Annotated in this window: 45 protein-coding genes, 1 pseudogene and 1 riboswitch (1 of these 47 running past the window's edge); of the genes and pseudogenes, 23 read left to right on the top strand and 23 right to left on the bottom strand. The window is 73.2% G+C overall.

Annotated features, from left to right (window positions below; translation table 11 throughout):
* The 3 genes in view from ACFW2G_RS13025 to ACFW2G_RS13015 are tightly spaced (at most 15 nt apart) and all read left to right on the top strand, a layout consistent with a single transcriptional unit that may run on beyond the window.
* Positions 1-1,122, top strand: partial view of an SDR family NAD(P)-dependent oxidoreductase gene (locus ACFW2G_RS13025; protein ID WP_384580398.1) — the 3' end only. It extends 5,223 nt beyond the left edge of the window; 1,122 of the gene's 6,345 nt are visible here — the last part of the coding sequence; its start codon lies beyond the left edge, outside the window; it ends in the stop codon at positions 1,120-1,122.
* A 7-nt stretch (positions 1,123-1,129) separates the two neighbouring features.
* Positions 1,130-2,287 (top strand): acyl-CoA dehydrogenase family protein, encoded by a 1,158-nt coding sequence (locus ACFW2G_RS13020; RefSeq protein ID WP_384580395.1) that lies wholly within the window; start codon positions 1,130-1,132, stop codon positions 2,285-2,287.
* A 15-nt stretch (positions 2,288-2,302) separates the two neighbouring features.
* Positions 2,303-3,148: an alpha/beta fold hydrolase gene (locus tag ACFW2G_RS13015; protein WP_384447222.1), complete on the top strand. Its 846-nt coding sequence runs from the start codon at positions 2,303-2,305 to the stop codon at positions 3,146-3,148.
* 18 nt (positions 3,149-3,166) lie between these two features.
* On the opposite strand, the gene ACFW2G_RS13010 is transcribed toward ACFW2G_RS13015, so the two are convergent.
* The 3 genes from ACFW2G_RS13010 to ACFW2G_RS13000 all read right to left on the bottom strand — a co-directional run bounded on the left by ACFW2G_RS13010 (position 3,167) and on the right by ACFW2G_RS13000 (position 6,542).
* Entirely contained in the window at positions 3,167-4,183 is a 1,017-nt protein-coding gene (locus ACFW2G_RS13010; protein WP_037917813.1) for a hypothetical protein, read from the bottom strand.
* Between the two features lie 8 nt (positions 4,184-4,191).
* Entirely contained in the window at positions 4,192-5,556 is a 1,365-nt protein-coding gene (locus ACFW2G_RS13005; protein ID WP_384447220.1) for an MFS transporter, read from the bottom strand.
* Positions 5,557-5,681: 125 nt separating this feature from the next.
* Positions 5,682-6,542, bottom strand: a complete 861-nt coding sequence (locus tag ACFW2G_RS13000) for a glycosyltransferase (protein ID WP_384580393.1) — start codon at positions 6,540-6,542, stop codon at positions 5,682-5,684.
* 371 nt (positions 6,543-6,913) lie between these two features.
* Between ACFW2G_RS13000 and ACFW2G_RS12995 the strand changes: the two genes are divergently transcribed.
* From ACFW2G_RS12995 to ACFW2G_RS12965, 7 genes are all read left to right on the top strand, one after another.
* A complete protein-coding gene (locus ACFW2G_RS12995; protein ID WP_384580391.1) occupies positions 6,914-8,038 on the top strand; it encodes a Gfo/Idh/MocA family protein in 1,125 nt (374 codons plus the stop codon).
* 109 nt (positions 8,039-8,147) lie between these two features.
* Entirely contained in the window at positions 8,148-9,143 is a 996-nt protein-coding gene (locus ACFW2G_RS12990; protein WP_037915567.1) for an NAD-dependent epimerase/dehydratase family protein, read from the top strand.
* Positions 9,140-10,291, top strand: a complete 1,152-nt coding sequence (locus tag ACFW2G_RS12985; protein ID WP_384447214.1) for a DegT/DnrJ/EryC1/StrS family aminotransferase — start codon at positions 9,140-9,142, stop codon at positions 10,289-10,291. Before ACFW2G_RS12990 ends, ACFW2G_RS12985 begins: the two co-directional genes overlap by 4 nt.
* Positions 10,288-11,121 (top strand): NeuD/PglB/VioB family sugar acetyltransferase, encoded by an 834-nt coding sequence (locus ACFW2G_RS12980; protein WP_384580388.1) that lies wholly within the window; start codon positions 10,288-10,290, stop codon positions 11,119-11,121. Before ACFW2G_RS12985 ends, ACFW2G_RS12980 begins: the two co-directional genes overlap by 4 nt.
* The gene (locus tag ACFW2G_RS12975) at positions 11,118-12,233 is read left to right on the top strand and encodes a DegT/DnrJ/EryC1/StrS family aminotransferase (protein WP_384447210.1); all 1,116 of its coding nucleotides are present in this window, start codon (positions 11,118-11,120) and stop codon (positions 12,231-12,233) included. The genes ACFW2G_RS12980 and ACFW2G_RS12975 overlap by 4 nt, the downstream gene beginning before the upstream one ends.
* A 31-nt stretch (positions 12,234-12,264) precedes the next feature.
* Positions 12,265-15,567 (top strand): DUF4082 domain-containing protein, encoded by a 3,303-nt coding sequence (locus tag ACFW2G_RS12970; RefSeq protein WP_384580386.1) that lies wholly within the window; start codon positions 12,265-12,267, stop codon positions 15,565-15,567.
* On the top strand, positions 15,564-16,613 hold the full coding sequence (locus ACFW2G_RS12965) for a glycosyltransferase (RefSeq protein ID WP_384447206.1): 1,050 nt from the start codon (positions 15,564-15,566) through the stop codon (positions 16,611-16,613). Before ACFW2G_RS12970 ends, ACFW2G_RS12965 begins: the two co-directional genes overlap by 4 nt.
* Here ACFW2G_RS12965 and ACFW2G_RS12960 read toward each other — a convergent pair.
* A complete protein-coding gene (locus ACFW2G_RS12960; protein WP_384447204.1) occupies positions 16,532-17,290 on the bottom strand; it encodes a hypothetical protein in 759 nt (252 codons plus the stop codon). The genes ACFW2G_RS12965 and ACFW2G_RS12960 overlap by 82 nt on opposite strands.
* 89 nt (positions 17,291-17,379) lie before the next feature.
* Here ACFW2G_RS12960 and ACFW2G_RS12955 point away from each other — a divergent pair, with 89 nt between their 5' ends.
* The 3 genes from ACFW2G_RS12955 to ACFW2G_RS12945 all read left to right on the top strand — a co-directional run bounded on the left by ACFW2G_RS12955 (position 17,380) and on the right by ACFW2G_RS12945 (position 21,323).
* On the top strand, positions 17,380-19,404 hold the full coding sequence (locus tag ACFW2G_RS12955; protein ID WP_384580384.1) for an O-antigen ligase family protein: 2,025 nt from the start codon (positions 17,380-17,382) through the stop codon (positions 19,402-19,404).
* Entirely contained in the window at positions 19,350-20,315 is a 966-nt protein-coding gene (locus ACFW2G_RS12950; RefSeq protein WP_384447200.1) for a glycosyltransferase, read from the top strand. Before ACFW2G_RS12955 ends, ACFW2G_RS12950 begins: the two co-directional genes overlap by 55 nt.
* A gap of 102 nt (positions 20,316-20,417) precedes the next feature.
* Complete coding sequence (locus tag ACFW2G_RS12945) at positions 20,418-21,323, top strand: RNA polymerase sigma-70 factor (protein ID WP_384447198.1); 906 nt, start codon at positions 20,418-20,420, stop codon at positions 21,321-21,323.
* 447 nt (positions 21,324-21,770) lie between these two features.
* On the opposite strand, the gene ACFW2G_RS12940 is transcribed toward ACFW2G_RS12945, so the two are convergent.
* Entirely contained in the window at positions 21,771-22,811 is a 1,041-nt protein-coding gene (locus tag ACFW2G_RS12940) for an agmatine deiminase family protein (RefSeq protein WP_236647429.1), read from the bottom strand.
* 243 nt (positions 22,812-23,054) lie between these two features.
* On the opposite strand from ACFW2G_RS12940, the gene ACFW2G_RS12935 reads away from it, so the two are divergent.
* Positions 23,055-23,627 carry a TetR/AcrR family transcriptional regulator gene (locus ACFW2G_RS12935; protein WP_037915554.1) on the top strand — a complete coding sequence of 191 codons (573 nt, stop codon included), beginning with the start codon at positions 23,055-23,057 and terminating at the stop codon, positions 23,625-23,627.
* A 339-nt stretch (positions 23,628-23,966) separates the two neighbouring features.
* Here the strand turns inward: ACFW2G_RS12935 and ACFW2G_RS12930 are convergent, their stop codons facing one another.
* Positions 23,967-24,125, bottom strand: coding sequence for a hypothetical protein (locus ACFW2G_RS12930; protein ID WP_384447194.1), 159 nt, complete (start codon positions 24,123-24,125; stop codon positions 23,967-23,969).
* Between the two features lie 423 nt (positions 24,126-24,548).
* On the opposite strand from ACFW2G_RS12930, the gene ACFW2G_RS12925 reads away from it, so the two are divergent.
* Entirely contained in the window at positions 24,549-25,388 is an 840-nt protein-coding gene (locus tag ACFW2G_RS12925; RefSeq protein WP_384447192.1) for a hypothetical protein, read from the top strand.
* Between the two features lie 733 nt (positions 25,389-26,121).
* On the opposite strand, the gene ACFW2G_RS12920 is transcribed toward ACFW2G_RS12925, so the two are convergent.
* Positions 26,122-26,286, bottom strand: a complete 165-nt coding sequence (locus ACFW2G_RS12920; RefSeq protein ID WP_384447190.1) for a hypothetical protein — start codon at positions 26,284-26,286, stop codon at positions 26,122-26,124.
* A gap of 80 nt (positions 26,287-26,366) precedes the next feature.
* On the opposite strand from ACFW2G_RS12920, the gene ACFW2G_RS12915 reads away from it, so the two are divergent.
* Positions 26,367-26,531: a hypothetical protein gene (locus ACFW2G_RS12915; protein WP_384447188.1), complete on the top strand. Its 165-nt coding sequence runs from the start codon at positions 26,367-26,369 to the stop codon at positions 26,529-26,531.
* A 20-nt stretch (positions 26,532-26,551) separates the two neighbouring features.
* A pseudogene (locus ACFW2G_RS12910) lies at positions 26,552-26,765 on the top strand (transposase); the annotation flags it as partial.
* Here ACFW2G_RS12910 and ACFW2G_RS12905 read toward each other — a convergent pair.
* The 9 genes from ACFW2G_RS12905 to ACFW2G_RS12865 form a co-directional block, all read right to left on the bottom strand.
* Complete coding sequence (locus ACFW2G_RS12905; protein WP_037915542.1) at positions 26,725-27,522, bottom strand: glycosyltransferase family 2 protein; 798 nt, start codon at positions 27,520-27,522, stop codon at positions 26,725-26,727. The pseudogene ACFW2G_RS12910 and the gene ACFW2G_RS12905 sit on opposite strands and share 41 nt — an antisense overlap.
* A 32-nt stretch (positions 27,523-27,554) precedes the next feature.
* Entirely contained in the window at positions 27,555-28,637 is a 1,083-nt protein-coding gene (locus ACFW2G_RS12900; RefSeq protein ID WP_384580380.1) for a hypothetical protein, read from the bottom strand.
* Between the two features lie 10 nt (positions 28,638-28,647).
* Positions 28,648-30,096: an oligosaccharide flippase family protein gene (locus ACFW2G_RS12895; protein ID WP_384447183.1), complete on the bottom strand. Its 1,449-nt coding sequence runs from the start codon at positions 30,094-30,096 to the stop codon at positions 28,648-28,650.
* Positions 30,093-30,827, bottom strand: coding sequence for a chain length determinant protein (locus ACFW2G_RS12890; RefSeq protein WP_384447181.1), 735 nt, complete (start codon positions 30,825-30,827; stop codon positions 30,093-30,095). Before ACFW2G_RS12890 ends, ACFW2G_RS12895 begins: the two co-directional genes overlap by 4 nt.
* Positions 30,828-30,847: 20 nt before the next feature.
* Positions 30,848-31,987 carry a non-hydrolyzing UDP-N-acetylglucosamine 2-epimerase gene (wecB, locus tag ACFW2G_RS12885; RefSeq protein ID WP_384580378.1) on the bottom strand — a complete coding sequence of 380 codons (1,140 nt, stop codon included), beginning with the start codon at positions 31,985-31,987 and terminating at the stop codon, positions 30,848-30,850.
* A gap of 4 nt (positions 31,988-31,991) precedes the next feature.
* Complete coding sequence (locus tag ACFW2G_RS12880) at positions 31,992-33,248, bottom strand: nucleotide sugar dehydrogenase (protein WP_037915536.1); 1,257 nt, start codon at positions 33,246-33,248, stop codon at positions 31,992-31,994.
* Positions 33,248-34,018 (bottom strand): WecB/TagA/CpsF family glycosyltransferase, encoded by a 771-nt coding sequence (locus tag ACFW2G_RS12875; protein WP_037915533.1) that lies wholly within the window; start codon positions 34,016-34,018, stop codon positions 33,248-33,250. Before ACFW2G_RS12875 ends, ACFW2G_RS12880 begins: the two co-directional genes overlap by 1 nt.
* Entirely contained in the window at positions 34,015-35,184 is a 1,170-nt protein-coding gene (locus ACFW2G_RS12870) for a hypothetical protein (RefSeq protein WP_384580376.1), read from the bottom strand. The genes ACFW2G_RS12875 and ACFW2G_RS12870 overlap by 4 nt, the downstream gene beginning before the upstream one ends.
* 433 nt (positions 35,185-35,617) lie before the next feature.
* Entirely contained in the window at positions 35,618-36,217 is a 600-nt protein-coding gene (locus tag ACFW2G_RS12865) for an acyltransferase (RefSeq protein ID WP_037915527.1), read from the bottom strand.
* A gap of 558 nt (positions 36,218-36,775) precedes the next feature.
* Here ACFW2G_RS12865 and ACFW2G_RS12860 point away from each other — a divergent pair.
* Positions 36,776-37,684, top strand: a complete 909-nt coding sequence (locus tag ACFW2G_RS12860) for an ion transporter (RefSeq protein ID WP_384447171.1) — start codon at positions 36,776-36,778, stop codon at positions 37,682-37,684.
* A gap of 19 nt (positions 37,685-37,703) precedes the next feature.
* Here ACFW2G_RS12860 and ACFW2G_RS12855 read toward each other — a convergent pair whose 3' ends face one another.
* Genes ACFW2G_RS12855 through ACFW2G_RS12840 form a run of 4 tightly spaced genes read right to left on the bottom strand, consistent with a single transcriptional unit; the run spans position 37,704 to position 45,728 of the window.
* Complete coding sequence (locus ACFW2G_RS12855) at positions 37,704-41,294, bottom strand: SAV_2336 N-terminal domain-related protein (protein WP_384580374.1); 3,591 nt, start codon at positions 41,292-41,294, stop codon at positions 37,704-37,706.
* Positions 41,291-42,361, bottom strand: a complete 1,071-nt coding sequence (locus ACFW2G_RS12850) for an AAA family ATPase (protein ID WP_384447167.1) — start codon at positions 42,359-42,361, stop codon at positions 41,291-41,293. The genes ACFW2G_RS12855 and ACFW2G_RS12850 overlap by 4 nt, the downstream gene beginning before the upstream one ends.
* Positions 42,362-42,408: 47 nt before the next feature.
* A complete protein-coding gene (locus ACFW2G_RS12845) occupies positions 42,409-44,472 on the bottom strand; it encodes a hypothetical protein (RefSeq protein ID WP_384447165.1) in 2,064 nt (687 codons plus the stop codon).
* Complete coding sequence (locus ACFW2G_RS12840; protein WP_384580372.1) at positions 44,469-45,728, bottom strand: hypothetical protein; 1,260 nt, start codon at positions 45,726-45,728, stop codon at positions 44,469-44,471. Before ACFW2G_RS12840 ends, ACFW2G_RS12845 begins: the two co-directional genes overlap by 4 nt.
* A gap of 372 nt (positions 45,729-46,100) precedes the next feature.
* Here ACFW2G_RS12840 and ACFW2G_RS12835 point away from each other — a divergent pair, with 372 nt between their 5' ends.
* From ACFW2G_RS12835 to ACFW2G_RS12820, 4 genes are all read left to right on the top strand, one after another.
* Positions 46,101-47,060, top strand: coding sequence for a trypsin-like serine peptidase (locus ACFW2G_RS12835; protein ID WP_384447161.1), 960 nt, complete (start codon positions 46,101-46,103; stop codon positions 47,058-47,060).
* A gap of 146 nt (positions 47,061-47,206) precedes the next feature.
* Complete coding sequence (cbiE, locus tag ACFW2G_RS12830; RefSeq protein ID WP_384580370.1) at positions 47,207-48,484, top strand: precorrin-6y C5,15-methyltransferase (decarboxylating) subunit CbiE; 1,278 nt, start codon at positions 47,207-47,209, stop codon at positions 48,482-48,484.
* Positions 48,481-49,230 carry a precorrin-4 C(11)-methyltransferase gene (gene cobM, locus ACFW2G_RS12825; protein WP_384447156.1) on the top strand — a complete coding sequence of 250 codons (750 nt, stop codon included), beginning with the start codon at positions 48,481-48,483 and terminating at the stop codon, positions 49,228-49,230. Before cbiE ends, cobM begins: the two co-directional genes overlap by 4 nt.
* Positions 49,220-49,978 (top strand): cobalt-precorrin-6A reductase, encoded by a 759-nt coding sequence (locus tag ACFW2G_RS12820; RefSeq protein WP_384580368.1) that lies wholly within the window; start codon positions 49,220-49,222, stop codon positions 49,976-49,978. The genes cobM and ACFW2G_RS12820 overlap by 11 nt, the downstream gene beginning before the upstream one ends.
* Positions 49,979-50,053: 75 nt before the next feature.
* On the opposite strand, the gene ACFW2G_RS12815 is transcribed toward ACFW2G_RS12820, so the two are convergent.
* The 3 genes from ACFW2G_RS12815 to ACFW2G_RS12805 are packed head-to-tail and all read right to left on the bottom strand — an operon-like array spanning position 50,054 to position 53,485.
* Positions 50,054-51,553, bottom strand: a complete 1,500-nt coding sequence (locus ACFW2G_RS12815; protein ID WP_384580366.1) for a precorrin-2 C(20)-methyltransferase — start codon at positions 51,551-51,553, stop codon at positions 50,054-50,056.
* The gene (locus ACFW2G_RS12810) at positions 51,550-52,197 is read right to left on the bottom strand and encodes a precorrin-8X methylmutase (RefSeq protein WP_037915509.1); all 648 of its coding nucleotides are present in this window, start codon (positions 52,195-52,197) and stop codon (positions 51,550-51,552) included. Before ACFW2G_RS12810 ends, ACFW2G_RS12815 begins: the two co-directional genes overlap by 4 nt.
* A 4-nt stretch (positions 52,198-52,201) precedes the next feature.
* The gene (locus ACFW2G_RS12805; RefSeq protein WP_384580364.1) at positions 52,202-53,485 is read right to left on the bottom strand and encodes a cobalamin biosynthesis protein CobG; all 1,284 of its coding nucleotides are present in this window, start codon (positions 53,483-53,485) and stop codon (positions 52,202-52,204) included.
* 370 nt (positions 53,486-53,855) lie between these two features.
* Positions 53,856-53,935: riboswitch (cobalamin riboswitch) on the top strand.
* A gap of 53 nt (positions 53,936-53,988) precedes the next feature.
* Between ACFW2G_RS12805 and cobN the strand changes: the two genes are divergently transcribed.
* Positions 53,989-57,606: a cobaltochelatase subunit CobN gene (gene cobN / locus ACFW2G_RS12800; RefSeq protein WP_384580362.1), complete on the top strand. Its 3,618-nt coding sequence runs from the start codon at positions 53,989-53,991 to the stop codon at positions 57,604-57,606.
* Positions 57,607-57,671 lie beyond the last annotated feature (65 nt).

Raw genomic sequence — 57,671 nt, 5'->3', positions numbered from 1 at the left:
CACCGGACGGTGGAGGCCGCGGGGCTCCACCTGGACGGTCTGCTGGGACCGACGCCCGCGGAGCCCGAGCGGCCGGAGCCGCGGTCAGCGGTCACCGGGCAGGGCGCGCAGGAGGTCACCCTGGCGGAACCGGAGCGGCACAGCACCGTCCCCGGCTACGTGATCGCCGCCGGCCCGTCGGGGCTCGGCATGCGGCTGCGGGACGTGCCGGTGCGCAAGCCGGCGCCGGACGAGGTGGTCATCGACGTGCGGGCCGTCGGAGTCAACTTCATCGACGTACTGGCGACCACGGGTTTCCACCCGTTCCTGTCGGCTCCCCCGTTCGTGCCCGGACACGAGGTGGCCGGTGTCGTCCACGCGGTGGGTGAGGGTGTGGAGCACGTCCGCCCCGGCGACCCGGTCATCGCGCTGACCCCGCAGGGGGGTTACGCGGCCCGTGTGACGACGGCCGCGTACACGGTGGCCCCGCTGCCCCCAGGGGTCGGCGCCGCCGACGCGGTCGCCGTGCTGATCAGCGGTCTCACCGCCATCGCCTGCCTGGAGCGGGAGGCGCGGGTGCGACCGGGTGATCGGGTGCTCGTCCAGGCCGCAGCCGGTGCGACCGGCACGGCATGCGTGCAGCTGGCGCTGCACCACGGAGCCACGGTGTTCGGCACGGCGAGCACGGAGGCCAAGCTGGACCACCTGCGGGCCCTGGGCGTCCACCACCCGATCAACTATGCGGAGGCCGACTTCGCCGACGCCGTCCGGGAGCTCTCCCCCGAGCAGGGCCTCGACCTGGTCGTCGACTCGCTCTCCGGCGACGCCGTGGGCCGCGGCCTGGAGCTGCTGCGGGCGGGGGGCCGCTTCGTGGAGATCGGGGCGGCGGGTGTGCTCGACCTGGCCGTGGACGGCCGTGACCTGTTCATGAGCAGCCGCTCCTTCTGCACCGTCAACGTCGGCGCGCTGGCGCGCGATCCGTCCCGGCTGCGGCCCCTGATGGACCGCCTCGTCGAGCTGGTCGACACGGCGGTCCTCTGCCCCTCGGTGGGCGGCGTCTTCGCCTTCGAGGACGCCGCGCAGGCGATCGAGGGGCTCCGCAACCGTGCCAACATCGGCAAGTTCGTCATCACCGTTCCTTAGGATGGCCGTGGAAGAATCTCGCAGTCGATCAGAGTGGAAACAGACCTTCCGTACGTTCGCCGACGAGGTGATGGCCCCGCACGTGCGACGGTGCGACGAGGAACGGGAGTTCCCCGCGGCGGTCCACGAACGGGCCGCCGCCGAGGGCATCCTCAACGCCGCCTTTCCGGAGGAGCTGGGCGGCGCCGGGCTCTCGTACACGGAGTTCGGCCACGTCATCGGGGAACTGTCCGCGGTCTGTCCGGGGATGACCTGGACCCTGGTGTTCAACCGCGGCGCGCTGCACCCGGTGGTCGCCGCCGGCACGCCGGAGCAGAAGGAGCTCTTCGTCACCCGGCTCCTGAAGGACAACGGCTACGCGGCGCTCGGGCTCACCGAGCCCGAGAACGGCTCCAACCTGCTGGTGGCCACCACCCGTGCCGTCCGGACGGATTCGGGGTGGCTGCTCAACGGTGGCAAGTGCATGTCCGGCAACGGAACCGTCGCCGACGTGTTCATCGTCCTGGCCAACACGGTGATCGACAACCGCAAACGTGGCCTGTCCTTCTTCGCCGTACCGCGGGACGCTCCCGGCGTGACCGTGGGCGAGGACATCGAGAAGGCCGCGTTCCGCTGCCTGCCCACGCCCTCGGTCACCTTCCGGGACGTGGCGCTGGAGCCGATCAGCCTGATCGGAGGGGCCGGTGACGGGGAGATGCTGCTGAACGAACTCCTCGCGACCATCCGCATCGGCGGCGCCGCCTGCGGAGCCGGCATCGTGGCCGCCATGCTCAAGGACGCGCTCACGTGGGTCGGCGAGCGCCGGGTCTACCCCGACGACCGCATGGACACCCTCAGCCACGTCCAATTGGCGCTGGGACGGCTGTACGTCGAGCTGTGCGCCGCCCGGGGGCTGCTGGACGAGGCGACGGCGCTGGCCGACCGGGGGCTGCCCTTCGGCCGGGAGAGCTCCATGGCGAAGTACTACGCCACCGAGCTCGCCGTGCGCGCCTCGAACGAGATCCTGCAGTTGTACGGATGGCGCGGCATTGCGGCCGACCACGGCGTCGAGAAGCGCTGGCGGGACGCGCGCGCCCTGACCATCTTCGAGGGATCGAGCGAGATCCAGCTGTTGAACGTGTTTCGCGACATGCGGAGGGCGGCCGCCGGCGAGGGGGGTCTGTAGGTGTCGTCCGTCGAAGTGAGCACCGAGACGGTGCGCGCCGAGGACGGCGCCACGTCGGAGGTCAGGCTGCACCGCAGGCCCGGCGATCCGTCCGCGCCGGTCCTGGTGTGCATGCCCGCCATGGGCACCCGGGCCGCCTCGTACGCCCCGCTGGCGGACGCCCTCGCCGAAGCCGGGTTCCAGGTGGCCGTCGGCGAGCTGCGCGGACAAGGAACGAGCTCCGTGCGCGTGGGGCGCGGGGTGCGCTACGGCTATCACGAGATGGTCTCCTACGACTACCCCGCGCTCTTCCGGGCGGTCGAGGCCGCCTTCCCGACGGCACCGCGCCACCTCCTGGGGCACAGCCTCGGCGGGCAGCTCGGCGCCCTCTACCTCAGCCAGGAGCCGCACATGGCCTCGGGCGCCGTCCTGGTGGGAGCCCCCTCCTGCCACTACCGCGGCTGGCCCTTCCCACAGAGCCTGGGGATGCTCGCCGCCTTCCAGGCCGCGGCCGCGTTCTCCGCGCTGTACGGGTATTTCCCGGGCCGCCGCATCGGAGTACTGGGCAACGACTCCGCGCAGGTCCTCAGGGATATGGCGACCCAGGTCAGGACGGGCCGCTACCACGTGCCGTCCAGCGAGGTGGACTTCGAGCCCGCCCTGGCGAAGCTCGAACTGCCGGTTCTGGCGGTCGCGGTCAAGGGCGACGCCATGGCACCGCCCGGCGGCGTGCGCGGGCTCGCCGGCAAGCTCACGAACGCCCGCGTGACGTACTGGGAGCTCGCTCTCGGCGAGGGCGCCCAGGGCCGCCGGCACTACGCGTGGATCCGGGACAGCGCCGCGCTCGTCGAGCGGGTACGGACCTTCGTGGACGGGGTCTGACGCCCCTCCCCGGCCCGGTCAGCCCAGACGGGCCGGGGAGGAGGCCCCGGAGATCAGCGGCCGGGGGCTCCCGGTGCCGTCGGCGGGCACGGTCCACAGGTCCGAACGGTCGGCGGCGCCGTCGGCGGGCAGGGCGTAGGCGAGCGTGCCGTCGTCCAGCCAGGCGGCCTGGTCGTCCACGCTGCGCTTCTCGGCGAGCGGGTGGTCCCGCAGCGTCCGCAGATCCATGACGTGTTCGCGCCACAGCGAAGCGCCGGGCCGGACCCGCTTCTTGTACGCGATACGCGTCTCGTCCGGGGAGAGCGAGGGACATTCGACGTTCTTGGCAAGGGTGGTGACGGACCGACCGGACACCGAACCCTTGACCAGGTAGGTCTCACCGGCCGTGGCGAGCGTGGCATAGAAGGTGTCGTCGTCCGCGGAGAAGGTGACGCCCCAGAAGTTGACGTCCTGGGCGCGGTGCTCCCGCCCGTCCATGGTGATCGCAAACTGCTCCAGGTCGGCGTCGAGCTTCCAGGTGCTGGTGTCCAGGATGGCGGTGCGCGTGGAGAAGAACGCCGCGCCGTAGGACTCTCCGGAGATGAACACGGTCCAGGCGACGAAGCGGCCGCTGGGCGAGACGCGGGCCCGGCTGGGCGTGCCCGCCAGTGGGAAGCTGCGCACCTGGCGCAGCTCGGCGTCGACGATGACGGCCTTGTTGTCCTGGGCGAGGGCACCTGGGCTGGAGCGCAGGCAGACGCCCGTACCCGCAGCCGCATGGAAGCGCTGGCAGGTGAGGTCGGACACCGTGCGGGTGCCTTCGGGCGCATCGGCCGGGACGGAGGCGAGGGCGCCGCGGTGCGGGCCCTGCCCGCTGCCCAGGAAGGCCAGCGCGTCCCGTCCGGCCGTCAGTGACACGGCCCCCGCGGTCGCGGCCGGGCCACCGGCCCGCGGCTGGTCGGCACGGGAGGCGGCGCGCAGCACCAGGGTGGCGCCGACGCCCCCGAGCAGCAGCACCGCCACCGCGAGGACGAGCAGGCGGCGGGAGCGTGTCATCGGCTTCCTCACGGGCGTCGGGCCGGGTTGGGCGGTGTGGGTGCGGGAGGCGTGCCGGGCGCGGCCGGCGACGGCCGCAGCACGCGGCCGGCGACGGCCGCGCAGCACAGCAGGCCGGCCGCGGCGGCCGCGAGCGCCGGACCGGGGCCCCAGAGGGTCCATGCCCCGCCGAAGGCCAGCGAGCAGCCGAAGCGGGCCAGCGCCTGGCCGGTGCCGACCAGGGCCAGGCCGGTGCCGCGCAGCGGCTCGGGGACGGTGGCGGCCACGGCGGCCGGCAGCACCCCGTCGGTGGCGGCGTAGAACAGGCCGTGCAGGGCGAGGACGAGGTAGGGCAGGGCGGGCCAGTCGGGGGCCCACAGCAGCAACCCGTAGGCGGTGAGCAGGAGGGCGTGCCCGGCAAGGAAGACGGTACGGCGTCCGATCCGGTCGGCGAGGGCCCCGGCCGGGACGGCCAGCAGCAGGAACACGGCGGCGGTGCCCAGCGGCAGGAGCGGGAACCACTGGTCGTCGATGCCGGTTCGGCGCTGGAGCAGCAGGTAGACGAAGGCGTCGCTGACGGTGGTGAGGCCGAGCAGGACCGCGCAGAGCGCCAGGGCGCGCAGCCGCGGCAGGCGCAGCAGCGCCACCGCGTCGCGCAGCTTCACGGGCTGCGGGCCGGCGGGCTCGGCGGAGGGTGCCGGCGGGGCGGGTGCGGGGCGCCGGGCGGGCGGGGCCGCCGCCGGCCGGGGCGGGAAGTCGGCCGCGCCGGAGGGGACGAAGAGCACGAGCACCACGACGCCGAGTGCGGCGACGCAGGCGCTGACGCCGAAGACGGCGTCGTAGCCGTCGGCGGCCACGCCGAGGATGAGGAAGGCGGCGAGGGGCCCGAGCAGCGCTCCCGTGGTGTCCATGGCCCGGTGCAAGCCGAAGGCCCGGCCCTGTGACGCGTGCGGTGTGGACAGGGAGATCAATGCGTCGCGCGGGGCGGTGCGCAGGCCCTTGCCGGTGCGCTCCAGCGCCAGGATCACGCTGATCGGGCCGAGGCTGTGGGCGAGCAGCAGCAGGGGCTTGCACAGGGCGGACAGGCCGTAGCCGATGCCGGCGACCAGCTTGTGGTTGCGGACCCGGTCGGCGAGGTGCCCGCCGGTGAGCTGCACCAGGGCGCTGACGCCGTTGTAGACGCCGTCGAGGGCGCCGAACCCGAGCGGGCTGAGGCCGAGCCCCGCGATCAGGTACAGCGGCAGGACGGCGGTGACCATCTCGGAGGAGACGTCGGTGATCAGGCTGACCGTGCCCAGTGCGAGGACGGTTGGGGCGACCGCCCGCGCCCTGCCGGTTCCCCGGCCCGGTGCGGTCTTCGCGCCCGCGGGTGCGGAGCGGTCCGCGAGGTACATGCTCTGGTGCTCCCCCGTACAGACGGTCTGACGTCATTCGAACGTGCGAGTCGAACCCGAACCCTAGTCCTTGTACGGGCCAACTGTGCTGCGTACGGCGCGATTCGGCCGTACGTGCCACCGCGTCACCCGCGGCTGCTCTCGTCCCGCAGCCACGTGGAGAAGTCCTGGTCGCGGATGGCCCGGCGGGATCCCCGGCGGGCCGCGAGCGCAGCCGCCGCGAAGACCACGACCGCGGGCAGGAGTTCCGGATCGGCGCGCAGCAGGGACCGAAGGTCGGACGTCGCGGTGCGCGCCGAAGGACCGGACCCCGCCGCGGCGTCCCGCCCGGCCTGGAACCGCTCGAACTCGGCGGAGGAGGTCGCCGCACGCACCTTGCGCCGGATCAGGTCCGACCAGGTGCGCGGCGGCCGCACGACGACCCTGGCGCTCTCGACCACGCGCCGCTCCCCGGGCCCGAAGGCGAGGGACGCGGCCAGGTCGTCGGCCATCAGCGGGGGCAGCGCCGCGATCCGCCGGTACCCCTCCTCGGTGACGGCGATGACACCTCGGCCGAAGAGGCCCTCGCGGACCGCCGGCAGCCGCTGCCACACCCGGTAGTAGGCCCGGACCGGCCAGGCGCAGCCGGTCAGCGGGATGTCCCGGCCCGGGGCGGCGGCGAGCAGGCCGGGGGCGGCGGCGAGGGCGTCCGTCAGCGCCCTTACGTCGGCGGCGCCGACCACGACGTCGGCGTCCACGTACAGCCGCGGAAAGCCCCGCGCGTGCTCGTCGCCGACCCGAAGTGCCGTGTGTTTGGAAGGGGTCGGGATCTCCACGACGCGTACCCGGTCGCCGCGCGCGCCCGCCACCCGGGCGGTGTCGTCGGTACAGCCGTTGCACACCACGACGATGTCGGGCCCGGACGACGGGGAGTCGGCCAGGAGCGCGTCGAGGAGTCGGCCGATGACCCGGCCTTCGTTGTGGGCCGGTATCACGATGCTGGTCACCCGGGCAGTATGCACGGTCGAACACCAGCTCCCGGCGATTCCGCCAACTCTGCCCGGGGGTACGCCCGGTGGACTAGATTGAGTGGCGCCGAGCGGATTCGGCGCGCTTCGGCGCGGCCGGCAACGATCCGGCCCGGCACGGGTGGTACGGGTTCGATCGCGTGTGGGGAACAGGCGGTCGGGCCGGGGGGCGGCATACGCGATTCGCGCAGAACATCGGTTGTGGGGGGCCATCACCGTTGAGCAGGTCACGCAGGGGACGCTCAGGCATCCGGCGTGCCCTCGGCAACGGCGTTCCCCCCTCCACCGCACGCGTCCCGGCCACGGGTAGTCGACACGCCGGTCGGCGTGCGCGGAAGGAAGGGAACGCTGTGAAGGACACCTCGAAGGACGGCGCGCAGAGCGCCGAACGGACCGCTGGGCAGAGCGCGGGCATCCCCGGCCGGGGGTCCGCGGCCCCGTTAGGCGTCGCGGTGGTCGGTGCGGGCTACTGGGGCCCCAATCTCGTCCGCAATTTCCAGTCCAGCCCGCAGTTCCGGCTGCGCTGGCTCTGCGACCTGGACATCGACCGTGCCCGGCAGGCACTCGGCCGCTACTCCACGGTGCAGCCGACCGCGGACTACGCCGCGGTCCTCGCCGATCCCTCCGTCCAAGCGGTCGCCGTGGCCACGCCGGCCGGGACGCACCTGGACGTCGCGCTGGCCGCGCTGCGGGCCGGGAAGCACGTCCTGGTGGAGAAGCCGCTCGCCGCCACGTACGAGGACGGAATGCGGCTGGTGGCGGAGGCCGAGAAGCGCGGCCTCACCCTGATGTGCGACCACACCTACTGCTACACGCCGGCAGTGCGCCGGATCCGGGAGATGGTCCGCTCCGGTGAACTCGGCGAGATCCACTTCGTCGACTCGGTGCGGATCAACCTCGGGCTCGTCCAGAAGGACATCGACGTCCTGTGGGACCTCGCTCCCCACGACCTGTCGGTCCTCGACTTCATCCTCCCCGACCACGTGCAGCCGGTGGCCGTCGCCACGACCGGCGCCGACCCGATCGGGGCCGGCCAGTCCTGCGTGGCCTACCTGACCCTCCAGCTGAGCACCGGCGCCATCGCGCACGTGCACGTCAACTGGCTCTCCCCGACGAAGGTGCGCACCACCATGGTCGGCGGCTCCAAGCGCACCCTGGTCTGGGACGACCTCAACCCCACGCAGCGCGTCGCGGTGTTCGACCGAGGCGTGGAACTGAGCACCCCGCAGGAGATCGGCGCCGACGAACGCCGCGACATGCTCGTCTCCTACCGGTCCGGCGACATGGTGGCGCCCGCGATCGGCGAGAAGGAGGCGCTGCGCAACATGGTCGAGGAGTTCGCCGACGCCATCAGGACGGGACGGCCGCCGCTGACCGACGGCCGGGCGGGCCTGAAGGTGCTGGACATCCTCGAAGCGGCTTCTCGGAGCCTGGAGTTCCGGGGCGCGGTCGTCGGACTGCGCACCGGGCGCTGACCGCTCCCGGTCGGACGCCGGCCCGAGGCCGGCCCGACCCCGGTCCCCATCGGGACCCTTCGCATGGCGTGACACGCAGGACCACGACCGATCCAGTGGGAGCAGGGCGTTGAGCAGCAGCGTACGAGGCAAGAAGATTCTGGTCACCGGCGGAGCGGGCACCATCGGCTCGCACGTGGTGGACCAGCTGGTGGACAACGGGGCACGCGAAATCGTGGTGCTCGACAACTTCGTGCGGGGGCGGACCGCCAACCTGGCGCGCGCCCTGCCGAGCGGCGTGGTGGAGGTCGTCGAGGGCGATATCCGCGACGTGGCGGCGGTGCGCAAGGTGACGGAGGGCGCCGACCTGGTCTTCCACCTGGCGGCCATCCGGATCACGCAGTGCGCGGAGGAACCACGGCTGGCGAACGAGGTGATGGTGGACGGCACGTTCAACGTGCTGGAGGCGGCGGCCGCCGCCGGGGTGGGGAAGGTGATCGCCTCGTCGTCGGCCTCGGTCTACGGCCTGGCCGAACAGTTCCCGACGACCGAGCGCCACCATCCGTACAACAACGACACCTTCTACGGTGCGGCGAAGGCCTTCAACGAGGGGATGCTGCGCAGCTTCCACTCGATGTACGGGCTGGACTACGTCGCACTGCGCTACTTCAACGTGTACGGCCCACGGATGGACATCCACGGGCTGTACACCGAGGTGCTCATCCGCTGGATGGAGCGCATCGCCTCGGGCGAACCGCCGCTGATCCTCGGCGACGGCCTGCAGACCATGGACTTCGTCGACGTGCGCGACATCGCGCGCGCGAACCTGCTGGCTGCCGAATCGGACCTGACCGACGAGGTGTTCAACGTCGCGAGCGGGACCGAGACGAGCCTGCTGGAGCTGGCGAACGGCCTGCTGGAGGCGATGGGCGCGGACGGCCTGGTGCCCGAGCACGGCCCGGCCCGTGCCGTGAACGGCGTGACCCGCCGCCTCGCGGACACCGCGCAGGCCCGCGAGCGCCTCGGCTTCACGGCCGCGATCGACCTGCGCACCGGCCTGCGGGACCTGGTGGACTGGTGGCGGGCGGAGCGCGCCGCCGACACGGCGGCGGAGGCGGGTCGATGAACGCCCCGGACCCGACCGCCCGGATCCCCGTGATGGTGCCCTGGCTGGGCGAGGAGGAGGCGAAGGCCGCCGCCGACGCGGTGCTCTCGGGCTGGGTCGCCCAGGGGCCCCGGGTCGCCGAGTTCGAACGGGCCTTCGCGGAACGGGTGGGCGCCGAACACGGCATCGCCGTCAGCTCGTGCACCACCGCCCTGCACCTGGCCCTCGTCGCCCTGGACCTGGGGCCGGACGACGAGGTGATCGTCCCCTCCCTGTCCTTCATCGCCACCGCCAACGCCGTGCGCTACACCGGTGCGCGCCCGGTGTTCGCCGACGTCGAGGAGGCCACCGGCAACCTGACCCCGGCCACCGTGGACGCGGTCCGCACCCCCCGCACGAGAGCGGTCCTCGCCGTCCACCAGGGCGGGGTGCCCGCCGACGTGCACGCCCTGCGGGCGGCGTGTGCCGCCTGGGACATCGCCCTCGTGGAGGACGCGGCCTGCGGCATCGGCGCGACGGTCGGCGGGAAGTCCGTGGGCCACGGGGCGCTGCTCGCCGCCTGGTCCTTCCACCCCCGCAAGGTGATCACCACCGGCGAGGGCGGCATGGTGACCACGGACGACGCGCGGTGGGCGGAGCGGCTGCGCCGTCTGCGCGAGCACGGCATGAACGTGTCCGCCGCGCAGCGGCACGCGAGCAGCAAGCCGATCGTCGAGAGCTACCTGGAGGTCGGCTACAACTACCGGATGACCGACATCCAGGCCGCGGTCGGCCTGGTGCAGCTCGGCAGGCTGGACGAGATCGTGGCCCGGCGGCGCCGGCTCGCCGCCCGGTACGCGGAGCTGCTGCGCGAGGTCCCGGGCCTGCGCCCGGTCCGCGACCCCGCACACGGGCAGGGCAACTTCCAGTCCTACTGGGTGCTGCTGGCCGAGGACTTCCCCGTCGGGCGGGACACCCTGCTCGCGGTGCTCTCCGAGGCCGGGATCTCGGCCCGGCGCGGGATCATGGCCTCGCACCTGGAGCCCGCGTACGAGGGCCACGACGCGGCCCCGCTGCCGGTGACCGAGCGGATCAGCCGCGACTCCCTGATCCTCCCGCTGTTCCACACCATGACCGAAGCCCAGCAGGACCGGGTGGTGGCGGTGCTGCGGGAGCAGGCAGGCGGATGAGCGCTGCGGTGACCGAGGACCTGCTGGTCGTCGGCGCGGGCGGGTTCGCGCGGGAGACCGCGCAGGCTGTACGGGACGTGGCCGCGGCCGACGCGGCGAGCGGGCGTGCGCCCCGGTGGCGGCTGGCCGGGCACCTCGACGACGATCCGGCCCTGCACGGCCGGGAGGTCGACGGGGTGCCGGTGCCGGGCGGCTGCGAGCTGGTCCACGCGCTGCCGGCCGCCCGGGTCGTGGTCTGCGTGGGCAGCCCCCGGGACTACGCGGTACGGGCCCGCCTGGTGCGGCGGCTGGGCCTGCCCGGGGAGCGGTACGCGACGGTGGTACACCCCACTGCGGCGGTTTCGGGCTCCTCGTCCGTGGGGCCGGGCTCGGTGCTGCTCGCGCACAGCGTGCTGACGGCCGGTGTCCGGGTCGGTTCGCACGTGGCGGTGATGCCTCAGGTGGTACTCACCCACGAGGACGAGGTCGGGGACTTCGCCACCCTCGCCTCGGGCGTCCGCCTGGGCGGCGGGGTGCGGGTGGGACGCGGGGCGTACGTGGGGGCGGGGGCTCTGGTCCGGGAGTACGCGGCGATCGGTGCCTGGTCGCTGACCGGCATGGGCAGCACCGTCCTCGCGGACGTCCCGGCCGGGGAGGTGTGGGCCGGCAGCCCGGCCCGCCTCCTGCGGCCGGCGGGGGCCACCGCCCTCGCCGAACTGGCCCGCGAGGCGGGCGAACCGGGCGGGGCCGGGTGCGGACCCGACGGGGACGCGCCGGCGCACGGCACGGAAGACGGCACCGGCCCGAACGGCCGGCGGCCGGAGACACGGATGGAGAGTCCAGTCGTATGAACCAGATACCGCTCGTGGACCTGAAGGCGGCGCACGCCGAGGTCGCCGAGGAGTTACAGGCCGGATTCGACCGTGTGCTGGCCGGCACGGCCTTCATCGGCGGCGCCGAGGTCCAGGCCTTCGAGCGCGAGTACGCCGCTTTCGCCGACGTCCGGCACTGCGTAGGAGTCGCCAACGGCACCGACGCCCTCGAACTGGCCTTGCGGGCGAGCGGGGTCGGCGTCGGCGACGAGGTGGTGCTGCCCGCCAACACCTTCATCGCCACCGCGGGCGCCGTCGCCCGGATCGGTGCCCGGCCGGTGCTGGTCGACTGCCTGCCCGACACCCTCCTGATGGATCCGCAGGCCGCACTGGACGCGGTCGGCAAGGCCACCCGCGCGGTGGTGCCCGTCCACCTCTACGGGCAGTGCGCGGCCGCCGCGGAGCTGGCGGACCGGCTTCCGGACCACGTGAAGGTGGTCGAGGACGCGGCGCAGAGCCAGGGCGCCACCCGTGGCGGCCGCTCCCCCGGCAGCGGGACGATCGCCGCCACCAGCTTCTATCCGGGCAAGAACCTGGGCGCCTACGGGGACGCCGGCGCGGTGGTGACCGACGACCAGGAGCGCGCCGACCTGGTACGCGCCCTCGCCAACCACGGCGGCGTGGCCAAGTACCGCCACGACGTGCCGGGATTCAACAGCCGGCTCGACGGCCTACAGGCCGTGGTCCTGCGGGCGAAGCTGGCCCGCCTGGCGGAGGGGAACGCGGCCCGCCGGGCCGCCGCCGCCCGCTACGACGAGCTGCTCGGCGATCTGGCCGCCGCGGGCCGCGTGACCCTGCCGGTCACGGCGGAGGACAACGTCCACGTCTGGCACCTGTACGTCGTTCGGATCTCCGGAGCGGACCGCGACGCCGTCGTCGGCAAGCTGAACGCGGAGGGGATCGGAGCGGGCGTGCACTACCCGGCCCCGGTCCACCTCACTCCGGCCTTCGGCCACCTCGGTCACGGTCGCGGGGACTTCCCGCACGCGGAGCAGGCAGCGGACGGCATGCTCTCCCTCCCCCTCTTCCCGCAGATCACCGCCGCCCAGCAGCAGCGGGTCGTGGAAGCGTTCTTCGACGCCCTGCGCTGATGCGCGTCGGCGTGACAACAATGAGGTCCACATGAACAGACGGACAAAGCTGCTCCGTTACGGTCTCTTCACCTCGGTGGCGGCCCTGATGGCCACGGTCCTCCCCCCGGCCGCGGTGGCCGGGGCGGCCGATCCCTGCGGTCCCGCCACGAACGCGATCGTCTGCGAGAACTCCAAACCGGGCACCCCGAAGGAGGAGTGGTTCGCGCCGAGCGCGTACGGCGACATCAAGGGCTTCCCCACCCGGGAGAGCGTCCAGCCCGGCGACACCGTGCAATTCAAGGTCCAGTCTCCGACGCCGTACAAGGTGTCCATCTACCGCCTCGGCCACTACGGGGGCAACGGGGCCCGGCTGATGTCCACGGCCGCCCAGGCCGCCCAGACGTACCCGGCGAACTTCGCGCCGGGCGGGAACCCGGCCGCCTGCACCACCAAGGCATCCACCGGGCTGGTCGACTGCGGCAACTGGCCCACCACGGCGACGTGGAGCGTGCCGGCCGACGCCGTCTCCGGCCTCTACATCGCCAACTTCGACCAGGCGGACGGCAACGGCGTGATGCCGTACCCGTTCGTGGTCCGCAAGGACTCCAGCCACTCCGACATCGTCGTGCAGACCAGCGACCAGACCTGGCAGGCGTACAACAACTACGGCGGCCAGGACCTCTACGACGGCGGCGGTCCCGCGCCCGACGGGCGTGCCTACGAGGTCAGCTACAACCGGCCGATGGACATCGGCGGGGACAACGGGATCTACGGCTCCGAGTTCCAGATGATCGCCTGGCTGGAGCGCAACGGCTACGACGTGAGCTACATGTCCGGGATCGACACGTCGGTCCGCGGCGCGGCCCTGCTGGCGAACCACAAGGTGTTCATGTCCTCCGGCCACGACGAGTACTGGACCCAGGAGCAGTTCACCAACGTCCTGAACGCGCGCCGCGCCGGGCAGCACCAGACGTACTTCAGCGGCAACGAGATCTTCTGGAAGACCCGGCTCGCCCCGAGCATCGACGGGACGAACACCGCCGACCGGACGCTGGTCTCGTACAAGGAGACCAAGCTGTCCTTCCCCCAGCCCAACGGCGTCCCCGACCCGAGCGGGATCTGGACGGGCACCTTCATGGACCCGGCCAGTGCCACCGGCGGGCGCCCCTTCCAGCCGCAGAACCAGCTGACCGGCTCGATGTTCAGCGTCAACGGCTACCGCAGCGACGCGATCACCGTGCCCGGAACCTTCGCCAAGCAGCGGCTGTGGCGCAACACCTCCGTGGCGAACCTCACCCCCTCGCAGACCGCCGTGTTCCCGCAGGGGACGCTCGGCTACGAGTGGGACAGTGACGTGGAGAACGCCAGTCGGCCCGCCGGGCAGATCCAGATGTCGTCCACGACGGTCGACATCGAGGACGGCAAGCTCCTGAAGGACTACGGCAACACCTACGGCAACGGCACCGCGACCCACAGCCTGGTGGCCTTCCGCGACCAGACCTCGCACGCGCTGGTATTCGGCGCGGGCACCGTGCAGTGGTCCTGGGGCCTGACCGACACGCCCACCTCCAACCCCGACGACACCGTGGTCACCGCCGACAAGCGGATGCAGCAGGCCACCGTGAACGTCTTCGCCGACATGGGTGTGCAGCCCAAGTCCCTGCAGAGCGACCTGATCGCCTCGACCACGTCCACGGACACCGTGGGCCCCGGCATCACCGTGACCAGCCCGGCGGCGAACGCCACCGTCCCGGCCCTGCGGCCGGTGACCGTCACCGGTACGGCGACGGACACCGGCGGCGGCGTGGTGGCCCGGGTCGAGGTCTCCACCGACGGCGGAACCACCTGGAAGGCGACCACGGGCCTGGGAACCTGGAGCTACACGTGGACCCCGACCACCCCGGGCCCCGTGCAGATCCAGGTGCGTGCGGTCGACGACAGCGTCAACATCGGCGCGACCACCACGGTCCCGCTGACGGTCGGCCCCCAGCAGTGCCCGTGCACCGTGTGGCCCGCCGCGGCCGTGCCCGGCACCGTCAACGCCGGTGACGGCAGCGCCGTCGAGCTCGGCGTGAAGATCCGCTCCTCGGAGGCCGGTTCCATCACCGGCGTCCGGTTCTACAAGTCCCCGGCCAACACCGGGACGCACACCGGCAGCCTGTGGAGCAGCACCGGCCAGCGCCTTGCGACCGGCACCTTCACCAACGAGACCGCGTCCGGCTGGCAGCAGCTGAACTTCTCCAGCCCGGTGCCGATCAAGCCCAACACCACCTACATCGCTTCCTACTTCGCGCCGAACGGCGGCTACTCCTTCGACAACACCTTCGCCGACGGCGACGCGGGCCTGGCCCCGCTCACGGCGCTGCGGAGCGGGACCGACGGCGGCAACGGCGTCTACCGCTACAGCGGCACCGGCGGCTTCCCGAACAAGGCCGCGTCCGGCAGCAACTACTGGGTGGACGCGGTCCTGGACACCTCGGCCGCCAGCACGACCCCGCCCACCGTCACCGGGACCTCGCCGCAATCCGCCGCGACGGGCACCCAGATCACGGCGACGATGACGGCCACCTTCAGCACGGCCGTCGACGCGGATGAGCTCACCTTCACCGTGAAGGACTCGGGCGGCGCCACCGTCCCGGGCACCAAGGCCCTCGGAGCGTCGAACAGCGCGACCTTCACCCCGTCCACCGAGCTCGCGCTGAACACCACGTACACGGCGTCGGTCCAGGCGACCGACCTGTGGGGCAACGCCATGACCGCGCCCGTCACGTGGAACTTCACGACCAGCGCGAGCCCGCCGGCGGTGAACTGCCCGTGCACCCTGTGGAGCGGCAGCGCGACGCCGAGCACCGCCAACGTGGGCGACGACGCCAACTCGGTGGAGCTCGGAACCCGCTTCCAGTCGGCGGTGAACGGCTACATCACCGGTGTCACCTTCTACAAGGGCCCCGGTAACACCGGCACCCACACCGGCAGCCTGTGGTCCGCCTCCGGCACGCTGCTGGCCACCGGCACCTTCGGCAGCGAGACCCTGACCGGCTGGCAGGAGCTGCAGTTCGCAACACCCGTACCGATCACGGCGGGCACCACGTACGTGGCCTCCTACCACGCACCGAACGGCAACTACTCCGTGGACGGGGGCTACTTCACCGCCGCCCACCGCTCCTACCCCCTGGTGGCCCCGGCGGACGCGCCCGGCAGCGGCAACGGGCTCTACAAGTACGGCTCCGCCACGGCGTTCCCGTCGAACACCTTCGGATCCGTGAACTACTGGGTGGGTCCCGTCTTCACCACGACCCTGCCGAACTCGGCCCAGTCCGCGGACGGTTCCACGGAGGTGTCCGGCCAGTGAGCACGGTCAGCGTGGTGATCCCCTGCTACAAGTACGGCCACTTCCTGGCCGACTGCGTCAAGAGCGCCCTCGACGAGCAAGAGGGCGTGGACGTCCGGGTACTGATCATCGACGACGCCTCGCCCGACGACTCCGCGGACGTGGCACGCGCGCTGGCGGCGGCCGACCCCCGGATCGAGGTCCGGGTCCACGAGCGCAACCAGGGGCACATCGCCACCTACAACGAAGGTCTGTTGGAGTGGGCCGACGGGGACTACGTCGCCCTGCTCTCGGCGGACGACCGGCTGGTCCCGGGCGCCCTGGTGCGCGCGGCGGCCCTGCTCGACGCGCACCCGGAAGCGGGATTCGCCTACGGCAGGCCGCTGCGCTTCCGGCACGGCGGTCCCCTGCCGGCGGCCCGTACCCGCTCCACGGGGTCGGTGGTCTATCCGGGCCACTGGTGGCTGGACCGGCGGTTCCGGGAGGGCACCGGCTGCATCACCTCGCCCGAGGTGGTCGTCCGTACCAGCCTCCAGCGCAAGGTCGGCGGCTACGATCCGCAGCTGCCTCACGCCGGTGACATCGAGATGTGGATGCGGCTCGCGGCCCACGCCGACGTGGGCTACGTCCGCGGCGCCGACCAGGCCTTCTACCGCGTCCACGGCAACAACATGTCCACGACGGACTTCGGCGGGCAGCTCGACGACCTCCGCCAGCGCCTCGTCGCCTTCGACTCGGTGCTGGCCAAGTGCGGGGATCTGCTTCCGGAGCCGGACCGGCTGGCACGTGCGGCGCGCACCCGGCTCGCCCGGTACGCGCTGCGGCGCGCCTACCGGGCGTACGACCGGGGGCGCACCTCGGTGGTTCCGGTCGAGGAGCTGGTGGGGTTCGCGGCCGAGTGCCTGCCCGACGGCTACACGGCGCTGGCCGAGTACCGGGCGCTGCAACGGCGCCGGCGGATCGGCCCGCGCGCGATGCCCTACCTTCAGCCGCTGGTGCTGTCGGCGGTCGCCGACCGGGGGCGCGAGTGGCTGTGGTGGCGTTCCTGGAAGCGCCGAGGGATCTGATGGCCCGTCTCCACCGGTTCCACCGGCGGGACCTGTGGACCGGCGTCGGCGCTCTCGCGCCGGCGCCGGTTCCGGCGTGTCAGGAGCCGGTCGGTCCACAGGGTGGCGGCCGCACCGCAGACCGTCGCCAGCAGGGCCACTCCGGCCAGGGACCGTACCCGGTCACCGTTCCGTGCGGCCGCGTGCGGCGGCACCAGGAGGTCCACGCTCATCCGTGCGGCGTCCGGGATGCCCTGCTGCGTCTGGAGCTCGGTCAGGTGCCGGGTGTAGATCTCGATGATCTTCCGTACGGACGCGTCGGCCACGTCCGGGTCGGGATGCTCCACCTGGATCTGGAGCGAGGGGATCAGATGGCGCGGGGTGACACTGGTGCCGCTGTTGCGCGGTGTCATCTGGTAGGCGCCGGCGACCCCCGCCGCCTTGAGCTCGGCCGCTCCCTCGGCCGATTCCAGCTGCTGGACGACGCCGTACGAGACGGCGGCGAGCGGTGGCTGGAGGTTCGCGAGCTGGTTCGGCTGTCTGCTGGTGACCGGCGGTTTGAGCACCACGATCGCGGAGCTGAGGTGCACCGGTCCGGGCCTCAGCACCGCCACCCCTCCGGTGGCCGCCAGCAGCACCGCCACGACCAGGACGTACCAGCGCCGACGCAGCGCACGGACCAACTCACCAGGCGACACGGGGATCCTTTCCACCCTTTCCTTCATGTCCGATCTTTGCAGGACCCGGGTAGGTACGCCATCAATTCCGTTACCCGGCAGGGGTGTTCGTGAGCATTCGGGAAATGGGCGCGGTGCTGCGCCGGCGCTGGTACGTGATCGTGCCGGCGATGCTGCTCAGCCTGCTGGCGGCGCTGCACTTGTACCGGTCGGTGCCCGTGGCGTACCAGTCGCAGAGTTCGGTGGCGCTGCTGGACTCCTCTGCCGCCGCCAAGCTGCCGCCCGCCTTCGGCAACCCGATCTCCAACGCGGGCGGTGCCCTGGTGGTGACCGCGGACGTGCTGATCAGGGCGATGTCGGGAGCCGACGCCGCCCGTGAGCTGCACAGCCTCGGCGTGACCGATCCCTATACCGTCGGGTTCGCCGCGAACACCTCGGGTCCGCTGTTGACGATGACGGTCACGGGGACCGACCGGGAGAAGGTGCTCAAGGAGACGAACATCCTGACCGGCTTCGCCGGGGAGCAGCTCAACGCACTCCAGGCCGCGGCCAAGGTACAGCCCGCGTACATGGTGCAGACGGCGCCGGTGGTGCTGCCGCAGACGCCGGTGCCCCAGCTCAAGAGCCGTTACCAGCAGGTGCTCGGGGTCCTCATCCTCGGCGTCAGCGTCGGGTTCACCCTCTCCTTCGTGGCGGACGCGCTGTCGGCGGCCCGGCGGCGCCGGCGCGACAGCTCGGCCGAGGGCTCGGCGGGGCCGGCCCGGGCCGGCCGGCGCAGGTCCCGGGGCCGCCATGTGGACGCCACCGCCCTGCTCACCGGCTACCTGGCGCTGGCGTTCTTCATCCCGTCCAACCTGACGCTGCCGGGTCTGGGCGGGGTGGGGACCCCGGCCAATGTGTTCGCCCTACTGGCCCTGTTCTGGTATCTGGCGACCTGGCTCGCCGGCCGGATCCGTCCCGCGCCCGGGACCCGACTGCCCCGGGTGGCGATGTGGCTGCTGGCCGTCTCGGTCCTGGCCTCCTACATCGCGAACGCGGGCCGCGGCAGCGTGCGCAAGGAGTTGCTCGGTGCCGACCGCGGCCTGATCGCGCTGCTGGTGTGGGTGTCGCTGGTGGTGCTGGTCACCGCCGGGATCCAGGACCGTGCCCGCCTGGACGTGCTGCTGCGCCGGGCCGTGGTGATGGGGACGATCGTGGCGGCCATCGGCTTCTACGACTTCTTCACCGCGACCAACATCGCCGACAGCATCAGCATCCCGGGGCTGTCGTCCAGCGTCCCCCAGATCACGACCCTGGACCGCGGGGCGTTCACCCGGCCCCGGTCCACCACGGCGCAGCCGCTGGAGTTCGGCGGGATGCTGGCGCTGCTGCTGCCCTTCGCCGTCCAGCAGGCCTTCGATCCGGTACGGCGCCATCTGAAGGCCTGGCGCCGCTGGGGTCCGGTGGCACTGATGGGCGGGGCGCTGCCGCTGACGGTGTCGCGCACCTCGATCATCGGGGCGCTGATCGTGATCCTGGTGATGGTGCCGCGCTGGAAGCCGCAACGGCGGTGGACCGCGATCGGGGTGCTGGTGGGTGCGGTGGCCTGCTTCAAGGTGATCATCCCCGGGCTGATCGGCACCATCACGGGGCTGTTCGCGTCCTTCCTGTCGAACTCCGACAGCAGTACCCAGGCCCGTACGGTCAAGTACAGCGCGATCGTGCCCTACCTGGACGAACGGCCGCTGTTCGGGCGCGGCATGGGCACCTTCATTCCCGAGCTCTACTTCTTCACCGACAACCAGTACATGCTGACCCTCGCCGAGACGGGGTTCCTGGGGCTGATCGCGCTCCTGTTCCTCTTCCTCGCCGGTATCCACCAGGGCGGCGCGATCCGCCGGCTGGCCGTCGGCGAGTCCGACCGGGAACTGGGGCAGGCGTTCTTCGCCTCCGCCCTGGTCGCCCTGGTCGTCAGCGCCACCTTCGACGCCCTCAGCTTCCCGATGTTCGCCGGGATGTTCTTCCTGACGATCGCCGCCGGAGGCAGTTACCTCGGCTTCATCCGGCGCGCGGCGCCGAAGCCCCGATTCGTGGAGTACCCATGTCTTCCCGCCGATCAACAGCTCCCCACTCCCCCGCCGGCACCGGCCCGGTAGCGGTCCTCGTCGTCACCTGGAACAGCGCGGAGGTCCTGCCGGATTTCCTCGCCTCGCTGCCGGAGGGCATGGCCGGGCTCGACTGGCGCCTGGTCGTCGCCGACAACGACTCCGCCGACGACACGGTGGAGGTCGTCCGCTCCCTGGCCCCGGACGCGACGGTCGTCCAGACCGGCCGCAACGCCGGGTACGCAGCCGGGGTGAACGCCGCGCTGGCGGCGGCCGCCGCCTGGGAGGGCGGCTTCCGGGCCGCCCTGGTGTGCAATCCGGACATCCGGATGCGGCGGGGCTGCGCCGGGGTGCTCGTGGACGCGCTGGGCAGGGCGGAGCCCGGCGGCGGCCGGGTCGGGATCAGCGTCCCGCTGCTGTACGAGGAGGACGGCCGCACGCTGCTGCACTCGCTGCGCCGCGAGTCCAGCGTGACCCGCGCGCTGGGCGAGGCGGTGATCGGCAACCGCCGGGCGGGGCGCTTCCCGCACTGGAGCGAGCTGGTCACCGACCCGGCGGCGTACGAACGGGAGACGGTGGCGGACTGGGCGACGGGGGCGCTGATGGCACTGTCCGGGGAGTGCCTGGCCGCGTGCGGGCCGTGGGACGAGTCCTTCTTCCTGTACTCGGAGGAGACCGAATACTGCCTGCGGGCCAGGGACCTCGGCTTCGTGACCCGGCTGGAGCCCTCGGCCTCGGCCACCCACCTCGGCGGGGATTCCCAGGTGTCGCCCCGGCTGTGGACGCTGCTGACGGTCAACCGGGTCCGCCTCTACCGCCGGCGTCACGGCCTCGCGGCCACCACCGCCTTCCGGGCGGCCGTGCTGCTGCGGGAGTCCTCCCGGGCGGCCCTGGGCCGCCCCGCGAGCCTGGCGGCGGCCCGGGCCCTGGCCGGTCGGTCGGCGCCGCACGGCGCCCCGTAGGCCGCGGGAGCCCCGCGGGAGCCGGCCGGGCCGGCGCGTGTTGTCACAGGGACGGGCCGGCCGGTGTCCTGTGAGCGTACCCCTGGAACCGGAGGAGACATCATGAGCGAGGACGGCGCCGGCGCGGCGACCGAGACCTTCGTCGCGCACCGCAACCTGCTGTTCACCGTGGCCTACGAGATGCTCGGATCGGCGGCCGATGCGGAGGACGTCCTGCAGGAGACCTGGCTGCGCTGGGTCGAGGTCGACCTGGAGCAGGTGCGCGACCGGCGCGCCTACCTGGTCCGGATCACGACCCGGCAGGCGCTGAACCGGCTGCGGGCGATGAGCCGGCGCAAGGAGGCCTACGTCGGTTCCTGGCTGCCCGAACCGCTGCTCACGGCGCCGGACGTGGCCGAGGACGCGATGCTCGCGGAGAGCGTGTCGACGGCATTGATGCTCGTCCTGGAGACGCTGTCGCCCACCGAGCGCGCCGTTTTCGTCCTGCGGGAGGTCTTCGACGTCGGCTACGAGGAGATCGCGGCCGCGGTCGGCAAGAGCGCGGCGGCGACACGCCAGATCGCCCACCGCGCCCGCCGGCACGTCGACGCGCGGCGCCCGCGGCAGGCGGTCTCGGCCGCCCAGACGCGGGCGGCGCTGGAGTCCTTCCGGGAGGCGCTGGAGTCCGGTGACCCGCAGGACCTCCTCGCCGTGCTCGCTCCCGATGTCGTCCTGGTGGCCGACGGCGGCGGCATCAAGCAGGCGGCGCTGCGGCCGATCACCGGTGCCGCGAAGGTGGCCCGCTTCGTGGCGGGCGGTATCGGCAAGAACGACCGGCGCAACCTCGCGATGTCCCTGACGCCGACCGTGGTCAACGGCAGCCCGGCCCTGGCCGTCCATCTGGGCGGGGAGTTCGACGGGGTCATGACGTTCCGGATCGAGGACTCCCGCATCGCGGGCCTCTACTACGTCCGCAACCCGGAGAAGCTGGCCCGCCTCGCCTCGGAGATCCCGCTGGCCCTGCGGTGAGCTCTGCCGGACGGGCCGCAGAGGCAGGTTCGTGAGGACGCTGGGACCCCGGCGCCCCCCAGATCGAAGAAGTCCGGACTCGACTGCGGGAGGCAGAGACCCACCTCGAACACCTCGCGATCACCCGGAAGGCCATCACCGCTCTCGCCGACCGGCTCTTGGCCGCTCCGCCGCAGCTGCCCGAGCACCCGGACCATCCCTGCATCCTCGCCGTCCTCAACGAGGCCGCTGCCCCCACTGGGCCCTCTGGGCCCTCGACGTCTGCGAAGCCCTCGACTGCGAACTACCGCCGAAGAACATCGAGGGCACCCGCGCCACGCTGAAGCGCTTGCTCAAGCTCGATTGCCTCGCCGAAGCCGGCACCGGCAGCTTCGCCAGGAGGCAGGAGCCGACCAAGCACCGCGGTCCGCGGCCTTGCCTGAACCCCGCCGGGAATCGCACAACACTTCACGAACTGCTGGTCTCTGCGGCCTTGGGCTGCTGTTGGGTAGCGCAGTGGATGCCACCGCCGCCTTCGGCGACGGTGTGGATCTCCAGCTGAACGACCTCGCGATCGGGGTAGAGGTCGCCGATGACGGCGGCGGCCTGCTGGTCGGCCTTGCGGTCGCCGAAGCGGGGGATGAGGACGGCGTCGTTGGCGATGTAGTAGTTGGCGTAGGAGCCGAGGAAATCCTCCCCGCGGCGGCCGAGCCGGGTGGGGTCGGGTTCGGGGAGGTCGATGATCTCGAACCTTCTTCCATGGGCGTCGGTCGCGCCCTCCAGGACGCCGCGTGCCTGATCGTGGGCGCGGGTCCACACGTCGGGGCCGTCGCCGGCCCAGGCGCGGCTGAGCAGGACGACACCGTTCTCTGCGAAGCGGGCCAGCGAGTCGACGTGGTAGTCGGTGATGTCCTGGCCCTTGACGCCGTTGAACCAGATCACCTTGTCGGCGCCGACCAGGTTCTTGAGGGAGTTCTCGATCTCGTCGCGGCTCAGGTCCGGGTTGCGGTTGGGGTTGACCAGGGAGCTCTCGGTGACCAGGAGGGTGCCGCGGCCGTCCACTTCCAGTGAGCCGCCCTCTCCCACCAGCGGCGCGTCGACGCGGGGGACGCCTGCGTACTCCAGGACGGCGCGGGCGACCTTCGCGTCGTGCTCGTGTTCCTGCTTGCCGCCCCAGCCGTTGAAGTGCAGGTCGATGCCCTGAAGGCCATTCGGGCCCTGGACGAAGGTCGGGCCGCTGTCGCGCATCCACAGGTCGTCGGTGGGTACCGCGATCACCTCGACCCCCGAGCCGCAGGCTCGACGGGCGGCCTTGACTTCCTCCGGGGCAGCCAGCATGACGACAGGCTCGAACTCGGCCAGCGCCCGGGCAATACCCGCGATGTCGCGCTGGACGTCGTCGGCCATGTCCTCCCAGACCGAGTCCAGCGGCGGCCAGGACATAAACGTGCGGACATGCTCACGGCTCTCCGCCGGCATGAACAGCTCGGCCTGGTTCCGAATGGGCACCGCGCTCTCCTGTACCCCGGCCGACGGCCGGCCCGACTTCTTCTCCTGGTTCTGGGCACAGGCTGTCAACCCCGCGGCGGCCAGCGCAGCAGCCACACCGTCCCTCAGCACGGTTCGGCGGTTCGGTCTCCTCATGACACGGCTCCCATCCCGGACGGAAGAATTCCTGACTGAAATTTCAGTCAATGCGAGACGGTAGCATTGCCTGTGTCGCCGCCTGGAACCTTCCTAGGGAGCCGAACCGTGTCCGCCCGCCGCACCGCCATCCTGGAAGCCGCCGCCCGCGTCATCGCGCAGCGCGGCATCAGGGGCCTGCGAGTCGAAGAGCTGGCCGAGGAGGCCGGCGTGTCGACCTCGCTGATCTACTACCACTTCCGCGACCGGGCCGGTCTCCTCGCCCGCACACTCGACTTCATCAACACCCGAGCCGAGCACTACACCCAGCCCACCAGCGACCCCGACACCGACCCTCGCGGCCACCTGGAAGAGATGCTGCTCCTCGAACTCCAGGACACCCCCGCCGTCGTCGAGAACAGCACCGCCTGGGGCGAACTTCGCTCCACCGCCGTCTTCCAGCCTGAACTGCGCGACCAGCTCCGCACCACCACCGACAGCTGGAACGACTACACCAGCGACCTGATCCACCGCGCCCAGCAGACCGGCCGCGCCACCCCCGACATCTCACCGGACGACGCCGCCCACCGGCTCACCGCCCTCGTCGAAGGACTCAGCAAACGCTGGCTCAGCGGCACCCTCACCCTCGAACGCTCCCGGCAGCTCCTGCGCGGCGCCATCATCGCGGAACTCGGCCCCTGACCCGACCAACACGGCCTCGCCCTCATCCGAAACAGGGCATCAACCTGCCTGCCGTACCGGGACACCTGGCCGCCACGGGGCGACCGCCCCGGCCCCGGTGTTCACCGGGGCGCCTTCGGACATTGCAGTTCCCTCCTCGTCTGGCACGCTGCCGCCCTTCCCCGTGTGACCGGCTCTCCCGGCCCCGGAGTACTACGGCGGCTCCGTCCCGTCCACGCCCCTCGGTGGGCAACGCGCCTATCCCGATTCGGGCCGTCGGCGGCGGCACGGAACGGGAGCGGTCATAGACGGTTCCCACGTTCACCGCTGATCGACGGCATCCGTCGCAGCCACGTGGGATCAGGGGGCCAGCAGGAGGTGTAGCAGGCCGACGACACCGATGCCGACGACGACCGCGGTGCCGATGTCAGGACGCTGGTAGGCGAGGACACCGGCAATCGTGCCCACGACGAGGAGCAGGATCGCCCGCACGCTGAATTGATCGTTCTGACCGTTCACTGGAGCCTTCTCCGTTCAGGATCCGCTGAAAAGCGCCTCACCGCCGGCGTCGATCGCACGCGCGGGGCCACTCGGGCATTCCGGCGACGGGCCGGGCCGACACCCCTATCGGCAGTGAATGCCGTGCACGGGCGCTGTTCCAGTGGACGCACATCGAGCGGAATTTCTGAAGCTGCAACGGGAGATGCAACCCTGGATGCTCACCATCGAGTGGAGGACGGGGAGCGGGTCATGGACGGAAGTGTGGATCTGGGGCCCTTCGACCCGCTGCACTGGCATTTGGGCGGGTCGGTCGCGCGGCGAGCCCCAGCCGGGGCGGGTACCCCGCGCCCGCGACGGGAAGTGACCCCCCAGGATGTCGAGTTCGTCCGATGGTTGCGAGGTTGCCTGGTCCGCGGGCGGTGGACTTCGCTCGGCGCCGCGGTGGCCATGGTGAAACGGGAGCGGGGCCTCCCCTGGGAGGACTGGGAGGAAGGGGAATCACAGCTCGGGGTCGCGGAGACCACGCTCTCCCGCTGGCTCAAGAGCGAGACGGTTCCTTCCCGCACCAAACTGCGCGAGCTCATCCGCTGTCTCGACCTGTGCATCCACGAGCGGAACGCGACCGACAGGGCGAGGGAGATCGCCCCGATCTCTGTAGAGGAATCGGAGGAGGGGATGCGGTTGCGCGGGGCCGCGGAGGCGGCCCGTGACCAGGCCCCGGCCCAGCGCGCCTACGCCCAGGCGCAACAGGCACTCGACGAGGCCGGGGAGCAGTGCCGGCTCCTGCTGGTCCACCTCGAAAATCTGCTGGGGCGACGCGACGAGAACCGGCGCGCCACCGCGGCGACCCTCATGGAGCTCACGTCCCAGGCGGGGGAACTCGCCCTCGCGCTGGGCGAGGAGGTGATCAGGGCCAACGATCGAGTGCTGCGGGCGAAGCAGAACGCGGATCGGATCGCGAGGGCAGCGATGCGACGGGAGGAGGAACTGAACGCGCGCATTGAGGAAGTCGAGAAGGTGCTCGAGAACTGGCAGGACCGTTACGACCGGGCGCATGCCGCGCGCGAGACGGCTCGCGAGGACGCCTTGAGCGAACGCCTGGAGATGGAGGATGCCCTCGATCGGGCCCGGGACTTGCTGGCAGGGTCCCAGGACTCCGAGGACCGTGCACTGCGACGCGCCGAGGAGCAGGAGAAGCTGAGGGGGTGGGCCGAGCGGGATCGCGCTGAAACCGCCGCGCGGGCACAGCTGCAGTACGACCTGGATCCTCGGTGGCATTGAGTCGGCACCGTGACTCCTCGGGCGGCCTGCACGCGGTCAGCGAAGCGTCGCTCCAGGTGGGGCTACGATCCCTATGTGCGACCGCGGGATCGGTGTGCGGTGCCCAGGCGGCGGGGCTGCCGCCACGCCACTCGATCAGCGGACCGTCATCGTCCCAGGTGACGTCGTCGGGGTCCAGTCCGGCCCGCCGCAAAAATTCGAGGAGATCACCCGGGCCGTGGGCGCGGCCGAGTATCTGGCCGTCGCACCGCACTCGGCGCCCGCCCTCGGCGTCGGGCGGGTAGACGACCACGCGTCGACCCATCCCCCACCCTGCGCGCCTGGTCATTCCAGCACTCCGGGTCACCGGGAAACGGACATAGATCACGAACCACCCTCTCAGAAGTCGTAGCCTACGGGCGCAGGCATCGACCCGTGCGGGGCGCACGGCCGAGATCCGTCCAGATCGTCAGCCAGGTCGGCCGCCTGCTCGTGCTGGGAACCGCCACCATGCTCGACCCGGCCAACGGGCCCCGAACAGCATCACTGCACCCACACATCAGGGCCACACCCCGCACCAGCCGGCAGGTATGGCGTCCGGTACGGGCCCGACCCCGGCGGTCTCACCTTCGACACGGCCTGGCGCTCCGCCGGTGTGCGGCCCCGCCCCGAGCGAAGCACTCTGCCGTCAGGCAGGTCATCGTGCCGGCGTCAGCGGGGCCGTGCACGCCGACTGCCCCCGCTGACGCCGGGCCTACGCCTCGCAGCTGTACTTCTCGGCGAGTTGGGTGACGGCCTCCCGCACCATGGCCGCGTTGTTGCGGGTCTCGGGGGCGTCCGGGTCGACGAGGTCCTTCTCCTCCTCTTCCCCTCCTCGGTCGGCCCTTGAGTCAGACGTGGCCGGTGGGAGCTTTGGCACCGGGCACCCGGGGCACGGTCGTTCGGGGCCGGGGCTGGGACGGCCCTTGGCAGGTCGAGTTTCCCGGAACGATCGATGTGATGGGTGTCCCCGTGCCCAACGGACATGCCCAGGCGCTCAGTGGCGAGCTTCTGTACTGGGTCACCTGTGACGCGCCGCAGTACGACAGTGACGGGGACGGTCCCTATCGCAAGGCCCAGGTCTGGGGCCGGTACCTGCGGACGGAGCCCCAGCCCACGGTGTAGGGATGCGACACGTCATGTTGCCGCGCTCGAACCGTCCCCATGCGGTGGAGCGCTGGACCTGGCTCCTGGTCGTCGCCCACACCCGGCTCCGCCCCACCCGACCCCTCTCCGCCGACCTCCGCCGACCCCCGCCGCGCCTGGCAGAAGCCGGCCAAGCCCGAACGGCTCATCCCGGCCCGTGTCCACCGCGGGTTCAGGAACAGCCGTCCCACGCGGTGTAGAAGCTGCCGGGGTTGACCAGGTAGCGGACGGTGGGGCGGGGCAGGTGGCGCACCTCGTGGCGGCGGGCGTAGCGGCGGATGAGCTCCCAGTCCTCGCGGGGCAGCACCTCGGGGGTGCGGCGCAGCCGGCTGAAGTGCAGCGCTCGGCTGCGCCGGGCCACGAAGGCGTTGGTGTCCAGGAAGGCCTCGCGAGCGGCGCGCCGGCGGTCGAAGGGCACCGACAGGACGTCGCGCTCGGTGCCGTCGGGCAGCACCCTGCGCAGTGCGGTGTAGACGGCGTCCGGCCCGCCGGGGGCGTCCAGTGCTGCCAGGGCCTGCTCCAGGTGGTCGGGCTCCCACAGGTTGTCGTCGTCGAGGAAGGCCACGTACCGGGAGCGGGTGAGCCGGATGCCGACGTTGCGCACGACTCCGGCGGTCGCCGTGTTCCGGGCCAGGGAGACCGCGAACAGGCGTGGGTCCACCGGCAGTTCGGGAAGCCCCGCTCCGTCGTCGACGACGATGACCACCTGGTCGGTGACGGTCTGCGCGAGGGCCGAGCGGACCGCCGCGCGCAGTGCGTCGGGGCGGCGGTGGGTGGCGATCACGGTGGCGACCCGGGCGGCCGGGGGCCGTCCCAGAAGGGCGGCGAGGCGGGTGGTCTCGGCGTCCTCGAAGCGGCGCAGCCGTGCGGCGGAGGGCAGCAGCAGGACCTTGTTGCGGGCCTCGAAGAGCACCAGCCAGCCGAAGGCCCGCTTGAGCAGTTCCCAGGGGGCCCGGGCGATACGGCGCATGTCGCACTCTCCGTCGTGACGTGGTGTGGGGGTCAGGAGGCGGGTTCCACCGGGCGGCCGTCGGACATGCGGTTGTCCTTCCACACGTTCCCGGCGCCGCCGGCGTTCCAGGCGGTGACCGGGCCGTAGGCGCCACTGGACGGGTGGTACTGGGTGGAGAAGACGTTGCCGGTGACCCGGATGCCGGTGGCGCCCGGGCCGCCGCCGTAGAGCGCGTACGCGCCGCCGGCCAGCCAGTTGTCCTCGACGACGACGGAGGAAACGGTCCCGGTGTCGGCGAAGAGGCCGATGGCGGCGGTGGCGCCCTTGTCCACGGGGGTGGAGTTGAGCAGGGTGTTGTGGCGGACGGTCAGCCGGCCCTTGTTGCCGCCGCCACTGATGACGGCGTCGATGTGCTGCCATTCACCGCCCTGGTTGCGGAAGGCGACGAGGTCGTGCACGTAGTTGTCGTGCAGGTTGCCCTGGCCCATGGACAGGGCGTTTCCGAAGACCGAGATGTCGCACCAGCCGACCTCGACGGAGCTGCCACCCATGTTGGAGACGGCGTAGTTGACCCCTCCGTTGTCGGGGCCCTTGCCCGGTACGGCGGTGATGGTGGTGTGCAGGACCTTCAGGCCGCTGTAGCCGGGACGGAGGTTGACCCCCCACCAGTTCGTAGAGGTGATCTTGCTGTCGATGATCGTGACGTCGTTGGCGTAGATGTCGAGGGAGCCGCGGATGTCCCAGCCCTTGATGACCGTGCCGTCCTTCTTGACCGACATGTTGCCGGTGTCGTGCCGCTCCAGTGCGATGCGCGGGCCGGTGCTGTCCGCGTCGGGGTATCCGCAGGCCCCGGGTGAGGTGCAGGCGGAGGCGGAGGCGGAGGGCGACGGTTCGCCGGTGCCCGGCGGGGCCGACAGGGAGGGCGTGGCCGAGGTTCCGGGTGTGGCCGACGGGCCGGGTGTGGCGGTGGGTGCGGGCGCCGCCGTCCCGGGGAGGGCCGCCGACGGCGTCGCGGAGGGCCCGGCCTTCGGATCGCTCACCCCGGTGCGGTCGGCGTCGTAGAGGGTGAGGGCGACGGCCAGCACCACACCGGCGAGCAGCCACGCCGCCAGGCGCCTTCGGTTCCGTGACATCACCGGCAGCCTATCCTCGGAGCGTCGTGCGGGCGGGTAGGAGGCACACGGCGTACGCCAGGGTGCCGGCGGCCGCGGTTGCCAGGAGCGCGGGCACGGAGTCGCCGAGGTACCGCTCCAGCACGAGGAGTGCCGCGGCCATCACGACGGCGCCGAGCAGCGGCCAGGCACAGGCCCGGGCGACCGCGCCCAGGCGGATGCCGCCGCGGTGCAGGGCGAGGAGGAAGACCGGGACCACGACGGCGCCCGCGACCACGACGTGGGCCTGGGACACTCCGACGATGCCGCCGCCGCGGGCGCCGATCACGAGCGCCGGGAGGAGGAGGACGAGCCACAGGCCCTGGACCCCGATGAGGGAGCGGCGCCGGCCGATGGCCACCAGGCAGTCGTAGGCCAGTTCGCAGCCGATGCGGACCAGGCCGAGGGCCATCAGCCAGGGCAGGGCGCCGGCCGCGGGCAGCCAGCGTTCGCCGTAGACGAGTTCGATGACAGGGGCGGCGAGGGCGGCCAGCAGGACGCAGAGCGGGACGGTGGCCGCCGTCACCACGCCGAGGGCGCGGGCGAATCCGGACGCCAGGGCCTGCGGTGAGTCGGCCAGCCGGGAGAAGCCCGCGAAGGAGACCCGGCGGGCGGCCTCGGAGATGATGCGCACGGGCCAGCCGGAGATGTTGAAGGCCAGCACGTAGAAACCGAGGGCGAGGGGGTCCAGGGTGGAGCCCACGACCATGGTGTCCACGTTGACCACGCCGAGGGCGAGCATGCTGGCCCCGGCGAGAGGAAGCCCGAACCTCAGCAGGGCGCGGGCCTGTTCACGGTCCCAGCCGAACCTCAGGGTGCCGGGCGCGGCGAGGCAGCAGCCGATCAGGGCGGCCACGTTGCCGACGACCGATCCCCAGGCGAAGCTCATCGCGCCCCAGCCCTGGACGGCCAGGAGCAGGGTCACCGCGGTGCTCAGGACGAAGTTGAGCGCGTCGACGGCCATCCGCCGGCCCTGGGCGAACTCCCGGGTGAGGAAGCCGGCCGGCACCTGGGCGAGTCCGTCGAGGACCACGCACAGACACATGACCCGCAGGACGCCGCTGGCCTCGGGCGAGCCGAGGACGTCGGCGACGGCCGGGGCGGTCGCGAAGAGCACGGCGTACAGCAGGCAGCTGGAGGCCGCGCTCAGGGTGACGACGGTGGGGGCGAAGCGCCGCGGATCGCCTTCCCAGCGGATGACGGCGAGGGAGACACCGAGCTCGTTCGCGGAGAGCAGGACGAGCAGGACCGTCTGGGCGATGCCGTAGACGCCCCAGGCCTCGGGCCCGAGGAAGTAGCGGGCGAGGATGACGCCGGTCGCGAAGTTGCCGAGGCGCATCACGACCGTGTTGATCAGGCTCCACTTGGCCGCGGAGCCGACCTTGCGCCCCAGGGAGGGCGCCTCGGGGTCGTTCTGCGTGCTCGCTGCGGTGTCGGTCACGCCGGTCCCGCCCCGCCCGGGCCGACCGTGCGCAGGGCCATCGTCTCGTCGGTCGCGGCGGGCGCCGCACCGACGGGTACGGGTGCCGCCGCGTCGGGAGTCCCGGGAGCCGCCGAACGGTTCTTCCCGTGCGGAGTACGCCTGCGGGCCTCCACGAAGAAGACGGCCACCAGGCTCAGGACGAAGCCCAGCGCGGCCACCATCACGATGTACTGGAGACGGGTCTTGGTCTGTGCCTCGGGCTTCTGCGGGGGCACGATCGTCGCCATCCGGATCATGGCCTCGGGGGCCACGGACTGCTGGGTCTGGAACTCCTTGAGCCGCTTGTCGGCGTAGCCGGCGAGGAGCTCGTCGGACGTGCGGACGGCCGCCGGGTCGGTACCGGTGACGGTCAGCCACATGAAGGGGCCCTGGGCGTTGTCGGCGATCTTCACCTCGTGCTTGCCGGTGACGCCGAGGGCCTTGAGGTCGGCCTTGGCCCCGTCCGAGTTGAGGTTGCGGGCGAGGCCGTCGGCCATGCCGGTCAGGGAGGCCTGCGTGCTGAGGAAGGGGTTTCCGTCGAAGGCCTCGGTGGCCTTCGACGAGTTGAGCAGTGTGACGGTGCTCTGCGACTGGTACTCCACCGGGATCAGCAGGTGCACGGCGGTGGTGAGTGCAGCCGTCAGCAGCAGTCCGGGCAGCAGCACGTACCAGCGCCTGCGCATGACCCGCCCTATCTCGGCGAGATCCATGGTCTTCCCCCTTGTTGCGGTTACTTCGGTTGCTGCGGTCCGTGCCCGCCGGGAGGCACGAGGTCGGTGGGTCTGGGCCGGGTGCGGGCGGTTCCGCCGTCGAGGAGGACGGCGGCGATGCGCTCGCTGGCGCGGCCGTCCCACAGGTCGGGGCAGCGCGGCGCGGGCGGCTCGTCGAGCACCTTGTCGACGGTGGCGACGATCCGGTCCGGATCCGTGCCGGCGAGGACGTTGGTGCCCTCTTCCACGGTGATGGGTCGCTCGGTGTTGTCCCGCAGGGTCACACAGGGCACGCCCAGCGCGGTGGTCTCCTCCTGGACGCCGCCGGAGTCGGTCAGGACCAGGCGGGCGGAGTCCTGCAGGGCGATGAAGTCGAGGTACCCGGCGGCCGGGACGGTCCGGATGCCGTCGGGGACGCCCACGTCGGCCAGCCGCTGCGCGGCCCGCGGGTGCACGGGCAGCAGCAGCGGGCAGCGGCCGGCGATCTCGCCGAGCGCCTTGAGCAGGCCGCGCAGCGCGCCGGGGTCGTCCACGTTGGCGGGCCGGTGCAGGGTGACCAGGCCGTAGCCGCCGCGGGTGAGCCCGTAGCGGTCGAGGACATCGGACCGCCTGGCCCGCTCCAGGTTGGCGAGGAGGGTGTCGATCATGACGTTGCCGACGACGTGGATCTGGTCCTCGCGGTAGCCCTCCGCGCGCAGGTTCGCGGCGGCGTCGGGCGAGGGCGCCAGCAGGTGGTCGCTGACCCGGTCGGTGGCGACCCGGTTGATCTCCTCGGGCATGCTCCAGTCGCGGCTGCGCAGGCCGGCTTCCACGTGGGCCAGCAGGGGGCCGGCCTTCGCGGTCACCAGGGCGCAGGCGAGAGTGGAGTTGATGTCCCCGACGACCACCACCGCGTCCGGGGCCAGCTCGTCGAGCAGTGGTTCGAAGGCGGCCATCACCCGCCCGGTCTGCTGGGCGTGGGTGCCCGATCCCGTGCCCAGGTACCGGTCGGGCGCCCGGATGCCGAGGTCGCGGAAGAACACGTCGTTCATGGACTCGTCGTAGTGCTGTCCGGTGTGGACGAGGACCACCTCGGCGCCGCGGCGCTCCAGTGCGTCCATCACCGGTTTGATCTTCATGTAGTTGGGGCGCGCCCCGGCGACGCAGACGATCCTGGTCATGGGTTCAGAGCACCTCCACCTTCGGGCCGGTCATGCGGTTGCGGGTGTCGAGCACGAAGGAGGCGTGCTCGGCGATCATCTGGTAGTCGAAGGAGTCGTGGTCGGTGAGCAGGACGACGACGTCGGCGGCGGCCAGCTCCTTGCGGGTCGCCTCGACCCGGGCGAGGCGGGCGTCGACCTTCACGCCCTCCACCACGTGCGGGTCGACCGCGCGGACCTTGGCCCCCATGTCGAGGAGCAGCTGGGCGATGCGTACGGCGGGCGACTCGCGCGCGTCACCGGTGTTCTTCTTGTACGCGAGCCCGAGCAGCAGGATCCGGGAGCCGTTGACGGAGCGGCGTTTGGCGTTGAGGGCGTCCATGACGCGACGCGTGACGTATTCGGGCATGTGGTTGTTGATGTCGTTGGCGAGTTCGACGAAGCGGAAGTTCTGGCCGAGCTCCCGCTGGACGCGCCAGTTCAGGTACGAGGGGTCGATGGGCAGGCAGTGCCCGCCGACGCCCGGGCCCGGGGTGAACTTCATGAAGCCGAAGGGCTTGCTGGAGGCGGCCTCGATGGACTGCCAGACGTCGATGTCGAGGTGGCGGGCGAACATGGCGATCTCGTTGACGAGGGCGATGTTCACGTGCCGGAAGGTGTTCTCCAGCAGTTTGGCCAGCTCGGCCTCCTTGGGGGAGCGCACGGGGACGGTGGTGTCGACGAGCTGCCCGTAGAAGGCCTCGACGGCCTTCAGGGAGGCGGCGTCGACACCGGAGACGACCTTGGGCGTCTGCTGGAAGCCCCAGACGGTGTTGCCCGGGTCGATGCGCTCGGGGCTGTATCCCAGATGGAAGTCGGCGCCGGCGGTGAGCCCGGATCCGTCCTCCAGGATCGGGGCGAACAGTTCCTCGGTGGTGCCCGGGTAGGTGGTGGACTCCAGGATCACCGTCGCTCCCGGGCGCAGGAACCGGGCCAGGGTGTGGGCCGACTCCTCGATGTAGCGCAGGTCGGGCGCCCCGTCCTGTAAGGGGGTGGGGACGGTGACGACGGCGACGTCGAAACCGCCGCAGTCCCGGGCGAGTTCGCTCGGACGGTAGGTGCCGCGCTCCAGGGCGCGGGCGAGGCGTTCGCTGGAGACGTCCTCCACGTACGACTCTCCGGTGGCGAGGCTCTTGACCCGCCGTTCGTCCACGTCGTACCCGACCACCTGGTGGCCGACCTCGGCGGCCCGGATGGCCAGCGGGAGGCCGACGTATCCCTGTCCCACGACGACGACGCGCATCAGCAGTGACTCCTGTTCGCGGAACCGGCAGACGGAGTGCGGCTGATGAGCTCGCGGACCGTCATGGCGAGGAAGGCGGCATTGGTGGTGAGGTAGCGCTTGCCGAGGCGGCGCGGTTCCTGGAGGGTCCGGTAGAACCATTCGAGGCCCATCCGCTGCCAGACGAGGGGGGCCCGCTTGGTGATGCCGGCGAGGATGTCGAAGGACCCCCCGACACCGTGTACGACGTGAGCGCCGGTGCGCTTGCCGTAGCCGGCGGTGAAGATCTCCTTCTTGGGCGAGGTCATGCCGAGGAACAGCAGGCGCGCGCCGCTGTCGCAGACGGCGTCGGCGATCCCCTCCTGCTCCGAGTCGCCGAAGTAGCCGTTGCGGCTGCCCGCCACCCGCAGCCGCGGGAAGCGTTCGGAGATCTGCCCGAGCATCATCTCCAGCACCTCCTGCTGGGCACCGAGCAGGTAGACGGGGATGTCCGCCACCTCAGCCGCGGCGAGCAGGCGCATGAACAGGTCGATTCCGGCGACCCGTTCGGGCAGGCGGACGCCCAGGACGCGGCCGGCCCAGACCACGGCCTGGCCGTCGGCGAGGACGAGGTCGCAGCCGGCGACGGCCTCGGCGAGGGCCGGGTCGCGCCGCATGTTGACGAGCTTGGCGGCGTTGACCATGCCGATCTCGATCTGCTCGCCGCGCCGTACGGCGTCGAGGCAGCGCTGGACCGTCTCGTCCATGGTCAGGGGGTCGAGTGCGACCCCGAAGAGGGTGTGACGGCTCATCTCTGCTGCCCCCCGAGCCACGCGAACAGGAGCCAGCCGAACTCGTACGGGCGACACTCCCGGTCCACCGCACGAGGGCGGAAGAGCACGTCCAGGGGCGCGAGCCGGGCGTGCGGGACGACCCGGGTGGTGAGTCCGCGAGCGGCCCGGACGGCCTTCTTCGGGTCGCCGCGGTAGACCTTGCGCCAGGTGACGCCGAGGTCCTCGCGGATCATCGGCTCGCGTGGGGTGCCGGTGCGCCCGGCGAGTTCGGGCACCTCCGTCATCCAGCGCAGTCCGCGGCGGATCGCCGCGCCGAAGTCGGTGCCGCCGGCCTCCGCGAGGTCGAACAGCGCGGTCGGGGCCATCGCGTGCTGGTGCACGCTGTAGACGGGGTAGCCCTCGATCACTCCGCCTTCACGGGCGTCGTAGTGCCACCACCACTGTCCGCCGTCGCCCTGCAGGGCCACGATGCGGGCGGCGCAGGCGTCGGCGGCCGCGAGGGCTTCCGGGTCGTCGCCGCTCGCGTGCAGCCGGGCCAGCGCCTGCAGCGGATAGGTCTGGTCGGCGAAGCAGGCCACGTGCGAGCGGTAGCCGGGCACCAGGCCCGGGCCGGTCGCGTGCGGGAACAGCGGGCCGCCCCCGATCCTGGCGGCCAGCAGGCGGTCACGGGCGGCTGCGAGGTGGTCTTCCACGTCCACCGCGGCGCGCGCGGCCGCGAGGGCCGAGAGCACCCAGGCCGCCTCGACCGTGTACTGCGCCCGCCCGGGCGGATCCAGGGCGGCGACGCGGTCGAGTGCGTCGGAGAGTTTCGGATGTCCGGTCTCGGCGGCGGCCCAGGCGATGAGCGCCGCGTCCCCGAGGTTGACCACCCCGGGCAGCCGTTCCACGAGCAGTGCCGTGAACTCCTCGGTAGAGCGTCCGCCGAACAGCGCGCGCTGGCGGTCCTCGGGCAGGAACCGCGCGCCCAGCGCGGTGATGGCCGCGTAGCGGGTGCTGGTCCCCCGCAGTTCCAGCCGGCGGGTGCCCTCGGGGGAGACCGCTCCGGCCCTGGTGAAGACGAAGGTCTCGGCCTCCGGCAGGTACATGGCGGGCAGGCCTGCCTCGGCCAGCCCCAGCAGCCGCTGCGCCAGCCCGTGCAGCTGCGGGTCCGCCGCCTCCAGTGCTCCTAATCGTGTGACGGTCATCGGGTCCCCACCCCGACTCCCCGGGTGCCGCTCGCACCCCGCATGTCCGAGCTCTTCGGCTCCAACACTGCTACCCCCTCTGATCGCTCCTCGGACGGACCTGGCGGTCGTCCTTCCGCGGAGGGGGACTGCGCGTGACGGCACCCGTGCCCGTGGCGCCCGGCGCCCGGGGCACGAGCCGCTCCGGAGGCTGCCGTCTGGATCCCCCCAGCGATGCCCCGGACCCGGGCACGCGCGCACGGCAGTGTCGGCGGACGCGGTGGATCCGCGCTCCGCCGGGCCGCTGCCCGCGATGCCCTCGTCGTACACAACCCCCCACCGAGCAAGGCCTGTTGCCAGCCCGGATCCCGTGTGCAGGAACACGCTATGCCCACGGATGTTCATTGATTGTGGTTTTGAGGAAATGCTTGTGGCCTAAATTGCCGACATTCCGTCAGCTTTGTTCGAAGAGCAGGCCGTTCTTCTCCTCGTACAGCGCCCCGGTGCGCGGACACTCCCACGCGCCCGGCTCACCCCCGCGCTCCACCAGCCGGACCCCCGCCCGGCCCACCCAGCCGATCCGGCGGGCCGGCACCCCGGCCACGAGCGCGAAGTCCGGTACGTCCCTGGAGACCACCGCGCCGGCCGCGACGAGGGCCCAGCGCCCCACGCGCACCCCGGCCACGCACACCGAACGGGCGCCCAGCGAAGCGCCCTCGGCGACGACGACCCCGGCGGCCTCCCAGTCCCCGTCGCGCTTGAGACGGCCGTCGGGGTCCACGGCACGCGGGTAGAAGTCGTTGGTCAGGACGGCGGCCGGGCCGATGAACACCCCGTCGCCGAGTTCCGCCGGCTCGTAGACCAGCGCGTAGTTCTGGAGTTTGACGTGGTCGCCGATCCGGACGCCCGGCCCGACGTACGCGCCGCGCCCCACGATGCACCCGCGCCCGAGCCGGGCCTCCTCGCGTATCTGCGCCAGATCCCAGATCGTGGTCCCCTCGCCGAGCTCGGCGCTCTCGTCGACCTGCGAGGTGGGTTGAATGCGGACACTCACGGCACGGTCCCCTAACGGTTCGCGAGGCGTACGGAGGCGCACAGACGTGCGCACGCACAGGAGTCCGGACGTTCAGACGTTCCGGTGCTCAGACGTACGGAAGTACGCGCCGAGCATATGTGCCCGCGGGCCGCTCCACCCGTGGAACCGCCGACTGTTCATCCAACGCACCGGGGACCGGTCACAGGAGGCGTTCGGGCGGCGGGGCGACAGCGACCCCGCGCGTGTGCGGTCGCCCGTCGGCGGAGAGGAGCTCCACATCGCGCACGGGATCGGCCGTGACGTGGCCGAGACCGCGGCGGCCATCTGGCCGCGGGGGTGGGCGTGCAGGCCCGCCAGGACCCAGCCGGTGTGCTCGGCCGGGACGAACAGGCACAGGCACCCGGCGCACGCGGCGTCCAGCGGGGCGCAGTCGCTGGGCACTCGGGATCGTGCCGGGCCCGGGTCCGGGCCGGCGCCCGGGCCTGCGGACGCGGGTGAAACCCGAGCGGCTGTGGGGCGTTAGGGAATGGGGCCGCCCTTCGGCCCCGACGCACGCGCAGAAGCACGAGGAGCACGATGACACACCCCAGGCCGGCCGGACGCCGCCGGATGAAACTGGCAGCCCGGTGCCGGGTGGCCACTGAGGCCTCCGCCTTCGGGATGGTCGTCTTCTGCGTGATCCTGCTCAACGCCGCGCTGATGGGCGTCGAGACGTACAGCGGTCTGGCCGCGGAGTACCAGGGCGTGCTGCGGATCGCCGAGCGGTGCTGCCTGGCCCTGTTCACGCTGGAGATGCTGCTGCGCGTCGCCGCCTTCGCGGACCGGCCGAGCGCGTTCTTGCGCGACCCGTGGAACGTCTTCGACCTCGCGGTGGTCGCCTCCGCCTTCGTCCCGTTCGTCCGCGAGAACACCACCCTGCTGCGGCTGCTGCGGCTGGCCCGGGTACTGCGCACGGCCCGTTTCCTGCCGCACCTGCGCATCCTGCTGATCGCGGTCGGCCGCAGCCTGCCCGGCACCGCCAGCTTCCTGTTCGTCGGCGGACTGGTCCTGTACGTGTACGCCATGGTCGGCTGGGTCTGCTTCGCCGAGTCCGACCCCGGACACTACGGCTCCGTGGGCCGCGCGATGCTCACGCTGTTCCTGCTGACCACCCTCGACGGCCTGACGGACGCCGTCCGCGCGGGACTGGAGATCTCCCGCCTGAGCATCGTCTACTACGCCTCCTACGCGCTGCTCGCCTCCTTCGTCCTGGTCAACGTCCTGATCGGGGTGGTCCTCAACTCCCTCGACGAGGCACGTGAGATCGAGGACGCCGCCGGCCGCGAACGCCGGCAGCCGGACCCGCAGCCGAGCGCCGGAACCGCCCCGGACGTCCGGGACCGCATCGCGGCGGCGCGCCGCGCCCTGGACGAGATCGAGGCGGGCCTCCCCGCCCGGGACGGGCTTCCCCCACGCGTCCTGGAGACCTCCCGCAGCGGCTCCTGACCGGTCGGACGCCGCCCGTTCACTGTTCCCCGCCGCCGAGCAGGTGGATGTCCCAGGTGTCGTCCGGACGCCGGCGGACCGCCCAGCGGCCTGGCCGGTCCTCGAAGGCGGACCCGGGCGGCTCCCGGAGGCTCAGCTGTTCCAGCCTGACCCTGCCCCGGAAGGTGGCTCCGCCGAAGTCCACCGCTCCTCGGAACACCGCACCAGTGGACACCAGTCCCAGTTCCCAGGTCGTGGAGGCGAAGGAGACCGGTCCGGTGAAGGAGGCCCCGCTCAGCCCGGTCAGGCCGCAGAACACCGCGCGCGAGAAGTCCGCGGCCGCGACCGCCCGCAGCCCGTTCAGGTCCGCCGAGGCCTCCAGCACCGCACGGGCGAAGGACACCTCGTCCAGGAAGACGCTGTCCGAGAATCCCGCCAGTCCGCGGAACTGCGCGCGGCGGAAGTCGGCTCCCGCCCGGAACCGGCTGCGGTCGAAGTCGCCGACGCCCAGGAACACGGCGCGGTCGAAGGAGGCCCGTCCGGCGAAGGTGGAGTTCCCGAGCCTGGCCCGCCCGGCGAAAACGGCCCGGGTGAAGGACGCGCGGGCCAGGAACTCGATGCCGCCCTCGTTCCAGTCGTCCACGAAGGTGGCGCGGTCGAAGGCCGCCCCGCCCAGCGTGACGGGCTGTGAGCGGGACTCCCGCAAGACGTTCAGGAGCCGCTGGAGCAGCCCTCCCTCGAAGGTGGTTCCCCGGAAGTCCACCGCGGCCCCGGGCCCGAGGGTCTCCAGGTACGCGTGCTCCTCGTCGGGATCGAGATGGGCGAGGCACACGTCGTGGCCGGGCAGCCGGATTCCCGTGCACGGGGCGCGGAGATCCTCCGCCCCACGGCGACCGCACACCGGCCACGCGACGCCGGCGTCCTGTGACCCGTCGGCCTCGGTCAGGGCCGCGCCGAGTGCCTGGGGGTCGGTGCACAACCAGCCGTCCCCCGTGCCGCCGAGCGGCACGAGGGCACGCGTCGCCGTGGGGCCGACCTCCTCGCCGAGCGCCTCGTACAGGGGGTGGGACAGGGCGACGTTCAGGGACCAGGGAAACCGCCGGCGCCGCTCCGTCATCCCGGGATGCCGGACGATCCGGACGGCCTCGGACGCGGGCGGCCCGGTGGGGTCGCCGCCCAGCGGGACGGTCGCGGCAGGCCCCACGGCCACGGCCACGTCGAGCGGGAGGGGACCGCTACCCAGACCTGCGAACCGGGCCGTCTCGTCGTGGAGTTCGGTCAGCAGTCGGCCGGCCTTGCCGAGGGCTCCCGGCCCCGCCAGCAGCAGGACCACGGGTGCACCGGGCTCACCGCCGGTCGGCCGCTCGGTGATGCCCGCGTCCGCGACGCACCGCGTCAGCAGTTCCACCGTCTCCGCGTGGAGCGAGCTGCCGGCCCGATGCACACCATCGCCGGCGGGCCGCACGGCCAGGCACACGGAGGCGATCGCCACCGGACGTACCGGCCCGTGCTCCGCCATCACGGCACGGAAGCCGGGCTGTTCCAGGAGGGCGCGGCCCGACAGGAACACCATGCGGTCGGGCCAGACGCCGTGGACGACGCCGATCAGCGCGCCGTCGCGAGAGACCGGGCCGCCGCGGTAGTGGGTCCAGGCCTCCGGTTCCCCGGACAGCCGGACCAGCTCCCCGTTGCGGGCGCCCTCGTACGGAACCACCTCCCCCGTCAGGGCGACGGGCTCCCCCTGGTCGGTACGGCCGTCGACCCGCACCCGCGCGACCTGGTCGTCCGCGGTCAGCCAGGGCAGGGGCAGCGCGCAGACCGTCGGGTCCGCGAGGTCCTCGTCGGCCAGCAGCAGAAACACCCTGGGCAGCGCGTCGTCCCACCACAGCGGTCGGCACGGGACCTCGCGACCGCCGGCCCGGACCCAGGCGACGGTGCTCCGGGCCGGCGGGGCGTCCCCGACCGTGAGGACCAGCCGCGCCGTGAGCAGGACGCCGACCTCCTGCGGCTCCGGCACCGGCTCGTGGCGGATCCGTACGACCCGGGCCGCCAGACCGGGTTCTCCCGGCGGCCGGGTGGCGAACGCCAGGGTGGCGTCGGCCACCCGGCGGCGGCCCTCGCGGCCGTCGGCGACACGGGTCGCGGAGAAGTCCGGCCCGGTGCCGCGGCTGCGGGTCATGTACTCCCACACACGGCGGCGGACCAGTTCCCGTACGGCGGCCACGTCCCCGCGCAGCTGCGAGCCGAGCAGCACCTCGCGGACACCGGGCAGGAACTCGAACTCCACCTCCTCGGCGTCCCGTTCGTGGTCCCAGGGGGCGAACAGTCCGCCGAGGGCGACCTCGGCGAGGTGGCCGTGCTCGGAGCCTCCCAGCAGGGAGCGCCGAACCAGGTTCATGACCGGCAGGGTCAGCGGTACGGCGGCCAGGTGCGCGGCCAGCTGCTGAGCGGTCGGGGAGGCACTTGCGCGGAAGCGTTCCACCACGTCCAAGGGGTTGTGGGGAGCGGCCGCGGTGCTTTCGCCCACGCGCGGCGCTCCCGGCCCGCGCTCCGGATCCGCGTCCAGCCGCAGACAGCCCAGGCGTCGCCAGCGGCCGTCTCCGGCGACCACCCGCACCAGCCGGGCCAGACCGCCCGGGGCGACGCCGACCACGGGGACGATGTCGGGCGCGCGGCCGCGCACGGTCCGCGATCGCCGGGCGGTCGCCACCCGTTGCCAGGAGCGGGTGGCCGCCGCGGGCCGGTCAGCCCGGACGGCGAAGGGGACCGGCCGGACGGCGCCACGCGTCCAGAGCCGTTCGGGCAGCACGTTCAGCACGGCCACCGCGTTGTGCGTGCACCAGTGCCGGAGCACGCCCTGCACGGAGGCCTCGCGCCAGCCGCCCGCCACGGTGTCGGAGAGGACCAGGATCAGCCTGCGGCCTGCGGGGTCGGCCAGCTCCAGCGGGTTGCGGGGCGCGTCGGACCGGCCGCGGGTGAGCATCACGGGGGCGCCGGAGCCGGTGCCCGTCAGCCGCCAGACCCGTACGTCGCGGAAGACGCCGCTGCGGGTCAGTACGCGGCGCAGTTCGTCCACGAGGTCCGCCCACAGCAGCATCGAATGGTGCGTGTCGACCACGAGCGCCAGGTCCAGCCAGCGGCTCTCGGCCGGGCGCAGGACGGGGGTCGGCACCATCCGCTCGATGCTGCGCTCCACGGTGAGCTGCTCGTCGAGCTCTTCACCCGGACCTCCGATGGAGCGCCGGCCGACGGGCCGCAGGGCGCGCATCAGGGCGAGCGGGTCGTCGAGGGAGGCGGCGCGGGGCAGTCGTACGGGTGAGCCCCGGCGGCCGGCGCCGTCGTCGCCGGGTTTCCCGGCCGGGTCGGCGACGGATGCAGGGAAGAGCCTGACGGCCGGGTGGCCGTCGGCCGGGCCGCCGGCAGGCGTCGCGGCCTCGGGTGCCGTGGTGTCAGCGGCCGGCGGCCGCTCGTCCGCGGCGTCGCCGAGCGGCAGCGCGGGCGGGCGGGACCAGGCGGGGTCCACCCGGGCGGCCAACCACAGGATGTCGGCGATCTCCTCGGTGCCGATGTCGGGGCGCGGGCCCGCGTCCTCGGCACCGTCGGCGAGGGCGGCGAGCAGCTCCCCGATCACGCCGTGGGCCCGGTCAGGTGCTGCATGACAGTCTTGAGGAAGCGGTCGCGGTCGCCGGGCGCGGACCAGGCTCCGGCGAGGCGCAGCTGGATGGCGTTGAGGAGCTGGTCGGTGGCGAGGTCCCCGTCCCCGGACCGGTCGATGAAGTCCCGGACGAGTTCCCGGTACTCCCCGCCGGCCTCGACGTCGATGCCGAGGCGGCGGCGCACGATGAGGGCGAGCTTCTCCTCGCCGGGGGGCTCCAGGTGCAGGCGGACGCAGCGGCGCAGGAAGGCGGGCGGGAAGTCGCGTTCGCCGTTGCTGGTGAGGATGACGATGGGGAAGTAGCGGCACTGCACGCGGCCTTGCGGGATGCGTACGGCGGCGTCGGGGTCGTCGTCGGTACCGATGGCGACGGCGGGGTCCTCCTGGGCGAGGCGGGCCAGTTCGGGGATGACGAAGCCGCCGTCCTCGAAGACGGTCAGGAGGTCGCCGGGGAGGTCGATGTCGCTCTTGTCGATCTCGTCGACGAGCAGGACGCGGGGCCGGTCCTGCGGCAGCAGGGCGGTGCCGAGCGGCCCGAGCCGCAGGTAGCGGGAGATCGAGGGTGCGTGGGCGGGCTCGGGTCCGGCTTCGGGCGTGGGGGCGCCGCCGGGCGGACCGGCCGGCCTGCGCAGTTGCTCCAGCCCGGCCTCCTGGAGGCGGCCGATGGCGTCGTACAGGTACAGCCCGTCGCGGAGCACGGTCCGGCTGGTGATCGGCCAGTGCAGTACGGGACCCAGGGCGAGGTCCGAAGCGATGCTGTAGGCGAGGGTGGACTTCCCGACACCCGGCTTCCCGGTGATCAGCAGCGGCCTGCGCAGGTGCAGGGCGGTGTTGACGACGTCCTTCTCCTGCTCGTCGGGGACGTAGCCCTCGCCGCGGCTGCGGGTGCGCTCCCAGGCCGGGCCCTCGCACCCGGGCGGCGCGTACCCGGGGTCGGGGGTTCCGGTGAAGTGCCGCCAGGGCGGCGGGGGCCCGGCTTCCAGGCGGGCGCGGCGGTCCGCGCCCTCACCGGTCCCGTGGTACAGCCACCAGTCCTTCACCACTGCCTCTGCCTCCGTCGTCGTGTCGCCGTCTGTCGGTGGGGTCGGGGTCAGGCCAGGGACCGGAAGCCCGGTATGTCGTCGGGATCGTCCCACAGGAGCACCAACTGGTCTGCTCCTGAGTCGCGTTGGGCGGCGCTTCGGTCACTCGCGGCGGCGCCGGCGGCCGCCCGGCGCACTTCGCGCACCCGCGCGGGCAGGGACAGCACGTCCAGTGCGCCGGGATCCGGCCGTCCGTCGGGCCCGTGCGGCGCGAGCAGGTCGAGGAGCGGGGGCGCCGGCGCGCCGCCGCCGCGGCGCCACACCGCGACCGGCACGCCGCCTTCGAGTACGGCTTCGAGCAGGCCCGCGTGCGGGGCGGCGACGGTGTGCGCGAGGACGCACGCGGGCGCCGGCCGGTCGGCCAACTCCATCCCCAGCACGTCCGTGACGTCGGTCTCCTTCACCACCCGTACGGCCTCGGGGTGCCGGCCGCCCCGGGTGCACAGCCAGCGCCAGCTGGCGTGCCATTCGGCGCGGGTGTCCACGCGTTCTTGGGGGCAGCGCACCACGACCTGGTGGAGCAGGCCGAGGGCCCGGGGCCGCCCGGCCGGGCCGCGGGGCACCGGCCACTGGTCGAAGTCGGCGTCGAGGAGTTCGTACGGCACGTGGAACTCGATGCGGTCGACGCCGCCCCGGGTCCGCGGCCCGGCCTCGCCGCCCTCGGGCGGCGAGGCGCCGACGAGAGCGAGCCGCCGCAGCAGTTCCCCCCGTACGGCGTCCAGGCGCACGGGCTCGCCCCCCGACTCCCAGATCTGCTCGGTGCGTTCGCCGCTCAGCCAGATCCGGGCCCGGAGGCCGGGCCCGCCGTCCGGCGGCGGCTCCAGCCCGACGTGCACCACGGTCGTACGCGCCGGGGGCGGCGGCGGGGGCAGCACCGGCAGGACGAGCCGTTCGCGGGTGGCGTCCACCCAGCCTTTCAGCCGGCCCGCCCAGGCCGCGTCGCCGGCCGTCCCGGCCCGGTCGGCGAGGAAGCGCACGAAGGGTACGGCCAGCGGCATCCCGCCGTGCCCGCCCTGGCGTTCGTCCAGGTCCTGGACCACCTCCAGCAGGGCGTCGCCGGGCAGGCCCCCGCCGACGGGGGTGGTGCAGCCGGCCGCTCTGAAGGCCCATGCGTAGGCCTCGTAGGCGCAGCGCGGCAGTTCGCGGCCTTCGAAGACCTCGGCGAGCCCGTCCCAGGCCTGCTGGTCGAGCCGGGCCGCCCGGGGCGGCGCGGGGGCGGTCAGGCCGTCGTCGAGGAAGGAGCAGGCGTCCCAGTCGCGGTCCACGAGGAACTGCGGGAGTTGCCAGCCCTCGCCGCGTTCGCGCAGTTCCTGGAAGGTGCGGTGGATGCTGCGGGCGGCGACCGGAAGCCCGCTGACGCTCTCCCGCAGGGAGCGTGCGCCGAGTTCGGAGAGGAGAGCCTCGGTGAAGCGGCCGGCGCCGCGCTCGGCGTCGTTCTGCGCGGCCTCGCCCTCGCGGGAGGCGTAGAGCCGGAACTGGCGGCGTCCGGGCACCGCGCTGCCGCCGCCGTAGTCGGTGCTGCCGAAGTTCCACCGGGCGTCGCGGGGCGCGTCCACCCGGCAGGAGTCGACGAGCGCGGCCTGGAGCGGGAAGCTGCGGTGCTTGACCAGGTCGGTGCGCCACCAGCGCAGTGCCGAGTCGAGGTTGAGGTGCCGGATCTGGCTGGGGCGAGCGTCCGCGCAGGGCAGCATCAGCTCCTGGCGCGGCCCGAGGTAACCGTGTCCGGCCCAGAAGATCCACAGCAGGTCGCCGTCGCACTGCGGGAGTTCGTCGAGCAGCGCCGCCTTGACGTTCTCCTCGGTCGCGGGCCGGTACGCGGTCCGCAGGGCGTCCATGGCCGGGGAGTCCGGCCAGTGGAGGGCGTCGGGTTCGTCGAGCGGGGACAGCAGCAGCCTGAGGTTGCCGGGCGGCACCTGGGCGGGGCCGGTCAGCCACTGGGCGAAGCGCAGGGCGTCGCGGGCCGGGCCGCGCAGGTTCCAGCGGTGGCTGATGTCGTAGCGCTCGACACCGGCGACGAGCGCGAAGGTGCGCTGCGGGCCGAGGGCCGGGGGCAGGAAGTCGGAGGGGATCACCCGATCTCCGCTTCGGCCACCGCCTGTTCGATCCGGCCGTAGAGGGCGTCCTGTTTCCAGTAGGCGCTGTGGCAGGCGGGGAAGGGCTGGCGGCTGCCGATCTCGTGGTCGGTGATGCGCGGGTCGCCGGGGAAGACGGGGGCGGCCAGGTAGGACAGCACGTCCTGGCGGTCGTAGACGTTGAGCCAGCGCGGGAAGCCGTGGGGAAGTTTCGCGCCCGGTTCGAGCGCGGTCAGGGCGCCGAGCTCGTAGAGGAAGGGGGCCTGGGAGCCGACGGTGACGAGGAGCGCCGCGCCGGGGACGGCCTCGCCGCGGGCGGCGGCGAGGGCGAGGAGGTCCACGAGGGCGATCCCGCCGAGGCTGTGACCGATGAGCACGGTCGGTCCGGGGGCGGCGGCGATCCGGGTGTGCAGGTACTGCCTCAACTCGTGGCCGCGGGCCTGGTAGCGCAGGATGTCGCCGAGCGCGGGGGTTGCCGCGGCGGTGAGGGAGCCGCGCCGGGCGTTGAGCAGGGGCTGGGTGGTGACCCGCAGGGCGAGCCGGCCGAGGAAGGCGGCCGCGCGGGCGCCGGGCACCCGGGCGTCGCCACCGAGGCGGGTGGTGAGCAGTTCGACGAGGCGGTCGCGTTCGGCGCCGGTGCAGTCGGCCTCGGCTCCGGCGTCGGCGAGCGCCCCGGCTGCGACGGCCCTGGAGAGGGCGGTCGCCAGCTCCCGCGCCTGCGGTTCGCCGGTGGCGCGTTCCGCGGCGCGGGCCGCCTCCGCGGAGCGGACGACGGCGTCGAGGGCGGTGGGGAAGTCCGCCGCGAGTGCGGTGCCGTGCAGGAGCGCGCCGAGCTCGTCCCCGGGGTGCGGGGGCGCGGGCGGTAGGCCGGACAGCTGCGCGAGTACCCGGATCCCGGCGGGCTGGACGCCGGGCATGGCGAAGGGGTCTCCGTCGGCGACGTCGTCCTCGCCCCCGGGTCCGGAGGGCCAGCCGGCCTCGGCGAGGACCCGGAGTTCGCACAGCGGGTCGGCGAGCAGCAAGGCCCATTCGGCCGTCTCGGCGTCGGTGGGGTCGGGTGAGGCTCCCGTCGCGGACTTCGATCCGGGCACGGAGCGGCCGCCGGCGCCGAGGGTCGCGCCGAAGCGGTCGCCCCAGTAGCAGGAGTCGACGGCGGCGCCGGGGAATCTGGCCGTCAGCCGCTCGCGGACCAGGGCGAAGAGCCGGTCATGCCGGTCGCGCCGTACGCCCGTGCCGTGGACAAAGAGAAAACGCATCGCCGCCCAGCCCCCTCGTGCCGTCGCCCCTCCGCCCCGGCACGATAGCGCCGGGCGCTCGGCGGGGGGCGGGAAACGGCGGGTCCGGCGCCACCCGAACCGAACGAAGTCGAACGCACATGCGGTGACGCGGCGTCGTGACGCGACGCGGGCCCGGGTCGTCCCCACGGCCGGGCGGCGGAGCGGGCGGGCGGGGACGGGAGCGGGTGGTAGGGGGTGAGAGCTGTGGTGCGGATCCCGGACCGCCCACGCATGGCATGTGCACGACGGTAGGATCGGCTGTGAGAACGGACACGTACCGACCTCGGAACCCGGACCGCGCTCCCCCCATCGAACCGAGAGTCGGACGCGTTCGGGAGCGGGAGGGGCCACATGTCCAGCAGGGTCGAGGGGCGGCAGCCGGGGCGGGCCGCGGCGCGGAGCGGCGTGGCCGTCGGCCTCGTGTGCACCCTGGTCCTCGTGGGGGCCGGGTACGTCGCCTGGGAGCTGCGCGGCATCGCCGCCCACCGCGCCGACGGCGACCCGGCGCGGGGCGTCTACCAGCAGGACCCCGAGAAGGCCGACCGGACGGCTTCGGCCGTACTCGACGGGATCGCCCGTGAACCGACCGAACCGCCCGCGGACGGCGGGGCGTTCGCCGCGGCGGACGCGGTGGACTGGCGCTCCGGCGGCTGGGAGCCCTCCGATCCGTTGGAGGCCCGGCCCGCCCCGGCCGAACCGGCGGTCGGCGCCCTCTTCTCCCCCGGCAACGACGGCGACCCCGACCACCACTGCTCCGGCGTCGTGGTCCACTCGCCGCTCGGAGACCTCGTCGCCACGGCCGCCCACTGCGTGTACGGCGGCGGCTTCCGCACCAACCTCGCCTTCGCCCCCGGCTACCGGGACGGGATCGCACCGTACGGCGTGTGGGTGCCCACCCGCATCGACGTGGACCCGCGCTGGACGGCGGACGAGGACCCCGACGTCGACATCGCGTTCCTCCGGCTGCGCCGGCCCGGACACCCCGGCCAGCGGCTGGAGGACGTCACCGGCGCCACGACGATCGCCTTCGGAACCGAACTGCCCGCGCCCGCACGGCTCGTCGGCTACCCGAACGTCTCCGAGCAGCCCCTGGACTGCCGGACCACCGCCCGCCCGGCGGGCCCGACGCAGGTACGGCTGGACTGTGCGGACGTGCCCAACGGGACCAGCGGCGGTCCGGTGCTGACCGATGGGCACACCCTCGTCGGGGTGATCGGCGGCCTCGACGGCGGCGGCGACGACGAGACCTCCTACAGCATCCGCTTCGGCGACCGCGTACGCGCCCTCCACGAACGCGCCACCCGGCCCTGACCCGCTCCTTCCCGAAGGGACCGCGGCAAGCCCCGCCGGCGAACGCCGGCGGGGCACCTGCCGGGGCGGGCGCGAGTGGCGCAGCCGCAGGCCAGTAGGCTGCGGGTCCGCCCTCCTGCCCCTTCCCGCCCCCGAGGTACAGCGCCGTGAGCACCGCACCGCCCCCCATACCCGTGACGGTCGTCGGCCTCGGCGCCGACGGGTGGGCCGGGCTGACCGCCGCCGCGCGGTCGTCGCTGGCCCGCGCCGAGGTACTGATCGGCGGGCCGCGCCAGCTGGACCTGCTGCCCGCCGCCGAGTGCGCCGGGCAGCGGGTGGCGTGGCCGAGCCCGCTCCGGCCGGCCGTACCGCTGCTCATGGCCGAGCACGCCGGGCGCCGGATCGCGGTGCTGGCCAGCGGCGATCCCATGTTCTACGGAATCGGCCGCGCCCTCTCCGAGGAGCTCGGCCCGGACCGCCTGCTGGTCCACCCGCACCCCTCGTCCGTCTCCTACGCCTGCGCCCGCCTGGGATGGCCGCTGGAGGACACCGAGGTCGTCACCGTGGTGGGCCGTCCGGTGGACCGGCTCGCGGCCGCGCTGTACGACGGCCGCCGGGTGCTCGTGCTCAGCGCCGGTGCCGCGTCCCCGGGCGAGATCGCCGCCCTGCTGCGCGGGCGGGGCTTCGGCCCGAGCCGGATGCGCGTCCTGGAACAACTCGGCTCGGAACGCGAGCACGTGTACGGGGGCACCGCCGAGGGCTGGGACCACGCGCCGGGCGACCCGCTGAACGTGGTCGCCGTCGAATGCCTCCGCGATCCGGCCCACGGCGGGCCGCGCCTCGGCTCCACCCCCGGCCTGCCCGACACCGCGTACGAGCACGACGGACAGCTCACCAAGCGCCACGTGCGCGCCGCCACCCTGTGCGCGCTCGCCCCGACCCCCGGCGAACTGCTGTGGGACATCGGCGGCGGCTCCGGCTCCATCGGCATCGAGTGGATGCGCACACACCCGTCGTGCCGTGCGGTGGCGGTGGAGCGCGTCCCGGAGCGGGCCGCGCGGATCACCCGCAACGCGGCGGCGCTCGGCGTCCCCGGCCTGCGCGTGGTCGTCGGCGCCGCTCCCGAGGCGCTGACCGGGCTGCCGGCCCCCGACGCGGTGTTCATCGGCGGCGGGCTGACCGCGCCGGGCCTGCTCGACGCGGTGTGGGCCGCGCTGGCTCCCGGCGGCCGGCTGGTGGTGAACACGGTCACCCTGGAGTCCGAGGCGGTCCTCGCCGAGCGCTACCGGCGCCACGGGGGCGACCTGGTGAAACTGGCCGTCGCGCACGCCGTGCCGGTGGGCGCTTTCACGGGCTGGCGGCAGGCGATGGCGGTCACCCAGTGGTCGGTGACCAAGCCGGCGACGGCAACCCAGACGGTAACGAAGGAGAAGGATCAGACATGACCGTGTACTTCATCGGTGCGGGCCCCGGCGCCGCCGACCTGATCACGGTGCGCGGTGCCCGGACCCTCGCCGCCGCCCCGGTCTGCCTGTACGCGGGCAGCCTCGTGCCGCGCGAGCTGCTCGCCGAGTGCCCGGCGGACGCCCGCCTCGTCGACACCTCGCAGCTGAACCTGGACGAGATCATCGCCGAGTGCGTACGGGCCCACGGGGCGGGCCAGGACGTGGCGCGGCTGCACTCCGGCGACCCGTCCATCTTCAGCGCGGTCGCCGAGCAGATGCGCCGGCTGGACGCGGCCGGCATCCCCTACGAGGTCGTCCCGGGCGTGCCGGCCTTCGCTGCCGCGGCCGCCGCCCTCAAGCGGGAGCTGACGGTGCCCACCGTCGGGCAGACCGTGATCCTCACCCGGATCGCCCAGCAGGCGACCCCCATGCCGCCCGGCGAGGACCTGGCCACCCTGGGCCGCAGCAGGGCGCTGCTCGTGCTGCATCTGGCCACCCGCTACGTGGACCGGGTCGTCGACGAGTTGCTGCCGCACTACGGGGCGGAGTGCCCGGTCGCGGTGGTGGCGATGGCGAGCCGCCCCGACGAGCTGGTCCTGCGCGGCACCCTGGCCGACATCGCGGGTCAGGTGAAGGAGGCGGGTCTGGTCCGCACCGCCGTCATCGTGGTGGGCCGTACGCTCGGCGCGGAGCAGTTCCGCGACAGCCACCTGTACTCCCCCGAGCGCGACCGGCATGTCTGCTGACACCGCCCCGGCGCACGTCCTGATCCTGGGCGGCACCACGGAGGCCCGCCACCTCGCGGAGGCGCTGGCGCGGGAGCCCTCCTACCGGGTGACGACCTCGCTGGCCGGGCGGGTCGCCTCGCCGGTGCTCCCGCCGGGCGGGACCCGGATCGGCGGCTTCGGCGGGCCCGGAGGTCTGGCGGCCTGGATCGGCGCGCACGGGGTCACCCATCTGGTCGACGCCACCCATCCCTTCGCGGAGCGCATGAGCTTCAACGCGGCCGCGGCGGCAGCCCTCTCGGGCGTCCCGCTGCTCGCGCTGCGCCGCCCCGGCTGGCAGCCCGGCCCCGGCGACACGTGGACGTTCGCCGACTCCCTGGCCGAAGCCGCCGGCCTACTGCCGGGCCTGGGCGGCCGGGTGTTCCTGACCACCGGCCGGATGGGCCTGCACACCTTCGCGGGCCTCGGCGGCCTGTGGTTCCTGGTGCGTTCGGTGGACCCACCGGCCGGGCCGGTCCCGCCGCGCCTGGAATGCCTGCTGGCGCGTGGCCCGTTCACGCTGGACGACGAGCGGGAACTGCTGGCCCGGCACCGCATCGACGTCCTGGTGACGAAGGACAGCGGCGGCTCGGCCACCGCGCCGAAGCTGACGGCCGCCCGCGAGGCGGGCATTCCGGTCCTCGTCGTCCGCCGTCCGCCGGTCCCCGACGGCGTCGCGGAGGCGGACTCCGCCGCCGCGGCCCTCGGCTGGCTACGGCGGCGGGCGTGAGGACGGCGGGCCCGGGGTGCGGCAGGCACCCCGGGCCGGCGACGGCCGGGCTGGCACGTCACGGGTAGCGGCGCGTCACGGGTAACGGCGCGGCGTCCACGTAATCCGCGACCCGTCGGGCCGCTCGGTGATCTGCGTCTGCGAGGAGCCGATCAGCAGGATCGTGCGCATGTCGACCTCGGACGGCTCCAGTTCGGCGAGCGTGACGACCCGCACCGACTGCTCGGGGCCGCCCACGTCACGGGCCACGACCACCGGGGTCAACGGCGAACGCAGTTCCAGCAGCAGCTCGCGGGCCTGGGCCACCTGCCAGGTCCGGCTCCGCGAGCCGGGGTTGTAGAGGGCGAGGACCAGGTCGGCCGCGGCGGCGGCGCGCAGCCGCTCCGCGATGACCTCCCACGGCTTGAGCCGGTCCGACAGCGAAATCGTCGCGTAGTCGTGGCCGAGCGGGGCGCCGGCCGCGGCAGCCGCCGCGTTGGCCGCGGTCACGCCCGGCAGGACCCGTACGGGCACGTCCTTGTACGCGGGCTGCCCGGCGACCTCCAGGACCGCCGTGGCCATGGCGAAGACGCCCGGATCACCGCCGGAGACCACGGCCACCCGCCTGCCGCGCCGGGCGAGGTCGAGGGCGAACTCGGCCCGCTCCGACTCCACCTTGTTGTCCGAGCCGTGCCGTGCCTGACCCGGCTTGACGGGCACCCGGTCCAGGTACGTGGTGTACCCGACCAGTACCTCGGCGTCCGCGAGGGCCCGCCGGGTCTGCGGGGTCAGCCACAGCGGGCCGGCCGGGCCGGTGCCGACGACGACGACCTCGCCGGGGCCGGACGGCACGCTGCCGGGGTTGCCGATGCGGCTGGGCACCACGGCGACGGCGAAGTACGGCACGCTGTCGGGGTCGGTGTCGGCGAGGACGCCGGTGCGCTCACCCTCCATCGTGGCGCGTTCGACGTAGCGGGCCTCGGCGAGCCGGCCGCTGGCCTCCATCGCGCCGCGTACGGCGGGGAAGGTCCGGCCGAGCTTCATCACGACTGCCGAGTCGGTGGCGGCGAGGCGGGCGGTCAGCTCCTCCTCCGGCAGCGTGCCGGGGAGGATGGTCAGGACCTCCTCACCCTCCACGAGCGGGGTGCCGAGCCGGGCGGCGGCGGCGCTGACGGAGGTGACACCGGGGACGACCTCGGTGGCGTACCGGTCGGCGAGCCGCTTGTGCATGTGCATGTACGAGCTGTAGAAGAGCGGGTCGCCCTCCGCGAGCACGGCCACGGTACGGCCGGCGTCCAGGTGAGCGGCCAGCCGGGCGGCGGCGGCCTCGTAGAACTCCTCCATCGCGCCCTGGTAGCCGCCGGGGTGGTCGGTGGTCTCGGTGGTGACCGGATAAACCAGCGGCTCCTCGATGTGGTTCTCGCGCAGGTGCTTGGCGGCGATCGCGCGTGCGATGGACCGGCCGTGGCGGGCGCTGTGGTAGGCGACGACGTCCGCCTCCCCGATCACCTCGACGGCCCGCAGGGTCATCAGGTTCGGGTCGCCGGGGCCGAGCCCGACCCCGTAGAGGCGGCCCGTCGGCTGTGCGTCGCTCATTCGGCCACGCTCGCGATGGCGTTGAGGGCGGCCGCGGCGATGGCGCTGCCGCCGCGGCGACCGCGCACGACGAGGTGGTCGAGACCGGCCGGGTGCGCGGCGAGGGCGTCCTTGGACTCGGCGGCGCCGATGAAGCCGACGGGCACCCCGATGACGGCGGCCGGGCGCGGGGCGCCCTCCTCGATCATCTCCAGCAGCCGGAACAGCGCGGTCGGCGCGTTCCCCACGGCGACCACGGAACCCTCCAACAGGCCGCGGTCGCGCCACACTTCGAGGGCGGCGGCGCTACGCGTGGTGCCCATCCTCGCGGCGAGCTCCGGGACCGCCGGGTCGGAGAGGGTGCAGATGACGTCGTTGTCGGCGGGCAGCCGCTTGCGGGTGACGCCACTGGCGACCATCTGGACGTCGCACAGGATCGGCGCACCCGCCTCCAGCGCGGCGCGGGCGCGCAGCACCACCTCGGGGGTGTACCCCAGGTCCTGCGGGAGGTCGGTCATCCCGCAGGCGTGAATCATGCGCACCGCGACCTGGGCGACCGAGGCGGGCAGCCCGGAGAGATCCGCCTCGGCGCGGATCGTGGCAAAGGACTGGCGGTAGATCGCGGCGCCGTCCTTCTCGTACTCAAACACGGTGTACTCGCTCATTTCTTCACTGCGTCTTCGGACTCTGGGGTGATGAGGTGGTCTCGCGTGCGGCCATCAGGGCGACCGCCAGGTCCGGCCGGTGCGGCAGGGTGCGCCCGTCCACGGAGAGCCGGTACCCGTCGGAGGTGGCGAGCGCGTCCACCCACTGCGTTCCGCGCGGGTGGCCGCACCGGCGTTCGCAGCCGGACCAGTGCACGGGCAGCGGCCCCCGCGCCCGCTCCACGAGGGCGTGCGCGTCGGCGCGTACGTCCGCGCGGGCCTTGGCGCAACCGGGGCGTCCGGTACAGGCGGTGACGGACTGCCAGGGACTTCCCGCGGACACGACCAGGCCGGCTTCTTCCAGCAGTGCGGGGCCGTCGACCGGGCCGCGAAGGGGGGCGCCCGGGAGCACGACGGTGCGCCAGGGGGTGACCCGCAGCCCGTCGCCGTGGCCGGCGACCTCGGCCAGGACCCGCCACTGGCCGGTGCTCATCCGGCCCAGCGGGGGCAGGACGCACAGGTCGCCGCGCGGGCCGGGCCCCCGGCCCCACGGCCGGGGCGGGGCGGCGAACGGCCAGTCCACCTCGGGGACGCGGGCCGCGTCGATGCCCGCGGCAGCCAGCCGGGCCGTGAACTCCCCTTCGTCCAGGGCGTGTCCGGCGGGCAGTTCGGCCACGCGCCAGGCCCGGGTGCCGGCCGCGTCCACGGCGTCGAGGAAGTACTCGGCGGCGAGCAGCGCGGCGCGCGGCGCGTCCTGCTCGGCGACGGACACGGCTCCGGCCGCTGCTCCGAGGCGTACCAGCGCCCGGTCGCCGGGCCGCCCGAGCACGGTGACGTCGGGGTCGAGAGCGGCCACGTCCCCGCGCCCGTCGTCGAGGGCGAACAGGAACCGGCCGGACAGCGCGGTCACCCGGGTGTTCGCGCACAGCAGCCGGTCCAGCTCGCGCACCCGGGGCAGTACGTCCTGCGAAGTCGGGGTGGCCACGATGTTGCGCACCCGTTCGTGGCCGGGTGCGGGCAGCAGCCCCGCGCCGTCCAGCAGCCGGGCGAGTCCGGCGCCGCAGCCGTCGGCGAGGCCGCGCAGTTGCACGTTGCCGCGGGAGGTGAGTTCCAGGTGCCCGTCGCCGAAGCGGTCGGCGGCCGAGGCGAGGAGCACGGCCTGCTGCGCGGTCAGCTCCCCGCCGGGGATCCGGACGCGCGCGAGGTGTCCGTCGTCCGCCGCGTGGAGCCGGAGCGCGCCGGGACAGGCGTCACCGCGGTCCCGTATGACCGGTTCGTCCCGCGACACGGCGGAGGGGGGCTGGGGCATGGCGGCGAGCATACCCACGTTTCCCCTCACCGGAACTGTGTCCGCCGCCACCCTCCGTCACCCGGCGCGCCCGTCCGGCCCCCGCCGGCGCGCGAGGCGCGCGGACCGGGAAAGCCGGAATCCCCGCGCTTCTCCCCTCCGGCGCGCCGGCGTTTGAGGCGCGGGGGCCCGGGGGCAGAGCCCCCGCAGCGGCGCCGCACCGGTACGCCGCGGCCGCCCCACCCGGCGGAGCCCACCGCACCCGACACGACCACCCTCGCCGCGGCCGGCGGTGCCACCGGCCACCCCCACTCCCGACCACCGCAAACGCCACCTAGGATGACCTTCCGGCGGCCCATACGGTCCGCCGTCGCCGAGGACGGCGACATGGGAGGAAGCCCGGTGCGAATCCGGCGCGGTCCCGCCACTGTGAACCCGGCAGCGCCACTGGGCCGGGTGAGTCAGGAACTCCCGCTGTCCTCACTGCCCGGGGCGCGGAAACCCCGAGGAAGGCCTGCCGCCGCATGATCCTGCTGCTGTCGACGTCCGACACCGATCTGCTCAGCGCTCGCGCGGCGAACACGGCGGACGCCCCCGTCCCGTTCCGGTTCGCCAACCCCTCCCGCCTCCCCCTCGACGACCTCCCCGGCCTCCTCGACGGGGCCGACCTGGTCGTCGTACGCCTCCTCGGCGGCCTCCGGGCCTGGCAGGACGGACTGGACCTGCTGCTGGCCCCGGGGCAGACCCGCCCGGTCGTGGTCCTGACCGGCGAACAGGCTCCGGACGCGCAGCTGATGGAGGCCTCCACGGTTCCGATCGGCATTGCGGCCGAGGCACACGCCTACCTCGCGCACGGCGGCCCGGCCAACCTCGAACAGCTGGCCCGGTTCCTCTCCGACACCGTCCTGCTCACCGGGCACGGCTTCGAGCCGCCCGCCGCCGCCCCCACCTGGGGCCCTCTGGAGCGCACCGCGAAGCGGACGGACGGCCCCGAGATCGCCGTGCTCTACTACCGCGCCCACCAGATGAGCGGCAACACCGGTTTCGTGCACGCGCTGTGCGAGGCCATCGAGGCGCATGGCGCCCGGCCGGTCCCCCTCTACGTCTCCTCCCTGCGCAGCCCCGAGCCGGAGCTCGTCGCGGCCCTGGGTTCCGCGGACGCGGTCGTCACGACCGTCCTCGCGGCGGGCGGCACCAAGCCCGCCACCGCCTCGGCGGGCGGCGACGACGAGTCGTGGGACGCGGGCGCGCTCGCCGGTCTCGGCGTGCCGATCCTCCAAGCCCTGTGCCTGACCGGCTCCCGTGCCGCCTGGGAGGACAACGACGAGGGTCTCTCCCCGCTGGACGCCGCGACGCAGGTCGCCGTGCCCGAGTTCGACGGCCGTCTGATCACCGTCCCGTTCTCCTTCAAGGAGCTCGACGAGGACGGCCTGCCCGCCTACGTGGCCGACCCCGAGCGCGCCGCCCGGGTCGCCGGCATCGCCGTGCGCCACGCGCGGCTGCGCCACATCGAGCGCCGCGACAAGAAGGTCGCCCTCGTCCTCTCCGCCTACCCGACCAAGCACTCCCGCATCGGCAACGCGGTCGGCCTGGACACCCCCGCCAGCGCGGTGGAGCTGCTGCGCACCCTCGTCGCCGAGGGCTACGACTTCGGCCCGGTCGACGAGATCCCCGGGCTGGTCTCGGGCGACGGCGACGAGCTGATCCGCGCGCTCATCGAGGCCGGCGGCCACGACCAGGACTGGCTCACCGAGGAGCAGCTGGCCCGCAACCCGGTCCGCATCCCGGCCGCCGACTACAAGCGCTGGTTCGCCGAGCTCCCGGAGGAGCTCCGCGAGAGCGTCGAGGAGCACTGGGGCGAGGCCCCGGGCAGCATGTTCGTGGACCGCTCGGCGAACCCCGAGGGCGACATCGTCCTGGCCGCCCTGCGGCGCGGGAACCTCCTCGTCCTCATCCAGCCGCCGCGCGGGTTCGGCGAGAACCCGATCGCGATCTACCACGACCCCGACCTGCCGCCCTCGCACCACTACCTCGCCGCGTACCGCTGGATCCAGGCGCGCGCCGAGGACGGTGGCTTCGGCGCCGACGCGATGATCCACCTGGGCAAACACGGCAACCTGGAGTGGCTGCCGGGCAAGAACGCCGGCCTGTCCGCCGCCTGTGCGCCGGACGCCGCGCTCGGCGACCTCCCGCTGATCTACCCGTTCCTGGTCAACGACCCGGGCGAGGGCACCCAGGCCAAGCGCCGCGTGCACGCCACCCTGGTCGACCACCTGGTGCCGCCGATGGCGCGCGCGGAGTCGTACGGCGACATCGCACGCCTGGAGCAGCACCTGGACGAGTACGCCCAGATCTCCGCGATGGACCCGGCGAAGCTGCCCGCCATCCGTGCGCAGATCTGGACGCTGATCCAGGCGGCGAAGCTCGACCACGACCTGGGTCTGGAGGAGCGCCCGGACGACGACGGCTTCGACGACTTCCTGCTGCACGTCGACGGCTGGCTGTGCGAGGTCAAGGACGCCCAGATCCGCGACGGCCTGCACGTCCTGGGCGGTGCCCCGACGGGCGAGGCCCGGGTCAACCTGGTCCTCGCCATCCTGCGGGCCCGGCAGATCTGGGGCGGCACCACGGCCCTCCCGGGCCTGCGCGAGGCGCTGGGCCTGGACGAGTCGAAGGCCACCCGTACGTCCGCGGACGACGTCGAGGCGCAGGCCCGCGCCCTGGTCCAGGCGATGGAGGACGCCGGCTGGGCCCCGGGCGCCGTGGCCTCGGTCGCGGCGGACCACCCGGCGGACGTCGCGGAGGTGCTGTCCTTCGCGGCCCGCGAGGTGGTCCCCCGCCTGGCCGGTACGACGGACGAGATCGCCCACGTGGTCGCGGCCCTGGACGGCGGTTTCGTCCCGGCCGGCCCCTCGGGCTCCCCGCTGCGCGGCCTGGTCAACGTCCTGCCGACGGGCCGCAACTTCTACTCGGTCGACCCCAAGGCCGTCCCGTCGCGGCTCGCCTGGGAGACGGGCCAGGCCCTGGCCGACTCCCTGCTCACGCGGTACCGCGCCGACAACGGCGAGTGGCCCGCCTCGGTCGGCCTGTCCCTGTGGGGCACGAGCGCGATGCGCACGGCCGGCGACGACGTCGCCGAGGTCCTCGCGCTGCTCGGCATCCGCCCGGTCTGGGACGAGGCCTCGCGCCGTGTGACCGGGCTGGAGGCGATCCCGCTCGCGGAGCTGGGCCGGCCCCGCATCGATGTGACACTGCGCATCTCGGGCTTCTTCCGTGACGCGTTCCCGCACGTGATCGGCCTGCTGGACGACGCGGTGCGGCTCGCGGCCTCGCTGGAGGAGCCGGATTCCGAGAACTACGTGCGCGCGCATGCCCGGGCTGACCTGGCCCTGCACGGTGACGAGCGCCGCGCGACGACCCGCATCTTCGGTTCGCGCCCGGGCACGTACGGGGCGGGCATCCTCCAGCTGATCGACTCCCGCGACTGGCGTACGGACGCCGACCTGGCCGAGGTGTACACGGTGTGGGGCGGCTACGCCTACGGCCGCGGCCTGGAAGGGCGCCCCGCCCGGGACGAGATGGAGACGGCCTACAAGCGGATCACGGTCGCGGCGAAGAACACGGACACCCGCGAGCACGACATCGCGGACTCCGACGACTACTTCCAGTACCACGGCGGCATGGTGGCCACGGTCCGTGCCCTGCGGGGCACGGCTCCGGAGGCGTACATCGGCGACTCCACCCGCCCGGAGACGGTCAGGACCCGCACCCTGGTCGAGGAGACCTCGCGCGTCTTCCGGGCCCGCGTGGTGAACCCGAAGTGGATCGAGGCGATGCGGCGCCACGGCTACAAGGGCGCCTTCGAGCTGGCGGCCACGGTGGACTACCTGTTCGGCTACGACGCCACCACGGGCGTGGTCGCGGACTGGATGTACGACAAGCTCACCGAGACGTACGTCCTGGACCCGGTCAACCGCGCCTTCCTGGAGGAGGCCAACCCGTGGGCCCTGCACGGCATCGCGGAGCGCCTCCTGGAAGCGGAGTCCCGCGGCATGTGGGAGAAGCCGGACCCGCAGATCCTGGAGTCCTTGCGCCAGGTGTACCTGGACACCGAGGGCAACCTGGAGGGTGAGGCGGAGTAGTCCGCCGGCCGCCCCCGGACACGGCGAAGGCCGTCTCCCGGCCCGCTTCGGTGGGCGGAGGGGAC

The sequence above is a fragment of the Streptomyces sp. NPDC058880 genome (assembly GCF_042742535.1).
GTDB lineage: Bacteria > Actinomycetota > Actinomycetes > Streptomycetales > Streptomycetaceae > Streptomyces.
This window is presented reverse-complemented; position numbering and strand designations above follow the sequence as displayed.

Coding starts and splice junctions, on each gene's coding strand:
- ACFW2G_RS12860 (WP_384447171.1), top strand. CDS start 36,776: ATGACACACCCCAGGCCGGCCGGACGCCGCCGGATGAAACTGGCAGCC.
- ACFW2G_RS12870 (WP_384580376.1), bottom strand. CDS start 35,184: ATGACCGTCACACGATTAGGAGCACTGGAGGCGGCGGACCCGCAGCTG.
- ACFW2G_RS13010 (WP_037917813.1), bottom strand. CDS start 4,183: ATGACACGCTCCCGCCGCCTGCTCGTCCTCGCGGTGGCGGTGCTGCTG.
- ACFW2G_RS12975 (WP_384447210.1), top strand. CDS start 11,118: ATGAACCAGATACCGCTCGTGGACCTGAAGGCGGCGCACGCCGAGGTC.
- ACFW2G_RS12810 (WP_037915509.1), bottom strand. CDS start 52,197: ATGAGCGAGTACACCGTGTTTGAGTACGAGAAGGACGGCGCCGCGATC.
- ACFW2G_RS12880 (WP_037915536.1), bottom strand. CDS start 33,248: ATGCGCGTCGTCGTCGTGGGACAGGGATACGTCGGCCTCCCGCTGGCC.
- ACFW2G_RS12945 (WP_384447198.1), top strand. CDS start 20,418: ATGAGCGAGGACGGCGCCGGCGCGGCGACCGAGACCTTCGTCGCGCAC.
- ACFW2G_RS12820 (WP_384580368.1), top strand. CDS start 49,220: ATGTCTGCTGACACCGCCCCGGCGCACGTCCTGATCCTGGGCGGCACC.
- ACFW2G_RS12950 (WP_384447200.1), top strand. CDS start 19,350: ATGTCTTCCCGCCGATCAACAGCTCCCCACTCCCCCGCCGGCACCGGC.
- ACFW2G_RS12875 (WP_037915533.1), bottom strand. CDS start 34,018: ATGAGCCGTCACACCCTCTTCGGGGTCGCACTCGACCCCCTGACCATG.
- ACFW2G_RS12840 (WP_384580372.1), bottom strand. CDS start 45,728: ATGCGTTTTCTCTTTGTCCACGGCACGGGCGTACGGCGCGACCGGCAT.
- ACFW2G_RS12915 (WP_384447188.1), top strand. CDS start 26,367: ATGGGTGTCCCCGTGCCCAACGGACATGCCCAGGCGCTCAGTGGCGAG.
- ACFW2G_RS12985 (WP_384447214.1), top strand. CDS start 9,140: ATGAACGCCCCGGACCCGACCGCCCGGATCCCCGTGATGGTGCCCTGG.
- ACFW2G_RS12980 (WP_384580388.1), top strand. CDS start 10,288: ATGAGCGCTGCGGTGACCGAGGACCTGCTGGTCGTCGGCGCGGGCGGG.
- ACFW2G_RS12900 (WP_384580380.1), bottom strand. CDS start 28,637: ATGTCACGGAACCGAAGGCGCCTGGCGGCGTGGCTGCTCGCCGGTGTG.
- ACFW2G_RS12815 (WP_384580366.1), bottom strand. CDS start 51,553: ATGAGCGACGCACAGCCGACGGGCCGCCTCTACGGGGTCGGGCTCGGC.
- ACFW2G_RS12970 (WP_384580386.1), top strand. CDS start 12,265: ATGAACAGACGGACAAAGCTGCTCCGTTACGGTCTCTTCACCTCGGTG.
- ACFW2G_RS12905 (WP_037915542.1), bottom strand. CDS start 27,522: ATGCGCCGTATCGCCCGGGCCCCCTGGGAACTGCTCAAGCGGGCCTTC.
- cobN (WP_384580362.1), top strand. CDS start 53,989: ATGATCCTGCTGCTGTCGACGTCCGACACCGATCTGCTCAGCGCTCGC.
- ACFW2G_RS12805 (WP_384580364.1), bottom strand. CDS start 53,485: ATGCCCCAGCCCCCCTCCGCCGTGTCGCGGGACGAACCGGTCATACGG.
- ACFW2G_RS12835 (WP_384447161.1), top strand. CDS start 46,101: ATGTCCAGCAGGGTCGAGGGGCGGCAGCCGGGGCGGGCCGCGGCGCGG.
- wecB (WP_384580378.1), bottom strand. CDS start 31,987: ATGACCAGGATCGTCTGCGTCGCCGGGGCGCGCCCCAACTACATGAAG.
- ACFW2G_RS12890 (WP_384447181.1), bottom strand. CDS start 30,827: ATGGATCTCGCCGAGATAGGGCGGGTCATGCGCAGGCGCTGGTACGTG.
- cobM (WP_384447156.1), top strand. CDS start 48,481: ATGACCGTGTACTTCATCGGTGCGGGCCCCGGCGCCGCCGACCTGATC.
- ACFW2G_RS13005 (WP_384447220.1), bottom strand. CDS start 5,556: ATGTACCTCGCGGACCGCTCCGCACCCGCGGGCGCGAAGACCGCACCG.